A 57,671-nucleotide genomic window follows, 5' to 3' on the forward strand; every position below is an offset into this window, starting at 1 on the left:
GCAACGTATACCCGATATAAGGTTAGTATAATCCAAAAATAAAATCGAATGCATTTTTTTTAAAGCATGATGATCGGGATAAAATAAGCAATCACTAAAAAAACAGGTCGGTAAAAAGAATTTATTGTGCTTATGGATCGGGGTCGACAATCGAAATTATCTCAAATAAAGGATAATTCTGATTGAATTACAATAATTTTTAAAAATATCAAGATTCATGTTGCCACATATAAACCGCCTTATTTATGCCAACAGACGCTTTTACGAGAATTTAAACGCTTTAAGCCAAAAAATATTAGCCATTGGTTAACTTTTGTACAGATAAAATACTTATATTGCATAGCTATATGATGAGGACCTAAGATATTTCAATGGCTAGAAAAACTTACCAAGGAGAAAAAAACAACAAAAGTAGAACGATGAATAAGCTGATTCAGGCTGTTGGAATTGTTCTAAAAAATAAAGGATATACCGGATTAACGGTCAGTAATATTACAGCCGAAGCTGGTGTAGATAGAAAACTCGTCTCTGTTTATTTTGGTTCCGTAAACAATCTCATTGAAACCTATATTAAAGGTAAAAACTATTGGGATACCATTAACGAAAGTGCGATAAATCTCTTAACTACTGCTCCCGAAACAAGTACACGCCTCATTCTTGAAAATCTATTATTGACGCAACTTGAACATTTCACGAACGACGAAGAAATGCAAAAAGTTGTGCTCTGGCAGATTAGTGAAAATACAGAGCTCATGGCTCACGTGATAGCAAACAGAGAGGAAATTTACCCCTTACTTTTTCCCAAAGCCGATCAGGAACTAAAAGATCAACAAGTAGATCTAAGAGCGATTTCAAGTATCTTGGTTGCCGGTATTTATTATCTTGTCCTGCATACCAAAACAACTAATAGCACATTTTGCGAAATAGACCTCACAACAGACCAAGGAATGGGAAGAATTAAAACAACAATTAAAAAAATATTAGAAGATACCTATAGCATAGTTTAGCGTGGCCAAGTCACGAAGTGACGGAGCAGAACCCGAACTTTCCAACCTACTCACGCTCCAACGACCTAACAGTATCACGTTCTTTATAACATCATTATGTGACTTCATTACATTGGATATACCTCTCATAATCACTAATTTTAATCAGTGTTAAGCATATAATAATTATGAGAATTATGAAAAAGAACCTAATATTATCTTTATTTGCCCTGGTCGCGCTATGTCTAGGACAACAAGCCAAAGCTCAAGTATCAGTTAGTACTGCCCCTGTAACGGTCAACATTGATTTGCAGGCAGCCGTCCTGTCCATTGCTTTAGATGCAGCACCAACGGTCAATTTTGTTTATGGAACAGCAGCAGAATATACGGCTTCCAAAACAGTTACAAAACCGGGACATCTCACGGTGATCAGTAATAAACCTTATGATTTAGCAGTAAGTGCCGACGGGCTATTTACCTCTTCAAACTCAACTAATACCACAAATCTTCCTGCGCTGGGCATAGTGGGCATAACCGTTGATGCCGCAACCCTACATGGAGGAACTCTGACCCCCATAACGGCACTAACACAGGTTGATCAAGAATTTATATCGGCGGCCAATGCAGAAATAAATGCAGTTTATAATATCAGCTATACTATAGCAGATCCAAGTTCATTAATTTCTTTACCTTTAGAGGTTTATACCACAACGGTAACGTATACCGCAACACAATTGTAAACAAATCAGTAGCACACTTTATCTTAATCTGTGAAATTTTATTTAACGCTAGTTTTTCTATACCTAAATACCCTGACCTATGCTCAGGGTATTTCTGTTTCGCCTTCCCGTATTTTTTTTAAGGGAGAGCCTGGGCAGACAGTCAGTCAAACCATTTCCTTTAGCAACACCTCAACATCCGAATTCTATTTTGTAGCAAATATGAAAGACTGGGATCGTGATTCCTTAGGTGTCAAAAAATATTACCCTGTAGGCCAGCGCAAGCAATCCAATGCCACATGGTTATTGCTATCGGAAAACTCTGTCAGGTTAGCACCGGGCGAGACTAAAAATATCAATCTCAACATGACCATTCCGCCTGAAGCCACCTCGCTTGTATTAACCAATAGCATGCTATTTTTCACACAGGTAAAAGAACAGAAAGGTGAACTTCAAAAGGGCGTGAACATGAACGTCCTCCTTGAAATGGGCATCCAGATTTATCATGTCCCTACTGGCCTGTCAACTGGAGATCTGGAATTTTTAGCTTTTGAAGATAAAGGTATCATCACGCCGGAAGGCGGCAATAGCGTCCGGAAAATGCTTGTTAAAGTGAAAAACACGGGTCAGATCAATAAAGATGCTTACGTTCGTTTCGAACTGACCAATATCGAGACTGGAGAAGAGGTCCCGGTCAAATCAATTGCAATAGCAATGTTACCCGAGGCAGAACAATGGATTCAACTGGATTTACCAGCAACACTCAAAGGACGCTACCTCGCTGTAGCTATCCTAGATGCCGGAACTCAATATGACTTGAAAATTGCAGAAAAAGAAATTACATATTAAGAGCGCCCTCACACTAGCAGCAAGCCTGTACACCATACATGTACAGGCTCAAATCAATGTGAATCTACCAGCAGCAAATATCACCGCAAGAACAGATTATCAACAAAATTTCACATCCGGTACCTATACATCTGCACTCGGCCTATTACCTACAATCGGTGTCAAGTCCAATACCGCTAATTTCAGTAATACGCTTGGAGGTAATGGTCCTGCTCCACTCAATTTGGCACATATCAAGCTGGTCTCTATTAATAATCTCACGGTTTTGGGTACTTTTACAGAAATTGCACTTTCCACAACCAATCAAAATATATTTGCAGCAGTTGCCAGTGTTGCTTCTGGCACTGTCCTCAATAATTTACGCTTGGCTACAGCTGGCTTCACTTGGGTGGCAGGAACATATACTGCTGAGCTATTTTTTTTAGCTCCCGGTCTTTTAGGAGGGAATGTGATCACTCCAGCAACCCATACGATGAATATTATTGTTCCTTCTTTTATAACGCCATTAACCACCGCAGGAACGACCAGCATTTTAGTTAACAATTTGAGTTTTTATCGTACACCCGCAGGTATTAGTGCAAGTAAAGCCATTAATCTTACAAACACCGTAAATTATAGACCAAGTTTACAGACAGGTAATTCAAATTTCAGTTTTAGCACCACATTACCGTACAATAGCCTGCCAGTCACTACTGTTTCTTCAGTGGCAACCACTCTAACGGCAATCCCTACAGCAACGCCTATAACACTATCAACCACAGCTCAGGGATTAACCCCAGTTGCTGGACTTGCTGTACCCACAAATAATTCGCAGACACTGAATTACGCATTCTCAATAGATGCAACAAAACTTAAAACAGGATTTTTACAGGCAGGAACCTATTCAGTACCGATCACTTACACCTGGAACAAGCCAACCGCTACCTATCCTACAGGAACTTTACAAGCGCAGGGTGTTGGCAGTCTGGAGGTTGTGGTCAGCGATCTAAGTGAAATAATAGCAAACCAATCAACAGTTAACTTAACCTTTTCAACAGCTAGTCATTACCAGAACGGTGTTAACCAAGATATGCCAGCGCACTTAAAATTGAGTAAAACCACGCCTTATAACGTGTATGTAAGAGCCACTTCGGCAAACTTTGCCTCTGGAGTTAATAGCGTTCCACTAAATGTCATGCGGATAGGGCCGATGCCAGGTCAAACCGGTATGCAGACCGTAACCTTGTCTGCCACCGCACAGCAACTTATTAATGGAGCTGCCCCTGTAATCGACAGATCCTTAAATATCAGATATAGCATTCCTGCATCAGAAACTTCAAAATTGCTCAACAAACCGGCAGGAACATATACAACGAATATCATCTTTAGTTTTGTGGCTCCTTAAAAACGTTTAATACCCACTTTTCTACGCTCATCTTTATAATTAAAATCTTGGAGATAAACGGTTGCTTTTTCACTTAGATCAATTTCCTGATTCGGATTTTCAATCGAAAAAGGCATACCTGCCGTCGGTATTGTTACATTGTAATTCCCTAATGGCAGGAAAAAGGTAAAGTTGCCATCAGCATCACTCAATGTCGTGAACGTATTACTTTCCTTATCGACTGCATTAATCCGAATACCGGATAGCTCCGGATTTGTTTGCAGGTATTTACCTGCTATAGGCTTAATCCTACCTTTTAAAATTCGTGTTTTCACCAAAGGAATAGCTAGCCGTTGATTTTTTGTTAGAACAATACTGATGGGTCCCTGAGCTACCCAGCCTTGATTATTTTCAACAAGGACAGCATATGAACCCTTAGCCATATTTAAAAATTTCACCCGTCCTTTTCCATCGGTACTCGCTACATCTTCGGCAATTTTAACCACAACTGCTTCGGGAGTTGCTTCATCAGGATCTTTAACGCCATTTTTATTCTTGTCGTCAAAAAAAGACAACTGCAACATATGTCCTTTCGCACTATTAAATTTGGAAAATTTCTTTTCAATACCTACTCGAAACTGTCGATTATTAAACGATATGGTTTCTACAGCATTTGCCTCAGATAGATAATTGAGAGGAAGGCGGTTGCGCATAAAATTATAAAAGATGTCAGCAGTGAGACTCCAGTTCCCTTTTAAATGCCATTTGGCATTTCCGTTAACCGATAAATTATTACTTCGGGAAAATCCATAATAGCTGTACATACCCGCTACCTGTGCCTGCAGCGTTCCCTTAAAACTATTGATCTGCATATTGGGTCCAAAAGAATAAATTCTAAAATTTGCATCCGATGCCGTAGCAAGCAAATCGTTTAAGTAGTAAGGATTTATTTGGATATAGGTATTAAAACCGATAAACCGATATCCATAGGTACCCGTCACACGTAACGAATGAAAGGGAGAAAGCGGCTTATTGGAAGTATTCTTATACGTATAGCCATAATCTGTGCGCAGGGAAAACCGATGTCCCGTACTAAAAAAATTGATATCACCGATTCCTCTAATGGCATTTGATTTCCAATTTGCAGGACCGATACCTGGAATTCCAAAGCCTTGATAATCCACTTCCTGAAAAATAAAATAAGGCCTAAAATCCAGTTGAAATTTGCCCAGACCAGTATGATAACCAAGCTCATAAATCTGGATCCGACTAGGATTATTAATGTAATAATCTTTATACCTTTCCTGAAATTTGGGATTATTATCCAGATAACTGATCCGGGCAGCGATACTTTGATTATTTTCTAACACCTTACTGATCCGGGTGTCACTCTGTATTAAACCCCTCCGCAAACCTGTATAATAGGGAGAGCTGTAATAATTCATACTCGTTATCTGATACTGTTCTGTGCTATAGTTATAATTAATGCCCATGGCAAAAGCATGCTTGCTTCCATTATAATCTGTACGCTCCATACTGTACCCCCCTTCCAGCCCCAATTGTTGCTGTGCATTGAACCGGACTGTAGTCTTTCCGCTTACCTGATCGCTCTTGATCTCACGATAACTGTGTTCACGATGTAAATAGGTGAGGTAACTTTCCTGATTATCCTCCGATCGAACAGCATAATTAGCTCCGATAATTTTCGCGCCAGGAATCAAATTATGCAGCTGACTGAAAAGCATGTAATTATTTTCGACTCCGTAGAGACTGATCGAGCGATTTTTACTAAATTTATAACTCGCTTTAACTCCTCTTCCACTAATCGTCTGATCCAGATTTTCATAAATATTCCCGACTTTAACGCCCCAGTCTTTATCTTGATAATCGATATAGGTGTCATAAGCATTTAACGCCTTTTGTTCCTGATAATAATCGATATTCAGTCTGTAGTTCAGGTTTTTGTTTTCTTCGAGCTCCAGATCTCCATAAGCCTGAAACTGATAAATAGAATTTCCTTGTCCCAAACTGAGGTACTGCAAGGCGACCGTATTGTTATTAAAATCACTTTCAAGATTGTTAATAGCTCCAAACCGCTTAACACTTCCAACCCGCATAATTCGAACACGACTAGCCGCTAAGATTCGGCCCTCTTCATCAATCCCTTGCATGACAAAGTCAAAATCCTGAAAACTACTTTTATACCGCATAGTAGCCGTTAAAGGAAGTAGTGTCTGCCCCCCGGGCTGTAAGGTAACCTGCATAACGTCTCCGGTAATGGTAAAGCCTTGAGGATAGCCTGAAAAAAGAAGCTTAAATGTAATCGGTACAAGTCCAAAATTTGATGCCTGCACGAGCAACTGTACCTGATTGGTGGAAAGATCCAAATAATACGCTGGCTGTTCCGTTTGTAACACAAGTGTTTTTTCATCATTCAATTTGATGAAAAAAGATACCGGTTTGGGTAAACGGATGGATTGATCATCACTAGAAAAACCGATTGAAAAAGATTGATGATTGTTTTTTAAGGTATTCCGATCACCCATATACTTTAATGGGTAGCTTTTTTGCTCCCGAGCTTGTAATATAATTCGCTGCGGCAGCTTTATTAATCCCGATAAAGACATCGTCTCAACAGCTGAAGGGATCAGTTCGATGGTTTTATCCGTTAAATTACGGATACTGATTTTATTAGAAAATGTCTGACCTCCTGTTACGCTTACTGTATCCTGATCAAAGTTTATGGCCACATCAGCAACCTGTTGACTTTTCGCTTCGGATAAGAAAACACATGAGCAACACATCAGAAACAAGAAACTCCACAGACATTTTATGCGCATATCAGGAAATTCAAATTATAACAAAAATCAGTCTTAATTCGGTCAGTGAGAAATATATAAAGTCACATCTTCATGTTACGAAATAATCTCTACATCGACAATTGCGCAATCAGTTCGCCTTTACTGTTGATATTTAATTTTCGATATACACGTTTGATATAAATACGTACCGTATCTAATGATATTTTATATTCTTCAGCAATCAGCTTATAACTCAATCCTTCAACGATACCATTGGCTACCTGAAGCTCACGCGCCGTGAGCAGATCTTCGTATTTTTTTGAACTAAAAGCCTGGTTGATCAGTGCCCTATTGATTATAGGACTGATAAAAGAACCTTGATTAAGCGTGATAAGTATGGCATGCACAAGATCCTGCATACACGTATCCTTCAGCAGATAACTGACGGCTCCGTTTCGAAAACATTTACGAACAATTTTTACATCCGTTAGATTAGTCAATATGATCACCTCAGACATTGGAAAAAGCTTTTTTACTTTTTCCATGATCAAGGTATCTTGGTGTTCAATATCGAGCAGCAACACATCAGGAACTGGAGATTTCTCCTCCCGGGTTAAATTGCAGTATTCCAAATCAAAAAGAATTGTTATAGGAATAGCGGTGCCCCCCAACGTGTGTGTCACAAGAATCCGCTTAATAGCCTCTCGAGTATGTGCGTTGTTATCAATAATTCCCACTTTAATCATAATACAGTTGTACTTAAAATTTAGGTGATCGGTTTATAAAAATATTCAAAACTTAAACTTGTTATTGAACATCTATACTATTGATTAAAGATAACTTTTTATAAGGATAAAATAGTTCATTTTTTTCAATATTAAGTATAAATACTGCTATCATATCAGTATTTCCGCAAACTAATTCTTCAGAAGTAAAGAATTACTTAACTTATATTCAGCAAATATCAATCATTTGCCTGAGCAACAAATGAAAACTTTAAACGGAAAGAATCTTAACTATTAACTTTCTATTTTCCAGCCTCACATAAAGTGACCTGATACGAAAGTAACGGCTGGGGCTGGTAAGCGGAGGGACAGCTTAACATCATGTAGATAGCAGTCAGGCCATTTGACCTTCTAACTTAATAACCATGATGCGCCAAACGCCTGTAAAGCAGAGGCTGGTGAAAGTGTGCGCGTTTCTATAACAACATTGTTGCCATATTGCCCTTTTAATGCTGGATAGAGCTGTCCATCATACGCAAGTGCTAGCCCATCATCAAACCAAAATAGAGGTAAATGCCGATTGCCAACATCAAAACAAAAATGACCGATAGCATTAAGATCTGTAGATTTAAGAACGATACAAGCACATGGTTTGATATATATCTGTATGGCGACCTCTGGAGAAGAATACACAAACTCTCCATCATCAAGAGCAGTACCGCCTGTCCGATGGAGGCGCACAAATCGGCCATCCCTTGTCTCACGACTCAAAACAGTCTTGTTGACTTCATACCAGTCAATCGCCAGTAGGTCTATGACCGAAGGATCAATTTCAGATGGAGTGATTAAATTTCTTTCTATAACAAGCATATCATATCGGATTAACAGATCGCAATTTTTAAGATTTTTCCCTTAATCAAGACAGCCATCTGTTTTTTATATCATTGATTTTTAATGACCAGTTTTATTATTAAACAGCACCTTACTGATGCGCAGTTCCTCCCCCTGTATAATCTGGTCAGAGGGCTGTCCACAAGTACATACAAACCGGTGATAATGTACTTCAAAATTCATTGCACATACTTTGCAGTAAGCAATGATGGGTAATAATTTCACCTCGAGCTCCAGATCCTGAAACAACGCTTCATCAAGCACGTAGGCTTCAAAAGCATTCTGAATCAGGATAGGCTGAATATTACATAACAATCCAGCCTCTATCTCCACTTTGATAATATCTTGCATCCGACCCGGATAAGCTTCCTCCAAGGTGCTAAAGATATCCCTTACGATCGATAGCTCATGCATCCACAACCTCCTTTTTTTTCGTCTTAGGACGAGCCTTAACCGCATTCGTTTTTTTAAGAGCAGGTCGTTTTTTCACCTCTTTAACAACCGGTACTGGAGCAACTTCCCTAGTACTTTCCTCAAGTTGATCTTCAGCAATACCTGCAAGTATAGACTCTTCCTTGATATGTTGTGTAAAATCCCAGCACAATTGTCCGAGCATACCCATAAAATCGTAAAGCAGCTCGCCATCATTTCCTAAAGCCCGCAACATGACAATATCATCCGCAGCTTTTGTGAAACCGTACGTAATATCACTGTAATCCAAAGTCATAATTTCATCCAGCTCTTCCTTCAGTTCTTTCGCAAATAGGGCCGAAAAAATAAAAGTTGCCTGATGCGTATATCCTTCAAAGAATAACAGGCCTGTTATCGGTTGTTTTGCAGGTGACAGGAACTGGTTGTCCATCAGGATCAGCTTGTTGTTGCGGTATATCTTCGTCGTACTGTGTAGGCTGTTGAACAAAAAAGCCTCATTCATGTGTATACGCCCAGCACCGACAACATCCGCCCAGATCAAAACTGCATTACCTTCAAGATAGACACTGTTTTCATTTTTAAATATCGAATCCTTAAAAGGAGTAACTGGATGTGGAATATAATGAAAGACCGCGTCGTGTGCGATACGTGCAACAGTTGTCTGTCGGGCTCCGCGTTTCATCGGATGAAGTTTATTGAAAGACTGTGTAAAAAGCTTCAATTGCGTGTCAGCTTTCATATTGATCTCAATATCCAAAGTATCATCATCCATAATACCGGGAGAAGCACTCATGATAATCATTTCCAGATGCTCCTGTAGCTTTGGGGCACCATAATGTGTGAGCTTATAAGGAGCATTGTGACAGCTTTCTTTCAATACACTATAGGTTCCCTCTTTAGCTACGTTTAGCTGAATTACACTTTCCATCTTATTCTTATTGCTCTAACAATGCATATTTTTTCAACCATCCTTTTACATCTTCCAATCCATCCAAGGTCATGAGATTTGTAAAAATAAAAGGTCTTTCGCCACGCATGCGTAAGGTATCCTGACGCATCACTTCCAGATCGGCATGTACATAAGGAGCCAGATCGATTTTATTAATGATCAATAAGTCGGAACGTGTAATACCCGGACCGCCTTTACGGGGCATCTTTTCTCCTTCACCTACATCGATGACGAAAATACTGACATCAGCAAGATCTGGGCTAAAAGTAGAAGTCAGATTATCACCTCCACTCTCCACAAAGATCAGTTCCGTATCCGGAAAACGGGTGGCCAGTTCCTCCACTGCTTCAATATTCATCGATGCATCTTCACGGATCGCGGTATGCGGACAACCGCCTGTTTCCACTCCGATAATACGTTCTGCCGGAAGAGCCGAATTTTTTTGAAGAAATTGCGCATCTTCACGCGTATAGATGTCATTTGTCACAACACATATGCTGTAATCAGTAGACATCGATCTTACCAGTCGTTCAATCAAGGCAGTTTTACCAGACCCTACAGGTCCGCCTACGCCTACCTTGACGTAGTTTCTTGTTTCCATATGATTATGAAATATAAATTCGTGTATATAATTTTTCGTGCTGCATACAGCGTATATCTTGCGCCACGCAGCAATTACCGATAAGCCCCTCATCCATATTCGGTTGCTCAGCAACCAAACGGTTAATTAAAGGCTGAAGTTTAAAAAGAATCTGTTGTGCATCCATCTGACTGATCGGAACAAGTTTCGCACAGTTGGTCATCATGCCGTTAAGTGCATTATAGTAAAATGCACTGAGCGCATCCTGATAGCTTATTTTTAACGCATGCGCATACATGGCGAATGCTAACGCATAATGACCATGCAGCTCATTACTGCTGATCGACTGCAGGTAATTAGAACAGCGTTTTACAGGATGTAGTTTTTCCGTCAATTTCAAAAAGCGAATTCCAAGTTTCTTACTGGCTTCCCTTATTTCATAAGGCGCTTTTAGCACCGTAACCAGTTCATCAAGCGCTGCGATTTTCTGCTTAGAAGCACGCTTCACGCAGAGTGTCCAGGCCTTTGAAAAAAAAGCGGCGTCATTATAATAAAAATTATGCTCCAACATGGTTCTTGCATATTCTTCGGCAGATTTGCTATCCTTTACAATATCTTTTGTAATGTAGGTTTCCAATCCATATGAATGCGTAAATCCTCCAATAGGAAATACCGAGTCATTGATCTGCAACAGCGTTAATAATGGATTCATATGCTTGTTATAGTCCTAGTTTTATTTTCATTTTTCCTGAAGTATACTGGTGGATCACCAGAGTACTCGTTTTTTCTATCACCCGCGTTTCGATCGTCGGCTCTAGCCCCCTACGGCAGAGCAGATCAAACAAAGGTTTTTCAAATGCTGTTATGACTTCTTGCCGATCGTTGATAAAAACGGGAACATGTCGATTTCCGATTTCAAAACAAGCGTAGGCCATCTGCTTTGGGCCATTTGCTCGAAATACAAGACAAGAACAGGGCAATATCTTGACCGCAATACAAAAACCAGCCTTTTCATCACGGTAGAGTACATCACCATCCGACAGTTGCCGGGAGGATAAATTTTTGAAACCGATTTCACGTCCCCCTACTGTAATTGCCCGAATGATTTTTTTTGTGGTGTCGAACCATTCCAACTGAAGGAAGTCCACCTCCAGTTGGAAGGATCCGCTAGCGATATTGCCCAAGATTGTTCTTGCCAGTAGCATAAACCCGATTTTCTTTAAAATAAGAAGAAACGTTGTGCCATTGGCACTTCATGTAGAGGTTCGCAGATGGCCAAAACACCATCTACCGACACTTCGTAAGTTTCTGGATTCACCTCGATATTTGGTGTTGCATCATTATGCACCATATCTTTTTTACGTACTGTACGGCAACCTTCTACCGGTAGACTCACACGTGACAAGTTTAATTTCGCGATGTTGCCATTTTCCAAAGAAACTTTGGAAACAAAGTTGAAACACAACTTCTGTAATGCTTTACCGTGCACTCCAAACATCGGGCGGTATAAAACGGGTTGCGGTGTAGGGATAGACGCATTGATATCACCCATTTTAGCACCCACAATCATACCCCCTTTAATGATCATTTCTGGCTTCACACCAAACATTGCAGGTTTCCATAATATCAAATCGGCAAGCTTACCCGGTTCTACAGAACCGATGTATTGATCGATACCATGCGCTTTAGCAGGATTGATCGTATATTTAGAAACGTAACGCTTCACACGGAAGTTATCATTGTCTTTTCCTTTATCTTCCGCTAATGCACCACGCTGAATTTTCATCTTGTGTGCCGTCTGGAAAGTACGTGAAATTACCTCACCTACACGTCCCATCGCCTGGCTATCTGAACTCATAATCGAGAACACACCCATATCCTGCAAAATATCTTCTGCCGCAATACTCTGTGGACGGATACGTGAATCGGCAAACGCCACATCTTCCTTCACGTTTTTATCCAAGTGATGACAAACCATCAACATATCCAAATGTTCTTCTACCGTATTTACTGTAAAAGGTTTTGTTGGATTGGTCGATGCTGGTAAAATATTAGGATACATCGCAATTTTGATGATATCCGGCGCGTGACCACCGCCCGCTCCTTCCGTGTGGAACGTATGGATCACACGGCCATCAATAGCCGCAACTGTATCTTCTAAGAATCCCGCCTCGTTCAGCGTATCCGTATGGATGGCAACTTGTACATCGTATTTATCCGCAACAGTAAGCGCGGCATCAATTGTCGCTGGAGTAGCACCCCAATCTTCGTGGATTTTCACCCCCAGTGCACCCGCTTCAATTTGCTCAATAATAGGTCCAGTAGTCGATATATTACCTTTACCAAAAAAACCTACGTTGATCGGCAAGTTTTCAAAAGCTTCAAACATACGCTCCATATACCATTTACCAGAAGTCACCGTGGTTGCATTGGTACCATCAGCAGGACCGGTTCCACCACCAATAAAAGTGGTGACACCACTATAAAGTGCTGTTTCTACCTGTTGTGGCGAAATAAAATGGATGTGTGTATCAATACCACCTGCAGTTAAGATATGTCCCGCACCTCCATGCACCTCTGTAGACCCGCCGATCACCATGCCTTTGGTAATACCATCTTGAACATCCGGGTTACCCGCTTTACCTATACCCACGATCTTACCGTCTTTAATACCGATATCACCTTTCACAATACCCCAGTGATCGATGATAATTACATTGGTGATACAGAAATCCAGTACATCTTCATCGCGCATCGCACGGGCAGATTGGCCCATACCATCACGGATTGTTTTACCGCCACCAAATTTATTTTCTTCACCATATACACCAAAATCTTTCTCGATTTCAATGAAAAGTTCTGTATCTGCCAAACGCACCTTATCGCCCGTCGTTGGGCCAAATAATGCAGCATATTTATCACGAGGGATATAAAGCTCCCCATCTATATACTTAACCGACGATTTATCTAAACCCAGTTTATCTAAACCAAGAGCGTCAAGTCCTACAATCGAACCTAAAGTACCCATTCCGACTACTTTAATCCACTCTCTTCTATTCCAACCTGCCATAACTATTTCGAATCTTTAAATTCCAATTTTTTCGCTTTCTCCAGTGCGGCTTTCTTAACCTTTGGATCGGTATATTTACCGTTGGTCAAGCCATTAAACCCGTGGATCTCTTTATTACCTCCCATTTCGACCAAGATCACTTTCTTTTGTTCTCCGGGCTCAAAACGTACCGCTGTACTCGCAGGGATATTTAAACGCATTCCAAAACTTTCCTCACGGTCAAAAGACAACATTTTATTCACTTCAAAAAAATGATAATGAGAGCCAACCTGAATCGGGCGGTCACCTACATTTTTCACGGTAACACTTGTCGTTTTATAGCCGACATTCGCTTTTATTTCTCCTTTTTTAAGGATATATTCTCCTGGTATCATATCGTATACGCTATTAAATTAACGGATTGGGTTGTGAACCGTAACCAATTTCGTTCCGTCCGGAAAGGTTACTTCAATTTGTACATCGTGAATCATTTCCGGAACACCTTCCATCACCTGGGAACGCTTCAATAATGTCGTACCATACTGCATCAGTGATGCCACAGACTTACCGTCACGTGCTTCTTCCATAATCTGTCCGCTGATGTAAGCGATACATTCCGGATAGTTTAATTTTACCCCTCTTTTTAATCGCTTGGCAGCAAGTTCCCCTGCCAAGTGGAGCAAGAGCTTCTCTGTTTCTCTCGGTGTTAAATGCATATTGATTGATTTAAATTCAAAGCTTTTTATTAATAAAAACATCTTGGATATGTTCAATTACAGTAAGCATAGCATTACCTATCACCTGAACCCACCCTATCGATGTGTAAAAAATTTATAGTGCCGGTATCGTAAAATAAGTTCCTAATGTAAGGCGGTTAAACTGTTGTTGAGCGCGATCAAACTGACGATCAAAAGACACCGTATTGCCGACGTAACCCAGATAAAACCGTAAATCCTGTTTTTTAAACGGTTTATGCTGTAAAGCCGCAAAATAGGTCCAGTTTTGACGGAAATTAGCATCAATGTCTGCATCCTTATCCATTCCAGCTGTTTCATATGCTCCTTTCAGAGCAAGCTCCCATTTATCCGTAAGCATTCGATCGTAACGGACCACAATAGACTTGTAAGTCACATCCTGAGCCAGCACACGATCGGAATTCGTACGCGCATAAAAGTCATTCATCGCAGCAGATGCGATCAAAGCATGATCTACCGCCAGATAACTATACTGCAGATCCACATACAGCATGTCTTTATCTGTTTTAAATTTATTAGCCAAAGAGATCCCGTGATTGGTTTTATTTTGAGCAAACTGCGAAATATTATAAGACCACTTTGTACTGATCTTTTTATTCCAGAACGATCCGATCCAGGTAGCATAAGCTCCAATTGGTGTCTTAGATGCTTTCAAGTCACCCATTGCATAACCGTTTTTGGTATGCAGATCCACAAAACTGTCGTTGATTGTATTATAAACCTGTAGGTTTAGCGAGTGGTCAGCATTAAGCTCATAAGAAAGCGTTCCCCCTACCACAAAAAGATTAAGAATACGGTCCACATAATCCGTGAACATAAATTCATAGATCGGATTATTTTCAAACTCGTAACTTCCGACCAAAGCACTTTGCTTTCCGGCAGTAACAGACCATTTATAATCCTTTCCAAATTTATATTTGATGTAAGCCATATCCAATGCCCGCGAAGCATTGTCCTGACTTGTAGGTGTAAACGGACGGTTTAAACGAAAACGAACACGATAAGCGAGTTGGTCATTATAATCACCGTGAAGCAAAATACGGGCTTCATCCAAATTAACTTTATTACTGCGCTCATTGTCGCCCATGGACTCAACATTTAATCCTGCGCGTAAAAGCACATCCAGTTTAAAAAGATCTGCACGGGCAGGTTCCTTGCTTTTCAAGGAGTCAGCCTCTTGTTTTATAAGCAATGCCGCAGGCCTCTCCTGTGCTGTGACCAGTAACGAGATAGCAGGGGAAAAAAATAACGTCGTCGCGATTAATGCTTTTATGTTCATGAGAATAACTTGTTTTTCAATGACAATGAAGATGTATGAGCATATGAAATGCTGCAGGATAACAGCGTACTCATGACATGTTCATTATCTGTACATTCGCACAAGTATATCACAAAGAGATAAAAATGTGATAAGAGCGAAATTAGAACGAGATTAGAAAACTTAATCAATCTTTCCATTCGCTGTCTATACCCTCATTTTTCGACTATTTATTTGATTAAGAGCACAAATTGTTACAAAAAAGAGACAAAAATGTCTATAAATGCAGAATCCCGATAGCGTTGTTAGGCACTACCGGGATTCTATATTAGAAATTTCTTAATGAGGTTGCTTGAACTTACTTCAATTTATGCTTCACACCTTCGAAAGTCATTTTTACGGGATTAATATAACCATTCGCATCAAATGTCATCACATCGATACAAGTTTCTCGTTCATTCGCACCCGTTTTTCCTAATGGCCTGCGGTGATACACGATATAATATTGATCTTTATTTGGTACCTTGATCACCGAATGATGTCCCGCCCCAGTTGCGATTGCAGGATCCTGTTCCAAAATGTTACCTATTCGTTTAAAGGGACCAAAAGGAGAATCCGCAATAGCGTAGGCTACCTTATAATTCGGAAGACCCCAACCTCCCTCAGACCACATAAAGTAGTATTTATTATTGCGAATAAACATAAACGGACCTTCTACATAGTTTTCAGGAGTTACCTCCTTATAGATCGTTCCATCATCAAAAGGAACTAAACTCTTAAAATCAGGGCTTAATTTGACCACATTACAATGTTGCCAGCCACCATAGTACATATAATATTGTCCATCTTTATCTTTAAAAACAAATTGATCAATAGGTTGTGCCCCATTCACAATATCATTAATTAACGGTTTCCCAAGCAGATCTTTATAAGGACCTTGCGGCTTGTCAGCAACAGCTACGCCGATACCGCCAATTTCGCCTTTGTGTACATCATTCGCACCAAAAAATAAATAGTATTTCTTGTCTTTCTGAAAAACACTTGGTGCCCACATCGCTTTTTTAGCCCATTTTACTTCAGCCGTATCAATGATACGGTGATGCTTTTTCCAGGTGACAAAATCTTTTGATGAAAACGCATCAAAGAATATCTGATCTTCATATCGCGCAGAATAGGTCGGAAAAACCCAATACTCATTGTTATATATAATACCTTCAGGATCGGCATACCAACCTGGAAATACAGGATTTTGTTGCGCATAGACAGGTTGTGAAATGTAGAGGACGAAGCCTGCAAGGAAATAAAAAAATATTTTCATCATTAAAAGGTTTTAGTAGCCTTGAAAGTAGGAAATATAACTTAATATTCCAATTTATGGTCATACAAAATCTATCTAAAGAACGAGTATTATTTCGACAGAAATCCAAATCAACCTACTATGCTTCCCAAAGAATCAAAAAATATTCTTTGCGGTATGATGACTGACAAAGCCCTACTCTTTTTCATTTTCTGAAATGATCAAACCGATGTCATCTCCTCTCCCACATTCCTATACACGAGCAAAGCTGCCGCCAAATCTTCAATTGCCAATCCCGCCGATTTAAATAAAGTGATTTCATCTGATGATGATCTTCCCATAATTTCACCACAACAAAGTTCTTTGATATCACCTTTTATACTTGCAGGATCCAGTACACCGGTTGCAATGGGAATCGCAAGTTCTCCCGTCTCGTGGAGCGCTCCCGCGCGCGAATCCACAAAAATGCTACTTTTAAGAATGGCGCTATCATCTACTTCACGCGTTTTAGGCGTATGTGATCCAATGAGATCCAAGTGTGTTCCAGCCTTAATCCATTCCCCGTTTATCAAAGGTTCATGACTAAGCGTCGCACAGGAGATTACATCTGCCCTACGCACAGCCTCTTCCAGCTTATCGGCATACACAACATTACGAAATCCCGCCTGCTGTAAGTTCAATACCAGATCTCCACCTTTCGATTCGTTTCTTGTCCAGATCAAAATTTGGTCATACGCACGCACAGCCGAATGCGCCTGCACAAGATGTTGCGCAACTTTTCCTCCTCCGACAATCAGTAAGATTTTTGAATCATCTCGAGCTAAATAAGAAGCCGCTAAAGCAGAAGTACAGGCTGTTCTTCGGGAAGTCAACCCTGCCGCATCCATCTGTGCCAAAGGTTTTCCAGTGACCGCATCCAACAACGTATACAAGGCATGAATAGCCGGGAGGTTTTTTCTGTGATTCTCGGGAGCGACAACAACCTGCTTGATTCCGATATAATTGTCCGTCCACGAAGGCATCAAAATAAGCGTATTTTCAATTCTTTCAGCATTTTGATAAAAGTGATGGTGCCGAACAGGCATCGTAAATGACGATTGAAAAATCTCGCGCAGCGCTTCAATCAATTTATCATATTTAAGTATAGATTCAATCGTTTCTTTATCAATGATTTTCATATTTTCAACAGCATTTGGTAAAACCATAAACATAGCGAATAATTAGCGCGTCAGATCCTTATAAACTAACCATTCATCACCGTTTTTTACCCAAAGCGCCATAAGTGCCTAATTAGCATTTAACGCTTTGGGTAATCAGCAACTGTATTTATCACGATAAAACCTACAATACCCCGATCTAAAGTCCTGTTGTAGGTGGTCCAGATGAGTTTATTGCAGCAACGTTTGTGAGCTTTACTTCCACCTCAAATGTTCCCTCCATCAGGACACGAAAGCCAAAAACAGGATTGATATTATGATTGGGATGCCCATCCATCGCGGCAAAGCGCATCGGAATACGGTAATAAATATTATAATCCCAATTTGTCTTACCGTCATTGAATTTGGTTAACGGAAACGGAGCCACTTCATAATCACATACTAATGCTGTATTGGTGGCAACAACCGGATTGAAACGAACATGCGATTCAAACGTCGGACGATCTCCCCGTTTGATCACTTGCCCAGCACTTGGATCCCATGCACGACCATTTTTATCAACAACTTTTAAGATTACACGTGCCCCCTCGTCAGAGACTTTTGTACAGGTTAATTTGATATTACTATTATAAGCCGGAGTAAATGTTTCAGATGCATTAGACCCTGTCAATGAAGCATAAGTCAACTCGAAAACATCCTCTAAAAAAGGTTCGATGACATGGATCTCGGCAAATGATTTATAAATTTTAGTACCCTTGCGATTCGTTGCCTGCAAATCAAACGTATAGATACCTAAAGGTAGATTTGCAGATGCGCGATTAAAACTGATCTGTCCACTGATCGGACTAAATTCCATTGGCGTCACCTTCTTCGTTTCCCGCTTAGCTTTCAGAAGTGCAACAGTGGTATCCGTTGCCGCATTGAAAGTCATGCCTTCCTTAAAAACTTCAATTTCGTACATTTTAGTAAATTCCTCAGGTGCAGGCTCTCCCGTCAACTTATTCCGCAGATTTAACATTTTAAATTCAAATGGTGGAGTCGATCCATCTGCATTGATCCGATCCGAAAGTGTGAGCGTCATCCCTCGCTTACAGTAGATCACACTGTCCCGATATCGAATGGTATCACTCAAGAAACCTTCCTCTATTTTGGAACAGGAAGATATAATTATACCGATCATTATTCCTAATAAGATCGCGTACCTTGTCAAATTATTCATTTTCATTAGCCTATATTTTTTAAAATCCCTCCGAATTAATTGGAAGCCATTCTTTCTTTATTAAAAAATAACCGATGATCACCGTGCAATACATGTATGACACCCGTTGTCGTAATGATTCCTGAAGTCTGTACATCAATGCGCTCATCACGCTCTGCTTCCGGGATCGCATTTTGGTTTGGTTCTTCCGAATCCAGCGTTCCACGTACTCTCGTATAATATAAATAATCAACATAATCGACATAGGAACTGTAATCTCTTGTTCGTCTCAACCCCAACTGAAATCGCACACCAGGAATAGGACCATACAAATTGGTAAAATAGGCTCCATTCACATCCAGCTGAGCACGCTCTATTTTTCCATTAAACATATATATCTTCAACGAATCCAATCGTTTTGGGTCAATATCATCAATCGTAAAAGAAATATTCTCATCGCCAACCTCTGCGATACGCTGCTGTTTTTTAGCACTTACATATTCCGCTACGCCCCAATTTGTTGTCGCATAAAAGGTAATATCACTGTTCACCAGCTCTTTTAAATTTGCTCGGTCAATGATCCGTACCAAAGAATCAAATTTTGGATGCGATGCCAGAAAATCATAAGTTGTCATATTCACTTTCGCCTGATGTATCCCCCCATCGTTGATGTAATCATCTTTCGTGCAGGCGGTCAATAGATGAAAAAACATCAGAGCAAATAATAGGTGTGCACAAGTTTTATTTATTATTTTAGTCATCATTTCTAAAGAATTTATGTTTCTAAATATGTCATTAAATCTTTCCTCGCCAGTATTCTGTCTGAACCAAAAGTCTATTTTCACTAAATAAACGAGGATCTACCGGCCAGAAAAAACCACCTTGTTTAAAGCGAGCTTCTGTCAGCCAAGTGATATGGTCCGAGTAAGTTCGTGTACGGATCATATCAAAAAATAGATGACCTTCCAGATACAGCTCTTTTCCCCGTTCGATCATATATTCTTTCATCACTTCCGTTTTTGCCAGCCCCGGCTTTAATAAACTTGAGGGATCACCTCCGTAACGTGTTCTTGATGCATTGATGATGGTAATCGCTCGACTAGGATTATTTTGGTAGAGCGCTATTTCCGCCTGCAACAATTTGATATCGCTCAACCGAAACAAAATCAAATTATTACTATTATAGGGTTCAAGTTGCTGTCCCGGGTTCCTAAAGACTATATTGCTATACTTAATACATACGGGTTTATCCGTCGTATAATTGACAAAATTATTTTTGAAGCGCACATCCAATGTATCTAGCCCCCGAGATTGTACAGCCTCCCAGACCCATTGTCTGATATCTTCATGCCAGACCCAATCCTCTTTTTCTTCGATCTTATAAAAATGACTACTCAAATAAGCTGGTTTGGTGAAAAAATCGGCTGCTGCACCGTACATTGGGATATAGTTATTATTCAAAAATTTCATCCCGATGTGTGCGCTCGATCCTTCTAACGTATTCTCACTGACATTTAATTCAAAAATACCCTCGCTCGATCTGCCCTTAAAAATATCACCATATTTTGCGGTATCAGTAAGCCCGTAGCCACCTTGCGCAAGCAAGGTATTGATGGTCGTATCCGCACTATGGACATCGCTCAAAATGGGATTGTTAGATGTTAAATCAGTTGTCGTCGCCCGCCACAGATACAGGTGTGCCATTAGAGCATAAGCCGAACCTCTGTTTGCTGTAACAGCGCGTTCTGCCGCTGTTTTATAGCCCCAGCTCAAAAAATTTATAGCATGGCGACAATCTTCCTCGATCTGCTTCATCACGTCTATGCGAGCGGTTCTTCCCAGATGAGGTGCACTGATCGGATCATCATATGCCTCTGTAACAAGAGGCACATCTCCCCAAATTTTGGTCAACATGAAATAAGAAAAAGCACGAATAAAATAAGCTTGTCCCATGATTTTCTTTCGGAAAGCCTCCGGATCTGCCTGTTCTAAAATCAAAATATCATTCGAGACCAAAGGCATTTCTTTGAGAATGATATTGGACATCGCTATTGTTTTATAAAACACGGTCCAATTGCCATAAGACTGTGCAAAATAATTGCTGGTCCAATTTCCTTTTCCAATTTCTGGATGGCTGTAGCTATCCCGATTGATGCCGATATAAATATCCGGAGTCATATCCCCATAGATATAATAGCGGTTTCCAACTCCATAGAAACCATCCATCAAGGCATTTCTTAACAGCGCATAATTTCCCGCTATCGCAGTTTCTCCTGCCTTTGGATCTTTCCAATACACCTCCTTATAGGTCGAATTTCGAGGCTCCTCTTCCAAAAATTTGTTGCATGATATCGTGCTCAAGCCGATAGCTGCAAGCAGGACCCATTTCCAATAATTGATTATAAATAATGTTTTCATGATGCTCTAATTAAAATTGTAACTCTACACCAAACGTGAACTTCCGCGGGATAGGATAACCATTACCTTCATATTCACCATAATAATTTACAGCCTCGGCATCCGGTAATCTTTTCGAACGCTGGAACATCATTAAATTATCGACGATACCATACATCCGAATACTTTTCATTCCCCATCCCGACACTAAACGATTAGGCAGACTGTACGAAAGACTCACACTTTTCACTCTGAAATAATCACCTTTATCCATGAAAAATGTTTGACCAGCAACGGTATAATAACGCCAAGACCCTAAAGGATAAGCCGGATAATCTGCTCGATCGCCCGGTTGGCGCCAGATATTGATCTTACTAAAATCTGGTGTCGCATACTGCGCAAAACCACTGGTTGAATTGGTTGCCGCACCATTCTCAAATAGATCCGATTGATACAGATTGAGCACATCCCTATCGAACAAAAAGGTGAAGAGAACCCCAACATTAAAATTCTTCCAGGTCACATTATTTGTCCAACCACCCGTGAATTTGGGATTTGGATCACCGAGCGGAAGTTTGTCCGGGTTTATACCATCATTAAAAGGATCGATCATGTAATCTCCATCCACATCTCTGATCCACATATCACCCGGAGCATAGGGACTGCCTCCAGCATTAAAACGGTCTCCTGTTAAGGGATTTATCGGAATATCATTAAGTGTTGAGTAAATTCCTAAAGTTTGGTACAAGTAGAAGGTATTAATCGGGCTACCCACCGATAGAATATGTGTTTTATCAAATCGCGAACCCGCGACCACTAAGTCCCGTCCCGAATTAGGAAGGTTCATAATTTTATTCCTCACATACGAAACATTCAACCGGCTAAACCACTGAACAGGACTGGTCCTTGGAAGCGGATTGGCCATCAAAACCACTTCAGCCCCATAATTACGTACGCCGACTGAATTGGTCAATGCCCGGTCGTATCCGGTTGTCACAGGCAGTGCCACGTCAAATAAAGATTGTTTATTTTCCTTATTAAAAACGTCCAGTGCAAAAGAAAAACGACCGTTAGCAATCTCACCGTCCAAACCTATGTTCCATTGCATAGAGCGTTCCCAGCTAATATTAGGTTGCGCCACACCATCTACCAGATTGGGTGTTATCGCCGTAACACCATTATAAGAAGTCCCATTGTCATTTCCCCAGAAATTTCCAGCATTGACCCTGTAAAGATTGTACTGTAGATAATTATTTCCTGGCAATCCACCTGTTGTGCCTATACTAGCACGGAGTTTTAACATTGAAAACGGAGACTCCTCTTCTTTCATAAAAGATTCTTCCGAAACGAGCCATGCTACCGATGCCGAAGGAAAATAACCCCACTTATTACCCATTCCAAAACGAGATGATCCATCGCCACGTATACTGGCTGACAGTAAGTACCGGGAGTCATAGTCATAGGCCAACCGTGAGTAAAAAGAAGCCATACTGTAAGCTTGATAATCGGAAGTAGCAGTCAAATAGCGTTGCTGAAAACCTTGTATCACTTTGATTTGGTCTGAAGCACCATTCGAAGCTCCAGCCCCTACTGACCGGTATTGATTATATTCCAGATCACTTCCCAAGATCATACTCAGGCTATGTTTATTAAATTCTTTATTATAACTAAAGTAATTAGAAGCCAACACATTGACTTGGTTATCGGAAAACACATCCTGTCTGTTACCTGTAAAATTTGCTACTGAAGATGGGGTACTTACATCACGTCTACTGTTTGAATAGATATATGACGTTTGGGACGTAAATTTCAACGCTTTTGAAAAATCATACCCTAGATTTAGGTTAAATGTAAATTGATTACCCGTATTCACATCCGAATCATCATTATACATCCCAAGAAGATAATTTTTCCGTGTCTCACTTAGGTTGAAATAAGATGCCGGCGTGTATCGAGCCGTCACACCAACTCCGCCGCCACCCGCTCGAGTACGTTCTGTACGCGAATAAGCAACAATCGGGTTGATCATCAAACGTTCATGCAGTGCTTTTGACATTAAGTTCAAGCGGGTTGAATAGCGCTTAAATCCTGTAGCCTTGACAATCCCTTTCTCATCATATAATCCGGCACTGAAACGATAATTAGAACCTCCTGCTCCTCCTCCACTTAAACTCAGATCTGCATTATTAACTATTCCTTTCCGATAGTACATATCCTGCCAATCGGTAGATCCGTTAAAAGCCGGATTTAAACTATCCGTAAGCAGAAAAGAAATGTTTCTATTCTCGATATCAGGCCGATATTGCTGTAATTCTTCTAAGATGCGCATTTTTTGCCTTCTCTCTTCTGCTCCTAAGGCCACATCCCGCAACTCAGGTCGTTGTGTCAATCCGGTATACGCCGAAACCATTACTTGTGGCTCTCGGCTGATGCCTTTTTTTGTTGTGATCAGGATCACACCACTGGAAGCTCTTGATCCATAAATAGCAGCGGCAGAAGCATCTTTCAGTACATCAATACTTTCAATGTCCTGCGGATTTATTCCAGCTATAAAATTTGTACCCGTGCCTGTTACAGGAGAAGTATACTGTTGTGGTGGTTGAGGAACTCCATCCACAACATATAGCGGTGCATTTCCGACACTAAACTCATCGTACTCTCTATTCAAACTGGTATTGCCCCGTACTTGAACCGTGGGAGATGCGCCCGGCTCTCCAGTAAAATTCTGCACATTTACCCCCGATAAACGTCCCTGCAGGAGTTGGTCAAAACTGGCCGCTGGCAGATTTGCCAATTCTTTTCCGGAGATACTCGAAATTGCGGCGGTAGATTTCTTTCGGGAGATTTTCTGATAACCGATGACAACGGTTTCATCTAAGGTGGAAAATGTCGTATTCAATTCGAAATTGAGCGGAGACTCCGAACTGAATTTTAATCTCTTTGATTCATATCCAAGCAAGCTTGCCTCGATAACGTCTCCCGGCTTTGCTACCATCGTAAATTCTCCTTTGCTATTGGTTTGTGCACTGATCTGCGTAGACAAATTTCTCAGCGTAGCTCCGACCATTGCACTTCCTGAAACATCCCGAACTACGCCTGTTACCTGTTGAGCAAATGAGTCAAACGAAAGGAGAACCACGAGGACTAATAAAAGACCTGCGTTTTTCATAAATTAATTTGGTTAGTTAATATTAGTTGTTAATAGATAACCGAAGATAAAGTAGAATGAGGTCCAAATTCAGTCCGAATTTAACCAATCGCACTTCGATTGTGACCAAAAATTAGAATTGGAAAGAAATAATAAAGGGGTACTTCGCCAAGCAAAGTACCCCTCAAAATTTTTAGCACCTTTTGTAATTATTTTAATGTAACATCCAGATATACTGAGTGCCGTCCATAAGTATCATAGAATGGTTTAAAATCAATCCCATCAATCTTGAACGCTAAACTTTGCGGATCACCTGATATAGATTTGCTGATATCCTTCGCATCCAACGTCACTTTACGCCAATCTTTTCTTGCTTCCGGTTCTTGAGCTGCCAACAAAATAGGTCCATAAAATAAGCTGGCAATATTCTGTTGATCCATGACCGGATCTAAATGAAATTGGAAAGGCATTTTCAGCGTAATGCGATCGCCATTCTTCCAGTTACGGCTCAATTTCAAATAAGAACCGGGCGCTGCCTGTACTTTTTGATCTTTACCGTTAATCGTCACATAAAATCCTTTGGTTGCCCAACTCGGTACACGGACATGAAGGTCAAATTTGCCGTTCCCTTTTATGGTCAGCTCCGTGTCGTCCTGTTTTGGAAAACTCGTCTTCTGTTCCACAGTTACCCCGCGCTCTGTCCATTCCAAAGTAGAAGGAATAAATAGATTGACATATAAAGCCTGATCATCCTTGCTTTTAAAATAAATACTATTTTGCAATTTGGTACTACTTTCAATTGCGGTACCATTACAGCAGGTAAAGCCAGTCATATTGGGATTCCCAAATTGCTTTATTGATCCTGGTCTTAGTGGCACATGGTACGTATTAGCCGGAGTATTTTCAGCAACAGACGCTAAAATATGATTATACAATCCACGTTCGTAGTAATCCATATATTCAGCCCGTTGATCAAAAAGAAACAGGTTGCTCGTTAATTTAAGCATATTGTAAGTCGCACAGGTTTCATTCTGTCCCCCTTCAGAAAAACCATTTTCATATAAGGTTGCTGGTTCTGCTGTAAACACCTCCGCATTAGCCGGATTTCGAGCGCCCGCAACTCCTCCTATACTGTACATATAGTCATTAACAGCTTTGTACCAGAAATTGTCTGCTACACGGTAGTATTCCGGAAGATTAGAAACCTGGTATAGCTCGATACTACCCACAATTTGTGGAATATGCTGATTGGCATGCAATCCACGAAAAGTATCGACATTTTTCGCCAATCCATGTGTATGCTGCGCATTGCCAAAGAACATATCAATATTATCAAACAATTGCGCTGTCTTCAAATAGTGGTCCTTATTGGTGATGCGATAGAGATGTGCCATCGTCTCATTCATCCCTCCAAATTCACCGGCTATGTACGTATTCCAAACTTGTATCAGGGTTTCTTTAGGCAATTGACTAAGACGCGCATGCACCCAGTCTGCCATTCCTGTTGCCACTTGCAGTGCCTTTTCATTGCCACTTACTTCATAGATATCAATTAATCCGGCCAAAATTTTATGCAAGGTATAGTAAGGAGCCCATACTTGCGTTTTCTGGCCTCCATACTTCGCACCCTTTTCCAACATTATAAATTGATCGGGCGGATAAGCGCTGATATAGCCTAAACCCCAATTCCAATAATCCGTACGGATACCTTCGTGGCTCAGATCTGAATCATAGGTTGATTTGCCCGGACCATAAGGTACAGCTGTCGGATCCGCTACTGCCACAGCTCCTGCTTGCTGCGGTTTACCCGATAATTGTGCCAGTTCGTAAAGCGTATTGACCATATAGGTCATTTTCTCTGCGAAATTAGCTTGCAAAGTTTTATCATATCCGGTACTTGCATAAGCCTGTGCGATAGCCGTCAAATAATGACCTGTAGCATGTCCTCTAAGTTTGGTATCCTGACTATCCCATACCCCTAAAGGTTTTGCCCCTTCAGGCTGTGGTTTACCAAATGCATCACGAAACATATAGAGAAAAGAGTTGGGATCAGTCGACGCCAATGTGTTGATAAATTTATCCCGATTTTCAATAAATTTTGTTTCTTGGTGCTGCGCATCAGCTTGCAATGAAACCTGACTAAGATCAAAAGCTGCTAATTTCAAACTTGGTGCTGTAGCCTTATTGCCTCCCTTAACAGTTACGATCGCTTTAGGCTGTAAATTTGTTCCGGGAACTCTTCCTGTAATCGTATATCGGCCAGCTTCCAAGACCGTACTGTTGTCGTTTGGTGAAGGCCACAATACCCTGACTTTAGGGCCAACCATCTCCTCTTTATATATTCCCTTTATATAACTTGGTAAACGTGGTAAATCTCCCAATGTGGTTTCCACCTGCACATCTGGCACAGCAACTAAGTAAGCATTATAGAGCTGGGTTTGGGTCAATGGAAACTCAGGAAGATTATCCTCCACTTTGGTCACATTTACGGAGCGATTACTTACTCCACGTTGCGAATTGGTATAAATTCCAGTAAGCTGATTTTTACTTAACGGAACACGATAGATTCGAAAATCATACAACAAGCCATCCAATGTCGGCGATCCTGCCAGCAGTGATTTTCCAATATATAATTTGTTCTTATCTCCAGAAGATCCAAACACTTCGGTCAACTCACGCGGTATCTGCTGCGATTCACCAACGAGTGCAGCATCCACATAAGTCATCATCTTCTTAGCCGGAATATCCACCACAATGGTCAAGTAAATCCACTTATTCAACAGTAATGCTGGAGAAACAGCACCTTTTTGATTATTTTTACCTGCAGTAATTAAACTTTGAAAACCATCTTGAAGGTTTGTTCCAAAAGGAGCAGCAAAGAAATGTTTTTGCACATCCTTTCCAAAGTCAAAAAAAACCTGATCTTTTTTTTCCGAACGAAGATACACCCAGCCCGAAATACTCAATGACTCCATATCGGTCAATGCATCAGCAGGGATTTGGATAAAATCATTTTTTTCACCCGATAATGACAGCACTTTTCCAAACCGCTTGTCATTGATAAAAGTAACATCCCGACCAGCAGTAGCATGCAAATTATTCCGAGACCAATCTTTCAGATTTCCATCAAATACATATCGTGCGATCATTCCCGTTTCTCCGATTCCATCCAATATCTGATCACCACTTTGCGCCTGCACGGTACTGCCCCCTTTAGATAGTAGCGTGGCAATGAGGATAAAACGTAAAAAAACTCTATAACTTTTCATTGATATATCATTACTGTGAGCTCGCGAGCTCGGTTTAAATTCTATTTTAGTTTAAACGGCAAGCAAGAAGATTTGAACAGTTTATATCTTCCTAAACGATCGGCATGACTGTACGATTTTCTTGCTTCAGTTTGAGAACTCTTGCTCATCATTATACCTTCGTTAATAAGCATTCCAAGCAGGAGGCTCTACCCCTAACAAGTGTTTCACGAAATAATCGCGACGCTTCTTTTCTCCAAAATCACCACCAGAAGCATGTCCCATTCCTGGAACCATAATGAAATCATGATCTTTACCATGTTTAATCAACTGATTGACGAACTGGTAAGTGGAAGCAGGATCCACATTGTCATCCAATTCACCAACGATCAATAGCAACTTCCCTTCTAATCTATACGCATTTTCGATATTAGAACAAGCGGCATATTCAGGGCCGATCGGCCAGCCCATCCATTGCTCATTCCACCAAATTTTATCCATACGGTTATCGTGACAACCACAAGACGAAACCCCTACCTTATAAAATTCAGGATGAAACAAAAGAGCGCCAGCAGAAGACTGTCCTCCGGCAGAAGTACCATAAATACCGACTTTTTCGATGTCCATATAAGGATATTTAAGCGCAGCTGCCTTCATCCAGGCAATGCGATCGGGAAAACCGGCATCTTTTAGATTTTTCCATGCCACATCTTGAAATGCCTTCGAACGATTGGATGTTCCCATTCCGTCGATTTGCACGACTATAAAGCCCAGTTCAGCGAGCTCAGCTAGTCCTGACGGATTAGCCGAAAATGATTTAGGGACAAAAGCGCTATGTGGTCCTGCATAGATATACTCAATTACAGGATATTTTTTATTCGGATCAAAATTTCGTGGACGGACAATAATACCCCAGATCTCTGTTTTACCATCTCTAGCAAGCGACTTAAACACTTCAGGTTTGCGCCATCCCGTAGCCTCCAGATCCGAAATATCCGCTTTTTCCAAATCCATCACGATCTGCCCATCTGCTACACGTCGCAATACTGCCTGTGGAGCTTGGTCAACCCGCGAGTAAAGATCTACAAATAAAGAATGGTCAGGATTAAATGTTGCTTGATGATTGGCTATTTCTGGAGTGAGTTCTTTCAAGCCCTTACCGTCAAAACCAATAGTGTAATAACGGATTAAATAAGGATCCAACTCTTTATTCATGCCACTCGCCTCAAAAATAATCTTTTTGTTATCCTCATCGACATGAACAACTTTTCGTACTACCCAATTTCCTTTGGTAATCTGCTGTTTCAATGCGCCTGTTTTTGCATCAAACAGATACAGATGATTCCATCCGTCACGTTCCGAAGCCCATATGATGTCCGCTGTTTTTTTGAGATCATTGCGATATTTCTTTCCGCTATAATCAATAAATGTCGCGCTGCGTTCTGAAATAATGGTTTTCGTTTTCCCGTCCACAGCACTCAATTCCATCACATCGTACCGTTGATGGCCACGTTGGTTATATTCAAATGTGATTCCACTATTATCCGCCTTCCATACCAGTGCAGAAAGTGAAAATTGATTGGGTATCTGAGCAGGATCTACCGTTATCACCCGCTCCCCCATGACATCAATAATCGTTGGATAATATTGTGATAAAGCATCCCCAGGTTTGTTATAGTCTCTGGTCTGTAACTTAGGTTGTAATTGATCCACTGGAGAGGACTCCAATAAAGTCAACTGTCTGATTTCAGCCTTTCTCACTTTTGAAGCTGCCAATTTCTTTGAATCATTGGACCATTGGATACGAGCGCTATAATACTCCCCGGGACTTCCATCAAAGGTCAACTGTCGCTCACTCTTTGGATCCCCTTTTTTGCTAATGTATACATTACTATTTTTAATATAAGCAGTATAGGTCTTATCGGGCGACTCTACAGATTCCCCCTTACTATCATCCCAACGTGCTCCCCAGTAGCCATCCGATCTACGATCCATACCTGTCGTTGCGATATCGCGCGTTTTGCTCAGCTTATTTTCCTGTGCATTCCACTTCCAAATCACTTTCTCTTCCGTAAATTCAACTTCATTTGCCGTCAATACTTTCAGATCTCTCCCCCACAAAACACCCAATTTTACTTCTTTACCCAATTGAGCGGATAGCTGTTTTTCTATTGCATCAACATCGGTATCTATCTTTTTATGCGTAACCGCATCTATCAGATACAAGCTCCTCTTGCCGTCTTTTTTATGCAGCCGATAAGAAAAACTATCTCCTTTTTCAGACCAAATAATCTGTTGCGGCACTTGATACACCTTGCCGAATGAGCTTCTGATCTCTTTGGCACGTTTATAATCCTCCAATGTCCCTTGCGCCAATGTCGTAAGCTGAAATATCAGTAATAAAACAGCTGTTAATGTTATCTTCATATGTATTTTATTTTTTTATATCGTATGTGTTGATCTACCTTTAATTTGTACAGACAGGATAAAAAATTAAGTAAGACTAGGTCTTTACATCTTTCTGTTTCACAAAATAGTATAATGGGATCCCCAAAAGTGTGATGATAATACCTGGCCAGGTAAATTGCGGTTTATAGATCACCAACAGAATAATAAACGAGATCCCCATCAAAATATAAATAGCTGGTATAAAAGGATAGCCAAAGGCCTTATAAGGTCTCGGTACATCGGGGCGCTTATATCGCAACCAAAAAATTCCGATGATGCACAAAACATAAAACATGACAACCACACAGGTTATCATATCCAATAAATCGCCATACTTACCTGTTAAACACCATATTGAAGCTATCACCGCCTGTAACCATAACGCGTAAGCCGGTACGGCATTCTTATTTAAGGTGCCCGTTTTCTTAAAAAACAAACCATCCTTAGCCATAGAATAATAGATTCTTGCCCCAGCCAAAATCAGCCCATTATTACAGCCAAAAGTGCTGACCATAATCATAATCGCCAAGATGGCAATACCAACAGGACCGAAAATTTCTTGCGCTACGAGCATGGCAACACGATCCTTAGGAGCGCTGGCCATCTCCTCTATTGTCAACACACCTGTATACATCAGATTGGTCAAAATATAGATCACTGTTACCATTAGCGTTCCCAGTGCTAAACTCAAACCAATGTTGCGTTGCGGATTCTTGATCTCACCTGCTACAGCAGAAGATGAGTGCCAGGAATCGCTGCTGAACAATGCTCCTACCAATGCCGCAGATATAGCTCCAAATGCACCAAAAGTGGCATAATCTGCCGTCGATCCATCCGTATTTAATCGTTGTAGATTCCACATATGCTCTGAAGACCAGTTTTGATTCCACACCTCCAGATCGAAAGCTGCAAAACCAAAAATAACCAACAACACCAAACTTAATATTTTGATCAATGTCAGCACTGTCTGTACTGTTTTACCATTCTTTACACCGCCTGTATTAATAAAGGTAAGCAGCACAATGACAGCGATAGCTAACACTTGAGCAGATGATATATGATAGTCACCCAGTACCAGCAAATACACATCTTCATCCAGTACCGGAAATAAATAAGCGGTAAACTTAGCAAAAGCAACTCCCACAGCTGCAATCGTAGCCGTTTGGATCACGGCAAAAAAAGTCCATCCAAACGTAAAACTGACAACCGGTCCATAGGCTTCTTGGAGATAAATATACTGACCACCAGCTTTCGGAAACATAGCACTCAGTTCGCCATAACTCAAAGCGGCGGCTAAAGTCATAAATCCGCAGATCAACCAGACCACCATCAGCCAGCCAGCAGACCCCGTATTTCGGGCGATATCCGACGACACAATAAAGATCCCCGAACCGATCATACTTCCCGCAACGAGCATTGTTGCATCCAACAAACCTAGTGACTTTTTGAAATCTTGACTATTTTCTTGATTGCTCATAATTTAGGGTTGGATTGCACTTATTTAAAATTATAAAATTTCCATTTTGCTTGATGGTTAGGTTCAAGCTTTTGGTTTGTCAATATCGCCCTCAGCATCTCCATCGGCAAGTAATTTTCCTTGATGACCCGATCATGAAATTCAGTGTAGGACATTTTCCCCGATCCCACCAATTCATCACTGATACTCAATAGCTGTAAACCACCGATTAAATAAGCCAATTGGTATAAAGGATCGTAAGAACCTTCAAATGATCGCTTCACCTCTCCATGTGCGTTTGCAGGTTCATGACCGACCTGATTGACTAAATAATCCACACATTGCTGTGGTGTCCATTCACCTAAGTGAAATTTAATACTGAAGGTGATCCGGGCACAACGATGCATTCGCCAAAATAACATCCCGATACGTTCTTCCGGTGTCTTGGCAAATCCCATTCTATAGAGCAGTAATTCCCAATATAAGGTCCAGCCTTCGGTCCAGAATGGTGTATTGAAATTCTCCTCCCGATAAGGCTTATACCTTTTATTCATAAAATACTGTAGATGATGACCTGGATTGAGTTCATGTTGCACCGTACCCAAAGAAAAATGTGGATTGTTACCGCGCATGCTCATCATTTTTTGATCATAAGTCATGGTATTGGTTGGATACGAAATACTGATCTCACGTCCTCCGGTAAAAAATGGATTCACCAATTGCCGTTCAGGAGTCATCATAATCATTCCCCAGGTCTCATCCGCCAATTCAGGAATTGCAATTAGCTCGTGCTCCTTGATAAATGCTTGGGCCCGATCATACAATTCATTGATCAGACCAGGTTGTTGCCCTTCTGGCACATAGGTATTTTTAACCTTTTCCTGCGCGGCCTTCCAATCGTCTCCAAATCCCATCTCACGAGAAGCTTTTAATAACTCTGCCACGCACCATTCCCATTCCTGATCAGCGATACGTAACAACTCATCCGCATTATATGCAATCATTTCTTCACGTAACTTTTTGTTGAGTGCAGATTTTCCGATCGGTTGCCCACCAATATTACTGCCATCATTAAAGACTTTCCAGTTGCTCTTTCCCTGCAAAGCAGTTTTATATTGAATCAGTTTTTCATTTAAACTTTCATAAGATTTAGGGACCCACCAGGTAAACATCGGGTCATATCCATTATAGAAATCGAACGCACTCTCCAAACGGACTCGCAATGACTCCACCATATTGACCAAAAAATTGACATCAGCAGATTCAATCGCGGCCACATTTTCTAGCTTTTGAATCGATTCAGAAACCTGATCTGTCGTTTTTTCTAACACTATGGCAACATCCTTTCCGACCACAGCGGCACCGCGACGACGTTTCTGTTCAAATTGAAGAATATTTTCGGCAAAGGGTAAATAGGCTTTCAGTCGGTTGTAAGAAGCGAATGTTTCTTTAAGCTCTTCTTGATGCCGCTGCACTTTCTGGCTCAGCAGAATATAATCAACCTGACCGTTTGTATTCAGTCTATTATAATCAAATTGTTTTAATTTAGCTAAATAGTCTTCATCGATTTTGACCAGTCTATTGATCTGCTCGGGAGAGGCTACCGACTGCTGAAATCCCCAATTTTTAGGCATTGGCCCATAAAAATAATTGACAGCCTGCAGATCATGTCGATATTGTATGATATAAGGCTCAATAGGTGTTGTGTGCTGATACAAATCCATATTTTGGGCATCTGTGAGCGAAGAAGCCATACAAAGCACTCCAAGGACTATAAATTTCTTTACGTTAGGGTAATTGTTGTTTTTCTTCATCATTTAGGCTTATTTTTGTCTATTGAAACCGATCCGGATTAAAGCCCGTGATATCTGTTTCGGTGGCTTTGTTGGACAGTAAGGCCGTGATCGCTTTTCCGTAAGCAGGTCCTAGACTCAACCCCATCATACCACCCGCACCAGCAATGCTGACATTACTGTATCTGGAAGTCCTGCCCAAATATGGAAGCCCATCTGGTGAACATGGTCTGTAGCCAAACCAAATATCTTTCGGATAATCAACTTGCAGATCAGGAAAATATTTTGGTATTGACTCGACGATGCCCTTTACCCGGTTGCTGTATATTTTATCATTAGCCGGACCTAATTCCATGGTTCCACTGAAGCGGATTTGATTATTCATAGGCGTCACCGCCACACGTGCTTCCAGCAACAGCGCAGCATGCACCATCTGGTTATTCCCCGTTGTATTATGCATGAAGGAGTATCCCTTTCCAGGCATCAAAGGCAACTTTAACTGTAATTTAGAGGCTAATGCAGGAAGAGAAGCTCCACCTGTTACGACAATTTCATCCGCATGAAATGTCCCTTTTGAAGTAATGATTTCAGACACCTTTTTACCTGAAAACTTGAATCCTGACACCGCTGTTTGATAGTTGAATTTCACCCCATGAGCGAGCAGGTAATCGGTCAATATTTTCATCAATTTTGGGGGGTACAAGATACCATCGCATTTGTATAAAATACCACCGACCGTATCCATTCGCAGATTAGGTTCTAAAGCCTGAATCCCTGCTTGATCAAAAACTTCCACATCCAATCCCAAGTTTTGAGCCTTTTCTGCCAATTCAATTTCTTCATGTGCGACATGGCTTGATTTATAAAGCATCATAATACCGTTCTGTCTTAGCTCAAAATCAAAACCTTCCTGTTGCGCCAATTCATCATATGAGCGGCTACTTGCAAGATTCAAATCACGTATAGCTGCTGCATTTCGGTTTACATGTTTTTCATTGGCATGTTTCAAAAACTTCAAACCCCAGTCTATCAATGAAAAATTCAATGAGGGTCGAACGTAAAACGGGCTTTTACTGTTTAGCATCCATTTTACACCCTGTGCTACGATACCCGGTGCTGCCAATGGGGTGAAATGGCTGGGAACGATCATTCCTGCATTGCCATAGGAGCAATTATCTTGCCCGTCACCCTTCTCCAAAATCTGAACTTCCCAACCATCCTGTAAGAGGTAATAAGCGGTGGATAAGCCTGCAATCCCCGCTCCTATGATAGCAACTTTTCCTTTATTATGTGTTGACACGTTTTTGATATTTTAATAATAATTACATAACCTGAAATCCTTCTTTGTACGGATCTTCGTCATCAATAATGATCTGACTATAGCCCGTAATTCTTGCCCATCCCTCTACCGAAGGAATGATTGCTGGCTGGCCCGATATTGTCTTCGTTTCTTCTTCAATACGACCGACAAATTGCGAACCGATATAACTCTCATGAACAAATTCCTCCCCCCTGCTCAACTTCCCTTTAGCATACCATTGTGCCATACGGGCAGAGGTTCCGGTACCGCAAGGAGACCTATCCAGTGCATTTTCACCGACCAACACCGCATTTCTTCCTGTAGAATTTTCTTTAGTGGGTTTTCCCGTCCATTGTATATGGCTAAGACCATATATATTTTGATCTTCAGGATGAATAAAATCCGTCTTCTCATTAAGGAGACGACGAATAATCTTTCCATAATGAATGAGCTGACTAGCCGAAAAATCGCTGATATCTTTAAAATTCTTTTGAGGATCTATGATGGCATAAAAGTTTCCACCATAGGCGACATCGGCCACGATCTCTCCCAAGTCTGGACACAGTACGGTCAGCGCCTCTTTATAAAGAAAAGACTTTACATTCGTCAGTTTAACCGTTTTAACCTTCGGACCTTCTTGTACATAATCGATCAGGATTAAACCGGCCGGAGTTTCTAATCGCAGCTTACCCGGGACTTTTGGAATGACCAAGCCCTCCTCGATCGCAAGCGTCACAGTCCCAATGGTTCCGTGACCACACATCGGAAGACAACCACTGGTTTCAATATATAGTACACCGGTATCATTATTGGGGTCTGTAGGCGGATACAGAATACTACCGCTCATCATATCATGACCTCGCGGTTCAAACATCAGTCCTTTACGAATCCAGTCATATTCTTCCATAAAATGCAGCCGACGCTCCATCATTGAGTTTCCACGCAACACCGGTCCTCCTCCTGCTACCAGCCTCACAGGGCAACCACAGGTGTGGGAATCAATACAAAAAAATGTTTTCTTCATCAATTGCTATACAAAATTGTCCTAAATACTTGTTTTTGTTACCACAGCACCATCTACGATACGTGCAATGCCTAATGGGTTTTCATTTTTCAACTCCTCTGGCAAAAATTCATCGGGCCAATTCTGAAAAGATAATGGGCGTACAAAACGCTTCACTGCATCTGGTCCAACAGAGGTGAACCGGGGATCAGTACAAGAAGGAAAAGGACCGCCATGTTGCATAGCATAAACAACCTCTACTCCAGTTGGCATACCATTAAAGAGCAGACGTCCCGCTTTATCTTTTACCACATTGAAAACATCTTGATGCTCCTTCACATCTTCCGTAGTTCCTGCAATTGTAATGGTCAGTTGCCCTTTAAGTTGTTGCGCAATAGCCAATACCTCTGCATTATTTTCCGCTTCTACCAATACCGCAAAAGGACCAAATACTTCCTCACTCAATACCTGGTTTTTCAAAAAATTGCTTGCCGTAGTCCTAATAATTCTTGGACGTCCCTGACCTAGAGTAGCTTCAATACGCGATTCGGCAATTACCGCTACCGCATTTTGGCTGCTTAACGTTATTTTATTTTTTTCAAAATGTTCATAGATCCCCTTATTGAGCATGGTACCCGGTGCTATAACAGCTATTTCCGATGCCAATGCTTTTTTAAACCGTTCTAGAGCATCACCTTTTACAGCTATAAATACCCCAGGGTTGGTACAGAACTGGCCCACACCCAAAGTCAGTGAAGCGGCGTATTCTTTTGCAAGCGCTTCCGCACGGTCAGTTAAAAGATGGGTAAAGGCAAATACCGGATTGATACTTCCCATCTCGGCAAATACCGGTATCGGTTCTTCCCGTTGGTTAGCGATATCAAACAGGGCTTTTCCACCCCAATACGAGCCCGTAAAGCCGACGGCTTTCACAAGAGGATGGGCAGTCAGATAAGCGCCTATCTTAGTATCCGTACCCTCCATATTGGCTCCGAGAATATGGCTAAATACCCCTTCAGGCCAGCCGAATCTCTTAATAACAGTAGCTATGGTATCGGCCATAATGGTCGATGTTTGGGAATGTCCCGAATGACCTTTCACAATCACCGGACAACCTGCACCAATGGCACTGGCCGTATCACCTCCAGCCGTAGAAAAGGCAAATGGAAAATTACTGGCCCCGAATACAACAACAGGTCCTATACCCAAATTGAATTTCCGGATATCACTTTTACCCGTTTCAGTATTTGCTAAATCGATACGGGCTTCCGTATAAATACCCAACGCAACCGCATTGGCATAACTGCGCCATTGCCCTACTGTCCGAGCCTTTTCTCCTGTAAGGCGAGGCAACGGCAATGCCGTCTCCGCATGAGCAGTCTCCAAAAGTTCCGGGCCTAACCCTTCAATTTCAGTTGCAACAGCATGCATAAATGCTGCCCGTTGTGCAATCGTCGTAGATTTCAAAAATTGAAATGCTTCTGCCGCTATGCGAATACGCTCATCCAAATAAACTTGTGATTGATTCATTTTTTTTAATCCAATTTTTTTATGTAAAAACGAACTGTAGGCGAATAGTATTCACCAATCGCCCACAGTACTTTAACGCTATTCAATGAGCAGATCCTAATTTAACTGAGGACGATTAGCAATACCATCAGCAATAACTTTATTGATTCTCTCCGCTTCCTCACCTATCAACGGAAGTCTAGGTGCACGAAGATGTGGCGTACTTATTCCTTCAGCTGTTGCCGCAAGCTTAATATATTGAATAAGCTTAGGGTGAATATCCAGTTCCAGCAAAGGCATAAACCAACGATAAATTTCTAATGCCTTATCGTATTCGCCATTTACGGCATAATTGTACATCGCAACAGTTTCATTTGGAAAAGCATCCACTAATCCAAAGACCCATCCATCAGCACCCACTAAAATTGACTCCAACGAGATGGTATCCACACCACCTAATATCTTAAACCGGTCTCCAAATTTATTTTTCATCCGGGTTATATTAGTCAAATCTCGAGTAGATTCCTTAACCGCAACAATCGTTGGACAGTCTTTCAATTCATCAAACATTACTGTTGACACAAACACAGCATAATCAACAGGATTGTTATAGATCAAAATAGGTAAATCTGTCGCATTGGCTACTGCTTTAAAATAAGTAACTACCTCACGGTCATCAGCTCTATAGCGCATCGGAGGCAATAACATTAAACCGTCTGCACCTAATTCCTTTGCTTTAACAGCAAAATTAACAGCATGTTCAGTTGTATTTTCTGCGATGTTCAATATAATAGGTACTCGGCCTGCAATAACCTGGATTGCATAAGTCAATAATTCAAATTTTTCATCCGTATCCAGAACTGCCGCATCACCCAATGATCCTGCAATTATAATTCCGTGCACCCCTGCTTTAATCTGTGCTTCGGTATTCTTAGCAAACATATCAAAGTCAATCTCACCATTCTCTTTAAAGGGGGTCAATACTGCTGGGTAAACACCCTTCCAATTTAATTCAGCCATAGTTGGTTTTTACTTAATTAGTTTAATATTTTCTTTTATCAAAGAAACCAACTATTAAAGAAGTAAACTAACCGGGTTTTAATAATTACTTATTGGATATTAACATTTTGAACTACCCGTAAAGTAAATTCCTATAATTAGCAACATACATCTTGGGCGAGATTCCTAGTATATTTCGAAAAACGCGGTTAAAATTTGTAATGCTATTGAATCCCGAGTCGTAAGCAACGATCGAAATGCAGTCATAATCTTTTCCTCCAAGTAAACGGCAGGCTTCCCTTACACGCAATTCATTCAAATAAGAAATAAACGTTTTGCCTGTACTTTTCTTAAAATAACGACAAAAGGCCTGCGGTGTCAGATTAGCCTTTTCGGCTATTTCACTCAAGCAAATGTTATTCTTATAATTATTTTCAAGAAAATTGCACAGGGTTGTGATCCTAAAAGATCCAACTTCCCCCAAGCCATTAGATGCTATTCCCGAAAGTGGTTTAAGATTGAATGAAAGTTTATTCAAAGATTTCAACAAATAAAAAAAACTGACCAGCTGTCCCAAACTATCCGAATTCTTGAGTGCTTCTATTCTTCGGCTCACTTGTGGCAAGTATATTTTAGGAACTTTAAAACCCCGGCAGTTATTGTCAATAAAATCAAGTAATGTGCTTAATTCGGGGACATTCAAAATCTTTGACAATGTTCCTTTTAAACTAAAGAAAATAGAAATAGATTGAACATACCCGTGTAATAAATCATTTTTAAACACATGTGCTTGGTTAGACCCTAAAAGGAAGATATCATCCTTTTCAAAATAATGTACATTATCATCTACTAGCAATTGTCCAGCTCCCGCCTTAATCCAAATTAACTGATACTCCTCATGACAATGCAAATGAGGGTAAAACTTATCCAAAAAATCTTCCTGAATAAAAACGCTCCTATCTTTGGGAACAGGAACCCGATATTGAATTGGTTTCATAAATAGATTGGTTTGTAATAAATGTCATTTGTACATTAAATTTATGGTTTACTTGTTGACAAAACAAATATTTTGTTGCTTTATATCAATAACATGCTACACATTGTTAAAATCTGGTAATAAATAAAGGACTTAATAAGTCAAATTTGTAACAGTTCACCTGATACCCTATTAAAGAATAATGAATCTCTAAACTTTGCAAAATGAATTTAAAGAAAAGTTGTTATCTCCTATTTACTTTATTTTACCTCCAATATAGTATTCCTGCATTCAGTCAGCAGGATGAACATCCGGTATGGAAGGCAACAAAAAGTCAGCCTGCGACTTTAGGCATAGACCAGGGAGCCATTAGCTTTGGCTTAGATGGGCTAAAAATTAAAGTGCTCCGTACATCACAAACTTTATCAGCCTTCCAACAAGTAAATGGTGATGATGCTTTCGATTATACTCCTGTTGAAATGCTTCATAAACGTGACCGTAATAACTTTTTCCATCTTGGCGATATCAACATCAGTCTTAAACGACAAGGAGAGACCCATTGGTCAAGTTATTCTTCGGCTAAAGACCGTAAAAAAGTCATTGAAATAACGCCCTCAAAAACAGTTCTGGCTGCTGCCGATATCACTCCGACATTAGGAGATATTCCTTTAAAAGTTGTGCGAAGTTGGGAAAATGTAAACGGCGATCTGATCTTAAAGTTTCAAATCACCAATTCTACCGATCAACCTATTGAAATCGGTGCTTTAGGAATACCGCTACCCTTCAATAACAATATGGATTGGAAAAACCTGAATCAGGCGCATGCACAAAATGTGTTTTTCGACCCCTACATTGGAAAAGATGCAGGTTATATGCAAGTGAACCATTTACATGGAAATGGCCCAAGCCTATTGGTTCTACCATATGCCAATGCAGGATTTGAGGCATACAACCCCTTAAACACTGATCCTACACCAAAAAGTATTACTTTCGAAGGTTTCCATGAATGGATGATCCATAGTAAAGCACTTGCAGAAACAGAGTGGAAAGGAGTAGAACAATGGAATACACCAACTTCGACCCTATTAAAACCGAATGAATCCAAAACATTTGCACTCAAGTTTGTACTCGCGCCAAGTATAAAAGAAATCGAAAATACGCTTTTAAAAAATAACAGACCTGTGGCAGTTGGAGCTCCCGGGTATGTCGTTCCATTAGATAACCCGGTCAAGTTATTTATCAAACATAACAAAGACATTAAAAACATTTCGGTCTATCCTGAGGGCTCTTTACTTGTTACTAAGCAAAAAGATACACCTCAGAAATGGCATCAATATGAGGTTAAAGGTCAACAATGGGGTCGTGCACGATTGACCATTACCTACCAGGATGGCATCGAACAAACCATCCAATATAAAGTCATCAAGTCAGAAAAAGATGTGGTCGATGATCTTGGCAACTTCTTAACGACGGCACAGTGGTACGAAAATGATAATGATCTTTTTGGAAGGTCTCCCGCAGTTATCAGTTACGATTATGAAGAGAAGAAACTAGTCACGCAAGAACAGCGAGCTTGGTATGCGGGCTTGAGTGATGAGGCCGGAGCAGCCAGTTGGCTAGCTGCAATCATGAAGCAGGTCTTACAGCCTAATGCCAAAGAGATCGCCAAGTTAAAACGCTTTGTCAATGAAACCATGTACGGTCGTATCCAACATAAGGAAGGTGATCAAAAATATGGTGTGGTCAAAAGTCTATTTTACTACGAACCAGATTCCCTGCCAGCAGGTACTTACCAAACAGATATCAATTGGAAGACTTGGTCGGCATGGCCTAAAAAAGAAGCGGATAACATTGGACGCTCCTATAACTATCCCCATGTTGCGGCGGCACATTGGGTCATGTATCGGCTCGCTCGCGATTATCGCAATCTGGTGCAAGAAGAAAACTGGGATGTCTATTTAGACCGAGCTTTTCAAACCAGCATGGCGATGATTGAAAAAGCCCCCTACTATGCACAATTCGGTCAGATGGAAGGCAGTATATTTTTGCTTATCCTCCATGATTTGCGTCGGGAGGGATTAACAGATCCGGCCAATAAATTGGAAGCGGCGATGCGTAAACGTGCCGAACATTGGAAAAGTCTTGATTATCCATTTGGAAGTGAGATGCCCTGGGATTCTACAGGCCAAGAAGAAGTATATTTATGGTCTCGATACTTTGGTTTTGACGACAAAACTCAAGTTACCTTAAATGCCATTCTTGCTTATATGCCTACAGTACCACATTGGGGATACAACGGTAGTGCGCGCCGGTATTGGGATTTTGTATATGGGGGAAAACTATCCCGCATCGAGCGTCAACTTCATCATTATGGTTCCGCATTAAATGCTATCCCTGTATTAACAGAATACCGAGATCACCCTGAAGATTTCTACCTGCTCCGCGTAGGTCATGCAGGTATGATGGGAGCATTAGCCAATGTAACTGCAGATGGTTTTGGTCCCGCAGCATTCCATTCTTACCCCTCTACCTTAGCTAATGATGGTATATCTGGCGATTACGGGACTGGGTTTTATGGCTATGCCGTAAACTCAGGCACTTACATCATAGAACATCCAGAATTTGGCTGGTTGGCATTTAGTGGTAACCTGAAAGCCGATAAAAATAACATCGAAGTCGCAATAAAAACAGCTTCAAAAGGCCGTGTTTTTCTTGCCAAAGAAAATTTATGGTTAACGTCCGATGCCGGAGAAATTGAAACACTCACCTACAATCTAAAAGATAAAACTGTCTTCTTAAACTTTAATACAAGTCAATCCGCGATAGTACCAAATATTTTGCTGAATATCAATCCGGAAAGTGGCTATGAAATTGAAGGATTTAACAAGGATAAATACAACCGTTACCATATACCCGCAAATACGAATACCGTGAAACTTGTAAAAATAAAGTAATAGCAAGGTCATTTATCTTCTTGCAGAAGAGCCCTGTTTAGAATTAAACAGGGCTTTTTAGTGTTTCAAATTTCTGCCTCAATTTTGAGTCATACTCATATTTATTATTTCACATCGAATAAAGCATTCTTCCTACGAAGATGAGTTTTACAAAAACCTATCTATTACCCACCTGTATCTTCATTTTAAAAGATCTGTTAGCTTGATAAATGTAAAGCAAACACTTATTATTTATTAAACATTCTATATCTTTAAAAAATCACCGGTTTTAAATATAAAATATGTCTCCAAACGAGGTTTCGTTTAGCGTATTATGTCTATCTATAAATAAATGATATTTAAAAATATTTGATATTTAAAAATCTGATGACAAGGGAAATAGCAGCATTTGTTTTGGTAAATAAAAAGCCATTTTTTAACCAAGATAAATGCTGTTGAATGGAAAAATCACAACAATGAACAGTCATAAATTTCATCAGCTATTAATTTCAATACTGCTTCTATTGTATTGTACACAACCGTGGAGTGCAGTGAGCCAAATCACGAATTCGAATATCAATCAGCAAATATCGAACAGTTCGGTTAAATCAATCTTTCAAGATAGCCAAGGCTACATGTGGTTTGGCACATTTGATGGATTAAACCGTTACGATGGTTACGAAATCAAAGCATACCGCAATCAGCTGAATCAGACCAATAGTCTTCCCCACAATTATATTTATTGCATTGTAGAAGATCAATTAAAAAAATTATGGATCGGCACAGGACAAGGCGTTGCTATTTATGACCGAAATTTTGATACCTTTTCCCTTTTGTCTTTCTTAGACTATGACAATCCTGAAACGAAATATATCATGAATGTTGACACAAAGACGATTCAAGTTGACAAAAAAAACAATGTTTATATTGGGACAAACGGATTAGGACTATTACTAAAAGAAAATAACCGGGATAATGCCATCCGTATTCCATTAAAATTTGACAAAGAAAAATCGGTAGTGGATTACTCCGTTCCTGTAATCCATATTGATAAAAAAAATCAAATCTGGGTATTTATTAGTGACAGAGGTTTATATCGATTCGATATTCAAAGTCAAGAATTACAACTTATCAATCATGATATTCTAGAAGCAACAAGTATGGCCAGTAATCAAACAGGCGATATTTTTATAGCAAACTACCACGGTGTATACACTTTTCATAACGCATCTCGAAAATTATCAAAAGTATTTCAAAAAAAAATAAGTTCAGATCAGGTCAATCAAATAACCCTAGTCAATGACAATCAGTTATGGGTTTCTACCCAAGACAATGGCATATCCATCATCGATTTAAAAACCGATAATGTGCGCTATCTGAATCAGTCTTCCTTAGCTCCGCATGCCTTAACGAGCAATGCGATCTATACGACCTATGTAGGACAAGACAACAAAAAATGGATTGGAACTGCTAAGGGAGGTATCCATTTGATTGATGATCAGCAACTGAATTTCCAATCACAGCAGGATATATCATTACAAAACAGTACTAACTATCCAAAATTTGTACGCTCCTTTGCTCAAGTTGATCCATCCACACTTTGGATAGGCACAGAAGGAAATGGACTGTATATATGGAACCGTTCCACAAACCTATTTCGAACTATAAAAAAAGGGGATCAGAACTTAACGGACAATGTTATTAATAATATTTTAGCAGATCGTAAGGGTAACATCTGGTCAGCAACCGACAATGGGATTGTCCGATATGAGCAACATGGTAAATCTAAAACCTACAGCTGTATTGCTAAGAGCGGATTGATCAATAGTAGCGTACAGATTCTATTAGAAGATGCTGCAGGAAATATTTGGGCAACTACTTTTTCAAATGGATACCTCTACAAATATAACCCAATCACAGATCGATTCGAGCAATTCAATGATTTCTTAATCGATCTGAACTGCTTAATCGAAGATAAATCAGGAAGTCTTTGGGCTGGAAATTATAACACATTAATAAAGATTAATAAACAATCGCAAGCTTTTGAATCTTATGACATTGGAAAACCCGTCCGTTCAATCTATATCGACAGCAAAGGTCGTATGTGGATCGGCACCGAAGGTCATGGACTGATTGAATTTGATCCAAACATCAAAAAAATAAAAGTTAATTATTCCCAGAGCAATGGACTCTCGAACAATTCTGTTTTAAATATCTTAGAAGATCGGAAAGGAAATTTATGGTTAAGTACTTTTAATGGTCTGTCTAGATTTAATACAGCGACAAAAACATTCACAAATTACGATCAAACAGATGGCCTGCTGAACAATGAATTTTCGTATAGTGCCGCTCATAAACTAAGCGACGGACAACTCATCTTTGGCGGTATCAATGGATTTGACTTATTTGATCCAGACAAGATCCAAGCCAGAAAACACATACCATCACTGGCATTGACTGCCATCAAAATTAATAATATTAAACTGAATGACTCCACTCATCAGGTTCAACTCAATGATAAACATCAGATTTCCCAAATAACATTATCCTATGGATCATCAATATCCATTGACTATGTAGCCTTAGAGTTCGCCTCACCCCACAAGATCAAGTACAGGTATATGCTGGAAGGTTGGGATAAAAATTGGAATGATGCAGGAGTCTCCCGTTCCATTAATTATAATAATCTATACGAAGGAAAGTATACATTACTGATCAATTCAACAGATACTGAAGGCAAGTGGACAAAAAACATTGTAACACTAACGATCCGTATATTACCCCCTTGGTACCGCAGCTGGTGGTCTTATCTCATTTATTTATCAGGGATAGCATGTGCCTTTTATTACTACAATCGCTATCGAAACAAACAAACGGCCCTCCAATATCAGGTTGAAGTTTCGCAATTGCATGTCATCAAGGAACGGGAAATTTATGAAAAAAGGCAAGCCTTTTTCACGAACATATCACATGAATTCAGGACGCCACTTACTTTAATTATTAATCCTATAACAGACCTGTTGCAAAGCGATGAAGATAACCGGAATTCAACCACATTACAGGTGGTGCACCGGAATGCCAAACGCCTTCTAAGTCTTGTCGATCAATTATTAATTTTTAGAAAAGCGGAGGAACAAGGTGAGAAACTTCACATTAGTCAATTTAACTTACACCACTTTGCAGAAGAGATCTATTTCTATTTCTCTGCACAAGCAAAACTACAGCATATTGATTATCAATTTTCTGCCGATCATAACGACATTATCATCCAAGCAGATAAAGAAAAAATAGAAATTGTACTTTGTAATTTAATCTCCAATGCCTTTAAGTTTACACCAGAACATGGTCAAATCACTTTTACTATAAAATGTCATCCACAGCATATACAAATATTGATCAAAGACTCCGGCATCGGAATTCCGGATCATATCGGCGATAAGATTTTTGAAAAATTTTATTCCGACAACCGCAATGGAACAAAAAAACAGACTGGATTTGGAATTGGCATGTATTTGACCCGAACTTTTATAGCGATGCACAAAGGAGAAATTTCCTATCAAAGTTCACAGGAACAAGGAACTGTTTTCGAGCTAAAGCTTCCCTTACTAAACGAAAACTATCAACAGGACCATTCATCCAATCCAGCTAGTAATTATACCGCAACGCTAATGGAAACATGGATCTCTTCACCAACAGAAACAACAAACTCGTCTAATAAGCTTCATTCTGTTGGTCCTAAAGTAGGTTTATTAGTTGTTGATGACGATGATCAGCTACGAGATTACTTGGTTAAGCTTTTTGAAAATGATTATATGGTCTATCATGAAGCAAACGGCATCGATGCATTATCTACCATTAAAAGTAAGCAGCCCGAGGTTGTGATCAGCGATGTAATGATGGATGGTATGAACGGTATAGAGCTCTGTCAAGCTATAAAATCGAATTCATTATCCAGTCATATTCAAGTTATCTTACTCACCAACAGTGCTTCTTCAAGCACTAAACTAGAGGGGATCCGGTTTGGGGCAGATGATTATATGAGCAAACCATTTGATGCGGCTGTACTGCGGGCCAGAGTCAATACGCTAGTCAAAAATCGTCAGCATCTACAAGAGTTTTTCTTCAATGCAATTACCCTTCAGTCCAATGCATTAAAAATAACCGACAAAGACAAAGATTTCATTGAAAAGTGTATTCGCATCATCGAAGAGAATTTATTAGAAGATTTGAATGTAACATCATTATCTGCAAAAATTGGTATGAGCCATTCCAATTTTTACAAAAAGATAAAAGCCATATCCGGACAAACAATAAATGAATTTATCCGATCGGTCAGACTCAAAAAAGCGGCAGAAATACTAATCAATACGGACGCAAAAATTAATGAAGCTGCTGATATGACTGGGTTTTACGACATCAAGTATTTTCGAGAACAGTTCAAAAAGCTATTTGGATCAAATCCTTCCGATTATGTAAAAAAATACCGAAAAGCATTTCAAAATAGAAATCGGCTACCCGATTAGACAATTCAATTTAAAGCAGACTTTTAAGGTGAAAAAATCTGTTTCAAATTGTTTATAACACATTTAAAACAGACTTTTAATGTTCCAGACAGGCTGATTGGTTGATATCAATTTTCTAAACCTCAAAGCAATGCGGTTGATGAACGTCAAATTTTTATTTAAATACATCAAGCTTCCATTGATCTTTCCACGAAACGGTTATCTGACCATCCTTAAGATCAACCGGGAGCCAGATGTAGCGGCTATCCAACAAATTTTTAGGCTTCCAGCGGTCCGCCATAAAAATAAAGGCGTCCTTCTTTCCCGCAACAGGTAAAACAAAAGTAGATTGCGCGTCAAAGGTAATTTGCGCGTCGTGGCCACGCATCGGATCTCCTAAAGAAGTCCAGGGTCCAAAAAGATCATCTGCAACATGCAATTCCGCTTTATTGGGTGCCCAACCTGTACAACCGCTTGTAAACAAATAATATTTTTTATTGTATTTAAACAATGCAGGAGCTTCGCGATGATTTCTGAACAATAATTTATCCGATGTTGTAGGAGCCAAATAATCAGGAGTCAACTTTGATAATCTCAATTCGTAATTCTCATCTGAAGAATAGATATGATATGCAGTATCATCTTCATCCACAAAAAGTCCCATATCCCTAGACATATGACCATTAGGTCTAAAGCTGTCTACCAATTTAAAGGGACCTGTGGGAGAATCACTAATTGCAACCGCAGCCCGCGCCGCGGCATAACCTTGACCCTTTAACTCGAGATGAAACCACATCACAAATTTTTTAGTCCTTTTATTATATATAACCTTTGGTCGTTCTATGATACAACCCCAAGCAATATCACTCTCCTTATCATCTGACGGAGAAAATGCCAATTTCTCAAAAGTCCAGTTATAGAGATCTTTAGAAGAATAAACATTGACGCCCTGTGATTCAGTTCCCCCTCTTTTCTCACCATACCAATAATAAATACCATTATGATGTACAATTCCACCACCATGTGCATTTATGTGGTTGCCTTGATTATCCTGCCAAAGTTCCCCAGGTACAAATTTTGCTTTCTTTTGCTGCTTATCAATCTTTTGATATACCCTGACATAATCAATCTCATATTTGGCCGGTAAGAGATTTTCATCAACTTCTCCTCCGTTGATACCGCCTAAAGCTAAATTAAGTAAGATATAATGTGGCTGTTTAAAAGGATTAAATCCTGTACCGTCACGGTTTGTCAATTTAGCCAGCTTCACTTTATTCATCAGTATATCATCCACATACAAAGCGATCTCATGTTCATCCCAGTACATAGTCCAAACGTGAAATTTTTCGGCCCATTCTTTTCCCCCTAAAGTAGAAACCGCTTTTTTCTGACTATGCCAGTTTGCCTGCCATCTCTTCTCCGTGCCAGAAGCAATATTTGCTAAAATATTACCTTTATAATATTCCATAATATCTATTTCCCCGTTAGAAGGCCATTCTTTTTCGATTCCTAGCGTCCAAAATGCAGGCCATAACCCGTTACCCACGGGAATACGGGCCCGCATTTCAAAGATGCCATACTTCCAGCTATGCTTGTCAGATGTATTAATCGATGCAGACGTATAGCTGATACCTGGTCGCGAAAGCGCCCAATGTGGACTGTCCTGTTTATAAGTAGGATTAGGTTTAATCTCTCGTCTAGCTTCGATAGTCAATATTCCGTCTTTACAGGATACATTTTCTTTCTGATACCATTGGTCTTCCTGGTTACGCATGAACCCCTCCTCAAATTTCCAATTTTGATCATTCACAGATCCGTTTTCATCAAAATCATCAGACCAGACCAATGTATACCCTGTCTTAGAAACATGTTGTGCATTTACCTGTATAGTAAGATGCAATAGAAAAATCAAGTAGTATAGTTTTTTCATGAATAAAATACGTTATTTAGTAAAATCCTTTTAAGCCTCTTTCTCCTTAGATCGCGCTTTGCATAAAAGATCCCCCATCTCATCGTGTCATGGAGGGGGATACTAGGCAAAAAAAACAATTCTTTAATTGATGTCTACAAGTAGGTTCACCTATCAATAGCCTGTTGCCCCATTTCCGGCAACCAAAGGCCATCCCGGATTCTGGTAAATAACCGCATTTTCAATACTACCGTCTACCGAAGTAAGTTGAAAATGCTCAATGGCTACAGGAGATAGGTAATGCGCCATTGCAAATTTAATTCCTGCATATGACAACGCATTACTGCGGACTTCCAAAGGACGCAGATAAATACTTAAAGCCGGATCGGAGACAACAGATTGATCACTCGAAGCACCATATTTCAACTGTGCCGCCGTATACCATTCCTTCATAGGCCCCCAGAGTTTAAACCCTTCATAATGATCTGGAGTCGTAATTAACTGATCCATTGCTCTCCAGCGTTTTAGATCCATTAATCGTAAACCCTCGGCCATCAATTCGTTTCTGCGCTCCCTGCGGATATTATATAAGGTCGGTGAAACAAAATTTCCAGCAGAATAAACGCCCCAGTCTCTCTTTTCCAAACTCATATTTGTTGCCGCAATAGTTGCATTAAAATCAGGATCCACCTTTGCCCGGGTTCTGATTGCTCGCCAATAAGCCTCCGCTTTTCCATCCAGATTACCATTTTTTTCATAAGAAGCCTCAATATAATTTAAATAAGCTTCCGAAGCTCTAAACGTAATACTTCCGGTATATCCGCCATTATTATTTGTCTGTAGACCATCATAGGAAATACCTTTACGGATGGTGTATCCTGTTGTATAACGACGTTCCCAATCTGTTTCCCATATGCTGGGATACGGTTCCACCAAAGTATAATGTGTACCTGCGCCAACATTGATCAGCACATTTTTCTGTCCCGGTTCTTTCAAAAATAACTGCAATCGACCATCACGGTCTTTTCGCACATTTGCAATGTAATCATCCCCATGATATCCGCTACCGGAAGCATATACCGGAAGTCCATTTTTCATTAAGAAACTCTCGACCATACTACGCGTTAAACCGACCGCATAATTACTTCGTTGCTGATACACCGGAACATTATGGGTAACCAGATTTTGATTGTACTGGCGCCATAACAATACTTCACTATAGTTGGACATATCCACCGCACCAAACATGCTGAAATAGGGATTTTCATTATTGGCCGATTCAATGATTCCAGTATTATTGACTAGAGCAACCGCATCCGCAACCGCGGCGGCAGCAGTCATGGATGCTGACAAGAAAAAGTCAATTTCCCCATCAATACTTCCAGAAGGAAACGTATAACTTTTCAAATAATCTTTCGATTCCCCTGGCCAACCCGCACCCTTAGGTACAAAAGCAGTTCCTTTAAAATATTTCAACCAGGTACCTTCATATAAACCAACGCGCGATTTTAAAAGCTGTGCAACATGTTGTGATATTCGCTGTTTCTTTCCATCGGGAGAATTTGTCTTCAATAAAGTTATTGCGGAATCCAGATCAGACAGGATAAAACGTGCTACTTCATTTCGAGGCGCTCGTTTACTCGCTTCGATTAATATATTTTTATCCTTATCGGACATGACATTTTTAATGATCGGAAAATCACCCAATGCCTGCAGTTTTGTAAAGTAAACATAAGCTCTCAGAAAATAAGCTTCTCCTATATAATGCTCCACATTAGATGCATTACCCAGTAATTTTTTTTCCTTCCATTTTGGCACCACGGTGTTTATGAAATAATTCATCTGGTAAATATTTGAAAAATCCCAATCTCCACCTTCCGCTCCAACCCGCCATTGACCTGGAATAAAACGGTTATCTAGATTTGGCATGGCCATGTTATCCGTATTACCATCAATGCCAAATGTTCCAAATGACCAGGAACCGTGTGAAGGAAATACATCCGTATAACGTGCAATGGTATAAGCCGCTAATTGAGATTCTTCTGTCAGGTAAACTTCCGGGATGATTTGGGAAGGTGGATTAATATCCAAATATTTATTACAAGAAGAAAGACCGACCGCAGTTATCAATCCCAATTGAAATATATTAAAAATTTTATGCTTGAATTTCATGATGAATTATTTTAAAAGGTTACACTTAAGCCCGCTGACCATACTTTTGTTAAAGGGTACACAGTACCGTTACTGCCTCCGTCAATGGTTTCAGGATCAAACATCCCCGCCACCTTCGATCCCGTCCATACGTTTTCTCCTGCGATATACACCCGTAAACGTTCGACACCGATACGATTGGTCGTCGCTTTAGGAATCGTATATCCCAATTGCACATTTTTTATTCGGATATAAGAAGCATTTTGCAGGTAGCGGCTTTGTATTTCTTGATTTTTAGAAGTACCAAAAGTCGGACGAGCATAGTATCCATCCAGGTTTTCACCAAGTACATTATCTGCAGTACGGAAATAATCTAAATGATCGACCAAACCCGTAGACCACCATTTATTACCTGTCGCTCCCCAGAAATAATAGCCTCCTTGCCATACATCACGTTTCATGACACCTTGAAAGAAAATACTGAAATCAAAATTCTTATACTCCGCATTTAGATTTAAACCAAAAGTATACCTTGGTGTGTTATTTCCGATGACACTCAAATCTCCAGGATTTCCTTCCGTACTAGCTCCTTTATCAATTTTACCATCACCATTTATATCTTTATACATCACATCACCTGCCGCCCATTGTGTACCGATAGCGGACTGACCTCCATTAGGAAGCGATGCCAGATGACTATCCATTTCCTCTTGTGATTTTGCTATTCCAAGCGTCTGCAAACCCCAGATATCACCCCACCTTTGGCTTTTACGGTATTTATTTAATACACCAATCTCATTTGGATATCGTGTTATTGTTGTTACGTTATCCGAAATCAAAAACTTCGCACCATAACTTAATCCACCTTTTGTCCGGTCATTCCAGCCAATAGTCGCTTCAAAGCCCTGTGTTTTCAAGTCCGTATTATTGGTCTCTGGTACTTGAGTACCCAATGTAACAGGCAACTGCGGAGCTGGACCTACCATATCGTAAGTTCTACGATCAAATACTTCAAATGAACCTGAAAGTTTGTTATTTAGAGCGGCAAAGTCAACACCAATATTGGTGGTGTTTATAGACTCCCATGTCAATAGCGCACTGACTAATCCCGGAGCCGAAGCTGTATTAGGACGTGCATTATTGATTAACCAGCCGCCATTGTTTGTTCCCGTAGGTTGCACCACATAAGTTGGATACCATATTTCTGTATTCTGATTACCCAATTCTCCATACGAAGCTCTGAACTTAAACATATTGATATAGGGTAAAGCCTCTTCAAAAAAGGTCTCTTTAGCCACATTCCAACCAGCAGAAACAGAAGGAAACCATCCCCATCTACTATCACTTCTGAATCGAGAAGATCCATCATAGCGCAAATTTGCTTCGAAAAGATATTTATCCCTAAAATCATAATTTAATCGACCAAAAAAACCTGCCGAAGCCCATTTTTGATATTCCCCAGAAACCGATGGTACTACAGGATTACCATTGATATCTGTTCCTGAAGCAATATTAATAACCGGTTGATCCGGCAGGATAATTCCATCCCGTTGCACGCCTAAATTACGGAAGGCAGTTTGTTCCGCTTGAAATCCGACCATCCCTTTAAAATGATGATCGCCCATGCGCTTATCATACTCTGAGTAAATATTAATATTGTAGTAATTCTCCTTCAATCCAAATTCGTAGACATTCGACGTATTTTTATATAAATAAGGATTACCATTGACATCATGATTATACAGTTTTTGAGAATCCCAATGACGAAATTGTGTTGTCGTACGATAATTGAGATTAGCAATCGTTTTCCAACCTTTTAAAGGCTCCAATGTTAATTGCAATTGCTGATAAATGTAATCTTTGGTTGAATTATCCACCCCGCCCTCTTTCATAACCAAAGCAGGGGAAGGCGAACTATATAGAAATCCATTCGGGTCGTATAACGGGAGCGTGGGCCATCCTTGACGACCTAAATCATCATAAAAACTATTGGTCAGTGCGGCTGGCCGTTCATAATCCTCTCTTACCAATCGCGCATTATAGCCAATTTGAAAAATGTCGGATACTTTTGAGTTTATCTTTGCCGAAATCGCATACCGATCATAATGATCTGTATTGAAGGCCATCAAACCCTGTTGTTTCATAAAATTTCCTGACAGATAATACGTTGTTTTATCCGATCCTCCGTTCAGGCTTAAGTTATGCTCATGTGAAAAGGCTTGATCCCGATACATCGCCTTAAACCAATCTACATTATCATTTCCGTATGCATACCCATCTGCCCAATATTGCGGATTGTCCGGTGATACAATAATTGAATTTTTATTTGATCCGTTTTGATAATCTAAAATGCGCTTCAGGTATTCCTCAGAAAAATGAGGTGTACCATTTCCATTGACTTCCGCCTGATTAAAATATTGGGCAAACGTGTAGGAATCCATCATCTTCGGCATCAAGGTCGGTTTATTCATTCTCAAGCTATTGTTATAATTAACAGTAGTCTTTCCAACCTTTCCCGATTTTGTTGTAACCAGAATAACACCAAATGCGGCTCTAGAGCCATAAATAGAAGCAGCGCCTGCATCTTTGAGGACAGATACACTTTCAATATCCTGAGGGTTGAGGGCAGCTAATGAGCCTTCTGATCCATCGATCAAGACTAAGGGTGAAGAAGAAGAAGTTCCGATCGTCCCTACACCACGAATATTTATCGTTGGGTTAGCTTCCAGACTTCCACCATTTTGCGAAATATTTAATCCGGGAGCAAGACCTTGTAACGCTTGAATCGCATTTCTCACCGGCCTATTTTCTAATTGCTTCGCATCAACAACAGCAACCGACCCTGTGAGATTTGTTTTTTTCTGTGTTCCAAATCCAACAACAACAACTTCATCCAAAAGGTCTCCTTCAGACTCCTTTAATGTCACATTTAAAGTATAAATACCATTCTTTGAATCGGTGACATCCTGTAGAACAATACGTTGTTTTTCATAACCAATAAAGGTAAATATAACAGCGGTGGCACCATTAATATTTAAGCTGTATTGACCATTTCCATCCGTTTGCGTTTTTAATGAAGATCCTTCGGCTGCAACCGTCACTCCAGGTAAAATACCTGTGGCATTTCTAACTATTCCCTGGATCTTGGTGATTTGTCCAGAGGCATAATTAAAGCCTAGCAACAGAAAAAAAAAGATAAAAAAACCTTTCCCTTTCCAAAAAAGTACATTTTCTTTCATAATTTATAATTGGTTCGTTTTAAACAGTCCAATATTATGAAAGGGGGCTAATGAAAGAGAGGGGCTAATTCGTAATTTTTGAGGGTGTAATTAGTTCAATCAAATATAACAATTATAAACATCTATAAATCAATGAGTTTAAAGAAGGTGAATAATAACGAAAAATTACTTCATCCGATCTATTTTTATGCCGATAAAACGCGCATGAAAACAAAATTTTTTAAATAATTTCCTCTTCGGAGAACTAAATGGAAAATTTTACTTAGGGATATAGACGCTTACAGATGTCCCCTTATTTTCAATCGAGGAAACCGAAAGTATGGCATGATGCAATTCAAAAATATGCTTGGCCAGCACTAATCCTAATCCGTTTCCATAGATCGCGCCCACATTGGAGGCCCTATAAAAAGAATCAAAAATATGAGGCTGATCGTGTAACGGGATACCGATACCATGATCTGAAATTTTGACTACGACAAGATTTTCATGACAGACCAGTGAAATCGTGACCATTTTTTTATCCCCGTACTTACAGGCATTAGAAACAATATTACTGAAGGCAATATAAAAGAGATCTGGATTCACAAAGATATTCATCTCACTGCTATCCTCAGGAATATGCGAGAAATCCAGAAAAATCTCACAGTCCGGGTTCATGCTTTTTTCACTCTTCTGTACATCATATAAGAGTTCATCGATCCGGATCCACTGTTTGCTTTCGATCTTACCCTCAAATCCGGTGCGTGACAAGAGCAAAAGATTATTGATGATGAGATTCATCTTTGAAGCATGTTTAGCAATTGCCTCGACCGAATAATACGCTTCATGATTTTTATCCAGATGATGCAAAGCCAGCTCAGCTTCCCCACCAATAATCGTTAAAGGTGTACGTAACGAGTGGGATGCATTGCCGATAAAGCTCTGCTGTGATTTGACCGAAATATCCAGTCGTTTCATCATGGCGTTGAAATTGGAAATCAATATTCCGATTTCATCATCATCATTAGAATAGTTATTTTTAACCCGTTTGTTCAGATTTGATATATCTACCTGAGTTAGTTCCTTATTGATGGCTTTGATAGGTGCAAGCAGTCTATTGGCGAAATAAAAAGACAGCAGAACAACCAAGATAATCGCTAAGGATCCACCTGAAATCAAAGTATGATCCAGTATCTGTTGTTCATCATGTCCATACTCATCAACGCCCGCAGAAATAACCAATAGGTTTTCTTTGTGTAGAGAATCGACAAAAAATAGGGCTACATAGGAGGTTTTATGATGCAGAAACTGCGCTTTCCCTTTTACGATTGCTTCTTCATAGAAAGCATCAGGTAAAGGCAGATCGGGTTTATAGCGGAGATCGGTATGTCCTTTAACAATCCGCAACAGATAATCTTTACCCTCAGAAAGCTGGCGTAGATATTTTCGGGTTACTTCGTAGTACACCTTATTATTATACGCATCATTCTGTATGATATGATTACCGACAATAGTGGCATTTTCTTCCAGCCGGTGATAGAATTTGGTCTGCAGACTGTCCTTCGTAAAATAAGAAACGTATAGGGCGAAAGATACAATATAGGCAATCGAAATCGCTGAAAAAAGTACAATGACCTTCGTTCTAATTTTCATTTCTCAGTATATAGCCCATACCGATAACAGTATGGATAAGTTTCTTTTCTGTAGGATGATCTATTTTTTTACGCAGGTAGTTGACATAAACATCCACTACATTGGTACTCATATTAAAATCCATACCCCATACCTCTTCCAAAATATCAACCCGGGATAAAATCTTATTTTTATTGACCATTAGATATTCCAGTAATCGGTATTCAGTAGCCGTCAGAATTACGGATTTACCTCCACGTTGCACATTCTTACTGTCTCTATCCATAACGAGATTATCAATAGTAATGGTGTTACTGGTCGTGGTCTGCTGTCTGGCCTTTCGGGACTGCCGATTGATTCGCGCACGAAGTTCGTCCAGTTTAAAAGGTTTGGTCAGATAATCATCAGCATCACGATTAAATGCTTCAACAATATCTTCCGTCTGATTTAATGCACTTAATATCAAAATGGGCACGTCTTTATTCGTCTTCCGGATATTTCGACAGATCTCCAATCCGTTCATCCCCGGAAGCATCACATCCAAAATAATCAAGTCATATTGGTTAAGACCCGCCATTTTTAACCCCGTAAATCCGTCCATAGCGATACTGATTGAATGGTTTTCTCCTTTCAATCCCCTTTCAATCAACGAAATTACAGATGGCTCATCTTCAACTAGTAGTATTTCCAATTCTTTTTTATTTTAATGTAAAACAGTCACAAGTGATATACTTTCTTAACCCATTAACTTTTTAACCATCTCACCTTCTATTAAACATCGCAATAAGAAGGATCTCACAACTTACAAAAATAGGCAATTTCTTCGAAGCAATCAGCTCTAGTCTAGTTACGATCTACTATTATCTCAATATTTAATAAAGGGTATTATTATTTTCCCTTGCACGGCTAATCCATGCGAGCAGTTGACAGAGCACGACAAAGAATATTGTTAAACCGCATACGTAGGTCATAACCCCCGCTGTACCTCCGGCAGTTGCGGGATCTAAAAACGGATAAGGGTACCAACCCGTTATCGAAGCTCGGATAAACGTGTAGATGACCCACAAAAACGGGAATATCAATAAATAAAAGGCTTTGCCAGATGTAATCGGTTTTCGTGAAGGCCATAACAACCACCAGACAGTAATAAAAAATGGACCAAATTCATGCAGAATAAAATTGCTCCAGCTAAAATGGTCTGGGTCAAGTTGCGTGTTACGAAGCAGAACGGCAAATACAATCCCGGTTACCATCATATAAAGAACTGCTCCCGCGCGAAGATACCTGAACCATTCACCAAGTTGCTTATTTCTAAAAATTGCCACAGCCGCAATCAGGTAAGTAACCATCGCAATTAAATTACTCTGGATTGTAAAATAACTGAATCTGTTCCAGCCATAACCAGGAGATGTCGGATCCACATTCCAGGCGGTCCAAGGTTCAATAGAATCCAAGGTAACGATAGCCATTATGATTAATACTACCGCATTAAGTCCTTTCACATTCTGAGGTAAAGCCGTTTGTTTCATAGTTTCTCAAATGTCAATTCTCTCAAAAATAATTAAAAAACTTTTAAATAGTGACCGAGTAATCTTATATCGTCTAAATACTATTAAATAACCCGTCAACAAAAGTTCTAATCGACTAACCTTATACCATCTAACTACTAATTACTAGTATCTAAATACTAAATACTACCATCTAAATACTAATTACTACCATCTAAATACTAAAAACGAACTGCTTTTAAATAACTAACTTTTATTTTACAAATAAATTTGCTTTATTTGCACCAGTTCATTCAGGCATAGGGAAGCAAACCCGTTTCCGTGACCTATAGGATCAACAATGGAGGCTTAGCTCAGCTGGTTTAGAGCACTACCTCGACAAGGTAGGGGTCACTGGTTCGAACCCAGTAGTCTCCACAAAAAAGAGCATCTGAATGCTATTCAGATGCTCTTTTTTATGATGTATTTTTATAATAATGCTACTTTTTCTTTTTTAACTGCAATCCATACCCCATAGTCCATTCGATAAAGT

Annotated in this window: 39 protein-coding genes, 1 tRNA gene and 1 pseudogene (1 of these 41 only partly in view); 7 read left to right on the forward strand and 34 right to left on the reverse strand. The window is 40.0% G+C overall.

Annotated features, from left to right (window positions below):
* The first annotated feature begins 371 nt into the window (after nt 1-371).
* The 4 genes from FHR29_RS24010 to FHR29_RS24025 all read left to right on the forward strand — a co-directional run bounded on the left by FHR29_RS24010 (nt 372) and on the right by FHR29_RS24025 (nt 3,938).
* Nucleotides 372-1,007, forward strand: a complete 636-nt coding sequence (locus FHR29_RS24010) for a TetR/AcrR family transcriptional regulator (protein WP_168127698.1) — start codon at nt 372-374, stop codon at nt 1,005-1,007.
* 176 nt (nt 1,008-1,183) lie between these two features.
* The gene (locus tag FHR29_RS24015; RefSeq protein WP_132769576.1) at nt 1,184-1,726 is read left to right on the forward strand and encodes a hypothetical protein; all 543 of its coding nucleotides are present in this window, start codon (nt 1,184-1,186) and stop codon (nt 1,724-1,726) included.
* Nucleotides 1,727-1,756: 30 nt separating this feature from the next.
* Entirely contained in the window at nt 1,757-2,554 is a 798-nt protein-coding gene (locus tag FHR29_RS24020) for a hypothetical protein (protein ID WP_183917695.1), read from the forward strand.
* The gene (locus FHR29_RS24025) at nt 2,529-3,938 is read left to right on the forward strand and encodes a hypothetical protein (protein ID WP_183917697.1); all 1,410 of its coding nucleotides are present in this window, start codon (nt 2,529-2,531) and stop codon (nt 3,936-3,938) included. Before FHR29_RS24020 ends, FHR29_RS24025 begins: the two co-directional genes overlap by 26 nt.
* Here FHR29_RS24025 and FHR29_RS24030 read toward each other — a convergent pair.
* The 27 genes and pseudogenes from FHR29_RS24030 to FHR29_RS24155 all read right to left on the reverse strand — a co-directional run bounded on the left by FHR29_RS24030 (nt 3,935) and on the right by FHR29_RS24155 (nt 39,307).
* Complete coding sequence (locus FHR29_RS24030) at nt 3,935-6,757, reverse strand: collagen binding domain-containing protein (RefSeq protein ID WP_183917699.1); 2,823 nt, start codon at nt 6,755-6,757, stop codon at nt 3,935-3,937. The two genes, FHR29_RS24025 and FHR29_RS24030, sit on opposite strands and share 4 nt — an antisense overlap.
* Before the next feature lie 89 nt (nt 6,758-6,846).
* Entirely contained in the window at nt 6,847-7,464 is a 618-nt protein-coding gene (locus FHR29_RS24035) for a response regulator transcription factor (protein ID WP_183917701.1), read from the reverse strand.
* Between the two features lie 390 nt (nt 7,465-7,854).
* Entirely contained in the window at nt 7,855-8,313 is a 459-nt protein-coding gene (locus FHR29_RS24040; protein WP_183917703.1) for an urease accessory protein UreE, read from the reverse strand.
* A gap of 81 nt (nt 8,314-8,394) precedes the next feature.
* On the reverse strand, nt 8,395-8,748 hold the full coding sequence (locus tag FHR29_RS24045; protein ID WP_132769587.1) for a hydrogenase maturation nickel metallochaperone HypA: 354 nt from the start codon (nt 8,746-8,748) through the stop codon (nt 8,395-8,397).
* The gene (locus FHR29_RS24050) at nt 8,741-9,694 is read right to left on the reverse strand and encodes an urease accessory protein UreD (protein WP_183917705.1); all 954 of its coding nucleotides are present in this window, start codon (nt 9,692-9,694) and stop codon (nt 8,741-8,743) included. The genes FHR29_RS24045 and FHR29_RS24050 overlap by 8 nt, the downstream gene beginning before the upstream one ends.
* 7 nt (nt 9,695-9,701) lie before the next feature.
* Nucleotides 9,702-10,316: an urease accessory protein UreG gene (gene ureG, locus FHR29_RS24055; RefSeq protein WP_183917707.1), complete on the reverse strand. Its 615-nt coding sequence runs from the start codon at nt 10,314-10,316 to the stop codon at nt 9,702-9,704.
* 4 nt (nt 10,317-10,320) lie between these two features.
* On the reverse strand, nt 10,321-11,007 hold the full coding sequence (locus tag FHR29_RS24060) for an urease accessory protein UreF (protein WP_132769593.1): 687 nt from the start codon (nt 11,005-11,007) through the stop codon (nt 10,321-10,323).
* Nucleotides 11,008-11,014: 7 nt separating this feature from the next.
* Complete coding sequence (locus tag FHR29_RS24065) at nt 11,015-11,500, reverse strand: urease accessory protein UreE (RefSeq protein WP_132840729.1); 486 nt, start codon at nt 11,498-11,500, stop codon at nt 11,015-11,017.
* Nucleotides 11,501-11,514: 14 nt separating this feature from the next.
* Nucleotides 11,515-13,365 carry an urease subunit alpha gene (gene ureC / locus FHR29_RS24070; RefSeq protein ID WP_183917709.1) on the reverse strand — a complete coding sequence of 617 codons (1,851 nt, stop codon included), beginning with the start codon at nt 13,363-13,365 and terminating at the stop codon, nt 11,515-11,517.
* Between the two features lie 77 nt (nt 13,366-13,442).
* A pseudogene (gene ureB, locus FHR29_RS26710) lies at nt 13,443-13,739 on the reverse strand (urease subunit beta); the annotation flags it as partial.
* Between the two features lie 18 nt (nt 13,740-13,757).
* On the reverse strand, nt 13,758-14,060 hold the full coding sequence (gene ureA / locus FHR29_RS26715) for an urease subunit gamma (RefSeq protein WP_132769601.1): 303 nt from the start codon (nt 14,058-14,060) through the stop codon (nt 13,758-13,760).
* 115 nt (nt 14,061-14,175) lie between these two features.
* Nucleotides 14,176-15,378: a porin gene (locus FHR29_RS24080; protein WP_183917711.1), complete on the reverse strand. Its 1,203-nt coding sequence runs from the start codon at nt 15,376-15,378 to the stop codon at nt 14,176-14,178.
* A 337-nt stretch (nt 15,379-15,715) separates the two neighbouring features.
* Complete coding sequence (locus tag FHR29_RS24085; RefSeq protein ID WP_183917712.1) at nt 15,716-16,678, reverse strand: glycoside hydrolase family 43 protein; 963 nt, start codon at nt 16,676-16,678, stop codon at nt 15,716-15,718.
* A 197-nt stretch (nt 16,679-16,875) separates the two neighbouring features.
* Entirely contained in the window at nt 16,876-17,832 is a 957-nt protein-coding gene (locus tag FHR29_RS24090; RefSeq protein WP_183917713.1) for an ornithine cyclodeaminase family protein, read from the reverse strand.
* 178 nt (nt 17,833-18,010) lie between these two features.
* Nucleotides 18,011-19,036, reverse strand: coding sequence for a DUF5007 domain-containing protein (locus FHR29_RS24095; protein WP_183917715.1), 1,026 nt, complete (start codon nt 19,034-19,036; stop codon nt 18,011-18,013).
* Nucleotides 19,037-19,065: 29 nt separating this feature from the next.
* Nucleotides 19,066-19,773, reverse strand: coding sequence for a hypothetical protein (locus FHR29_RS24100; protein ID WP_183917717.1), 708 nt, complete (start codon nt 19,771-19,773; stop codon nt 19,066-19,068).
* 31 nt (nt 19,774-19,804) lie between these two features.
* Nucleotides 19,805-21,427 carry a RagB/SusD family nutrient uptake outer membrane protein gene (locus FHR29_RS24105; RefSeq protein WP_183917720.1) on the reverse strand — a complete coding sequence of 541 codons (1,623 nt, stop codon included), beginning with the start codon at nt 21,425-21,427 and terminating at the stop codon, nt 19,805-19,807.
* Nucleotides 21,428-21,437: 10 nt separating this feature from the next.
* Nucleotides 21,438-24,575, reverse strand: a complete 3,138-nt coding sequence (locus tag FHR29_RS24110; RefSeq protein ID WP_183917722.1) for a SusC/RagA family TonB-linked outer membrane protein — start codon at nt 24,573-24,575, stop codon at nt 21,438-21,440.
* A 188-nt stretch (nt 24,576-24,763) separates the two neighbouring features.
* Nucleotides 24,764-27,823 carry a beta-L-arabinofuranosidase domain-containing protein gene (locus FHR29_RS24115; protein ID WP_183917724.1) on the reverse strand — a complete coding sequence of 1,020 codons (3,060 nt, stop codon included), beginning with the start codon at nt 27,821-27,823 and terminating at the stop codon, nt 24,764-24,766.
* A 162-nt stretch (nt 27,824-27,985) separates the two neighbouring features.
* Nucleotides 27,986-30,229 carry a S9 family peptidase gene (locus FHR29_RS24120; RefSeq protein ID WP_183917726.1) on the reverse strand — a complete coding sequence of 748 codons (2,244 nt, stop codon included), beginning with the start codon at nt 30,227-30,229 and terminating at the stop codon, nt 27,986-27,988.
* A gap of 76 nt (nt 30,230-30,305) precedes the next feature.
* Complete coding sequence (locus tag FHR29_RS24125) at nt 30,306-31,727, reverse strand: APC family permease (protein WP_183917728.1); 1,422 nt, start codon at nt 31,725-31,727, stop codon at nt 30,306-30,308.
* A gap of 20 nt (nt 31,728-31,747) precedes the next feature.
* Complete coding sequence (locus FHR29_RS24130) at nt 31,748-33,523, reverse strand: DUF885 family protein (protein WP_221197926.1); 1,776 nt, start codon at nt 33,521-33,523, stop codon at nt 31,748-31,750.
* Between the two features lie 16 nt (nt 33,524-33,539).
* Complete coding sequence (locus tag FHR29_RS24135; protein ID WP_183917730.1) at nt 33,540-34,799, reverse strand: FAD-dependent oxidoreductase; 1,260 nt, start codon at nt 34,797-34,799, stop codon at nt 33,540-33,542.
* A 22-nt stretch (nt 34,800-34,821) separates the two neighbouring features.
* Nucleotides 34,822-35,823, reverse strand: coding sequence for a 4-hydroxyproline epimerase (locus tag FHR29_RS24140; protein WP_183917732.1), 1,002 nt, complete (start codon nt 35,821-35,823; stop codon nt 34,822-34,824).
* Nucleotides 35,824-35,844: 21 nt separating this feature from the next.
* Nucleotides 35,845-37,332, reverse strand: a complete 1,488-nt coding sequence (locus FHR29_RS24145) for an aldehyde dehydrogenase (NADP(+)) (protein WP_183917735.1) — start codon at nt 37,330-37,332, stop codon at nt 35,845-35,847.
* Nucleotides 37,333-37,428: 96 nt separating this feature from the next.
* The gene (locus FHR29_RS24150) at nt 37,429-38,331 is read right to left on the reverse strand and encodes a dihydrodipicolinate synthase family protein (RefSeq protein WP_183917737.1); all 903 of its coding nucleotides are present in this window, start codon (nt 38,329-38,331) and stop codon (nt 37,429-37,431) included.
* A gap of 112 nt (nt 38,332-38,443) precedes the next feature.
* Nucleotides 38,444-39,307, reverse strand: a complete 864-nt coding sequence (locus FHR29_RS24155) for an AraC family transcriptional regulator (RefSeq protein ID WP_183917739.1) — start codon at nt 39,305-39,307, stop codon at nt 38,444-38,446.
* A 203-nt stretch (nt 39,308-39,510) separates the two neighbouring features.
* On the opposite strand from FHR29_RS24155, the gene FHR29_RS24160 reads away from it, so the two are divergent.
* Entirely contained in the window at nt 39,511-42,240 is a 2,730-nt protein-coding gene (locus tag FHR29_RS24160; protein WP_183917741.1) for a DUF5695 domain-containing protein, read from the forward strand.
* Nucleotides 42,241-42,695: 455 nt separating this feature from the next.
* On the forward strand, nt 42,696-46,742 hold the full coding sequence (locus tag FHR29_RS24165) for a two-component regulator propeller domain-containing protein (protein ID WP_183917743.1): 4,047 nt from the start codon (nt 42,696-42,698) through the stop codon (nt 46,740-46,742).
* 154 nt (nt 46,743-46,896) lie between these two features.
* Here the strand turns inward: FHR29_RS24165 and FHR29_RS24170 are convergent, their stop codons facing one another.
* The 6 genes from FHR29_RS24170 to FHR29_RS24195 all read right to left on the reverse strand — a co-directional run bounded on the left by FHR29_RS24170 (nt 46,897) and on the right by FHR29_RS24195 (nt 57,160).
* Nucleotides 46,897-48,651 (reverse strand): family 16 glycosylhydrolase, encoded by a 1,755-nt coding sequence (locus FHR29_RS24170; RefSeq protein ID WP_183917745.1) that lies wholly within the window; start codon nt 48,649-48,651, stop codon nt 46,897-46,899.
* A 153-nt stretch (nt 48,652-48,804) separates the two neighbouring features.
* The gene (locus FHR29_RS24175) at nt 48,805-50,802 is read right to left on the reverse strand and encodes a RagB/SusD family nutrient uptake outer membrane protein (RefSeq protein WP_183917747.1); all 1,998 of its coding nucleotides are present in this window, start codon (nt 50,800-50,802) and stop codon (nt 48,805-48,807) included.
* 11 nt (nt 50,803-50,813) lie between these two features.
* Nucleotides 50,814-54,020, reverse strand: coding sequence for a TonB-dependent receptor (locus tag FHR29_RS24180; RefSeq protein WP_183917749.1), 3,207 nt, complete (start codon nt 54,018-54,020; stop codon nt 50,814-50,816).
* Nucleotides 54,021-54,278: 258 nt separating this feature from the next.
* Nucleotides 54,279-55,652 carry a HAMP domain-containing sensor histidine kinase gene (locus FHR29_RS24185; protein WP_132840716.1) on the reverse strand — a complete coding sequence of 458 codons (1,374 nt, stop codon included), beginning with the start codon at nt 55,650-55,652 and terminating at the stop codon, nt 54,279-54,281.
* Nucleotides 55,642-56,322 (reverse strand): response regulator transcription factor, encoded by a 681-nt coding sequence (locus FHR29_RS24190; RefSeq protein ID WP_183917751.1) that lies wholly within the window; start codon nt 56,320-56,322, stop codon nt 55,642-55,644. The genes FHR29_RS24185 and FHR29_RS24190 overlap by 11 nt, the downstream gene beginning before the upstream one ends.
* Nucleotides 56,323-56,503: 181 nt before the next feature.
* Entirely contained in the window at nt 56,504-57,160 is a 657-nt protein-coding gene (locus FHR29_RS24195; protein WP_183917753.1) for a Pr6Pr family membrane protein, read from the reverse strand.
* A 321-nt stretch (nt 57,161-57,481) separates the two neighbouring features.
* Here FHR29_RS24195 and FHR29_RS24200 point away from each other — a divergent pair.
* A tRNA-Val gene (locus FHR29_RS24200) sits at nt 57,482-57,556 on the forward strand.
* A 62-nt stretch (nt 57,557-57,618) separates the two neighbouring features.
* On the opposite strand, the gene FHR29_RS24205 is transcribed toward FHR29_RS24200, so the two are convergent.
* Nucleotides 57,619-57,671: the end of an acyloxyacyl hydrolase gene (locus tag FHR29_RS24205; RefSeq protein ID WP_183917755.1), read on the reverse strand. 1,126 nt of this gene lie beyond the right edge of the window; the window shows 53 of its 1,179 coding nt (coding positions 1,127-1,179); its start codon lies beyond the right edge, outside the window; it ends in the stop codon at nt 57,619-57,621.

This window comes from Sphingobacterium sp. JUb56, from assembly GCF_014191365.1.
Taxonomy (GTDB): domain Bacteria; phylum Bacteroidota; class Bacteroidia; order Sphingobacteriales; family Sphingobacteriaceae; genus Sphingobacterium; species Sphingobacterium anhuiense.

Bases quoted from the DNA above. Each gene is read 5' to 3' on its own strand.
- FHR29_RS24010 (WP_168127698.1), top strand. From the start codon at position 372: ATGGCTAGAAAAACTTACCAAGGAGAAAAAAACAACAAAAGTAGAACG.
- FHR29_RS24015 (WP_132769576.1), top strand. From the start codon at position 1,184: ATGAAAAAGAACCTAATATTATCTTTATTTGCCCTGGTCGCGCTATGT.
- FHR29_RS24030 (WP_183917699.1), bottom strand. From the start codon at position 6,757: ATGCGCATAAAATGTCTGTGGAGTTTCTTGTTTCTGATGTGTTGCTCA.
- FHR29_RS24035 (WP_183917701.1), bottom strand. From the start codon at position 7,464: ATGATTAAAGTGGGAATTATTGATAACAACGCACATACTCGAGAGGCT.
- FHR29_RS24040 (WP_183917703.1), bottom strand. From the start codon at position 8,313: ATGCTTGTTATAGAAAGAAATTTAATCACTCCATCTGAAATTGATCCT.
- FHR29_RS24045 (WP_132769587.1), bottom strand. From the start codon at position 8,748: ATGCATGAGCTATCGATCGTAAGGGATATCTTTAGCACCTTGGAGGAA.
- FHR29_RS24050 (WP_183917705.1), bottom strand. From the start codon at position 9,694: ATGGAAAGTGTAATTCAGCTAAACGTAGCTAAAGAGGGAACCTATAGT.
- ureG (WP_183917707.1), bottom strand. From the start codon at position 10,316: ATGGAAACAAGAAACTACGTCAAGGTAGGCGTAGGCGGACCTGTAGGG.
- FHR29_RS24060 (WP_132769593.1), bottom strand. From the start codon at position 11,007: ATGAATCCATTATTAACGCTGTTGCAGATCAATGACTCGGTATTTCCT.
- FHR29_RS24065 (WP_132840729.1), bottom strand. From the start codon at position 11,500: ATGCTACTGGCAAGAACAATCTTGGGCAATATCGCTAGCGGATCCTTC.
- ureC (WP_183917709.1), bottom strand. From the start codon at position 13,365: ATGGCAGGTTGGAATAGAAGAGAGTGGATTAAAGTAGTCGGAATGGGT.
- ureA (WP_132769601.1), bottom strand. From the start codon at position 14,060: ATGCATTTAACACCGAGAGAAACAGAGAAGCTCTTGCTCCACTTGGCA.
- FHR29_RS24080 (WP_183917711.1), bottom strand. From the start codon at position 15,378: ATGAACATAAAAGCATTAATCGCGACGACGTTATTTTTTTCCCCTGCT.
- FHR29_RS24085 (WP_183917712.1), bottom strand. From the start codon at position 16,678: ATGATGAAAATATTTTTTTATTTCCTTGCAGGCTTCGTCCTCTACATT.
- FHR29_RS24090 (WP_183917713.1), bottom strand. From the start codon at position 17,832: ATGAAAATCATTGATAAAGAAACGATTGAATCTATACTTAAATATGAT.
- FHR29_RS24095 (WP_183917715.1), bottom strand. From the start codon at position 19,036: ATGAAAATGAATAATTTGACAAGGTACGCGATCTTATTAGGAATAATG.
- FHR29_RS24100 (WP_183917717.1), bottom strand. From the start codon at position 19,773: ATGATGACTAAAATAATAAATAAAACTTGTGCACACCTATTATTTGCT.
- FHR29_RS24105 (WP_183917720.1), bottom strand. From the start codon at position 21,427: ATGAAAACATTATTTATAATCAATTATTGGAAATGGGTCCTGCTTGCA.
- FHR29_RS24110 (WP_183917722.1), bottom strand. From the start codon at position 24,575: ATGAAAAACGCAGGTCTTTTATTAGTCCTCGTGGTTCTCCTTTCGTTT.
- FHR29_RS24115 (WP_183917724.1), bottom strand. From the start codon at position 27,823: ATGAAAAGTTATAGAGTTTTTTTACGTTTTATCCTCATTGCCACGCTA.
- FHR29_RS24120 (WP_183917726.1), bottom strand. From the start codon at position 30,229: ATGAAGATAACATTAACAGCTGTTTTATTACTGATATTTCAGCTTACG.
- FHR29_RS24125 (WP_183917728.1), bottom strand. From the start codon at position 31,727: ATGAGCAATCAAGAAAATAGTCAAGATTTCAAAAAGTCACTAGGTTTG.
- FHR29_RS24130 (WP_221197926.1), bottom strand. From the start codon at position 33,523: ATGATGAAGAAAAACAACAATTACCCTAACGTAAAGAAATTTATAGTC.
- FHR29_RS24140 (WP_183917732.1), bottom strand. From the start codon at position 35,823: ATGAAGAAAACATTTTTTTGTATTGATTCCCACACCTGTGGTTGCCCT.
- FHR29_RS24145 (WP_183917735.1), bottom strand. From the start codon at position 37,332: ATGAATCAATCACAAGTTTATTTGGATGAGCGTATTCGCATAGCGGCA.
- FHR29_RS24150 (WP_183917737.1), bottom strand. From the start codon at position 38,331: ATGGCTGAATTAAATTGGAAGGGTGTTTACCCAGCAGTATTGACCCCC.
- FHR29_RS24155 (WP_183917739.1), bottom strand. From the start codon at position 39,307: ATGAAACCAATTCAATATCGGGTTCCTGTTCCCAAAGATAGGAGCGTT.
- FHR29_RS24160 (WP_183917741.1), top strand. From the start codon at position 39,511: ATGAATTTAAAGAAAAGTTGTTATCTCCTATTTACTTTATTTTACCTC.
- FHR29_RS24165 (WP_183917743.1), top strand. From the start codon at position 42,696: ATGAACAGTCATAAATTTCATCAGCTATTAATTTCAATACTGCTTCTA.
- FHR29_RS24170 (WP_183917745.1), bottom strand. From the start codon at position 48,651: ATGAAAAAACTATACTACTTGATTTTTCTATTGCATCTTACTATACAG.
- FHR29_RS24175 (WP_183917747.1), bottom strand. From the start codon at position 50,802: ATGAAATTCAAGCATAAAATTTTTAATATATTTCAATTGGGATTGATA.
- FHR29_RS24180 (WP_183917749.1), bottom strand. From the start codon at position 54,020: ATGAAAGAAAATGTACTTTTTTGGAAAGGGAAAGGTTTTTTTATCTTT.
- FHR29_RS24185 (WP_132840716.1), bottom strand. From the start codon at position 55,652: ATGAAAATTAGAACGAAGGTCATTGTACTTTTTTCAGCGATTTCGATT.
- FHR29_RS24195 (WP_183917753.1), bottom strand. From the start codon at position 57,160: ATGAAACAAACGGCTTTACCTCAGAATGTGAAAGGACTTAATGCGGTA.